Raw genomic sequence first — 56,248 nt, forward strand, 5'->3', positions numbered from 1 at the left:
CACCGGCCTCAACCTGCGCCGCGTCGACGACCTGTCCGTGGAAATCCACGGCGACCCGTCCACCCACCTCGGCCGGCTCATCCGCGCCTGCTGGGACCTCGGCGAACACCCCGACTACCAGCGGCTACGCCGGTGGGCACACCAGTTCGGCTACGGCGGCCACATCACCACCAAAAGCCGCGCCTTCTCCGTCACCCTCGGCTTCCTGCGTCATCAGCGCACCATCTGGCGACGCACCGAAGGTCACCCCCACACCTGGGACGACGAACAGGCCGAACGGGTCATCTACGAACTCGGCTACCAAGCCACCGGCTGGATCACCACCGGAGACGCCCTCCTCGCCAACACCGCCGCCGCCCTCGCCCGCGCCCGACACCAAGCCGGACTCGACGCCCTGGCCGACGAGCATGCGGACCACCACCGGACCGCCGCCCAACCCCTGGCCGCTTGACACGTACGTGTCAACGACCCGTGAACCCGTTCCTTGACAACTCCACAGCGACACGCCAAACCAACCGGCCAACCGGAAGGAGCCTCGCTATGCCCACCCGTCCCCGACCGCTGATCGCGGTCAGGCTCATCGGTCCGACGGCCACCGTCAAGTCCCACGCCGTCACCATCGCCGCCCAGCTCGTCGCGCACTTCGGCCGCGAGCGGGTCACCTGCCGCACCAGCACCCGCCCCGCCGGCTACAGCGGCGAAAGCCGCACCTACATCACCCTCACCAGGAAGGAGCCCCGATGACCCCACCCGCCACCCCGGAACCGCTCTGGGAAATCGAAGACGTATCCGCCTACCTGCGGGTGCCCGTCCAGACCCTCTACCAGTGGCGCAAACGCAAGTACGGCCCACCCGCCGCCCGCGTCGGCCGGCACCTGCGCTACGACCCTGACGGGGTACGCGCCTGGTTCACCGATCAGTCCAAGGCGGCCTGACATGGCCCACATCGTTGACCGCTGGTACCGCAGCGTCGTCGGCCCCGACGGCAAAACCCGGCAAGAACCCAAGCCGGAATGCGGACAGGGAATGCGCTATCGCGTCCGGTACATCGCCCCGGACGGGAAGGAGAAATCGCAGTCCTTCCCCGACAGGAAGAAACGCGAGGCACAGGCGTTCCTCGCCAACGTCCAAGCCGACATCCTCAAGGGAACCTACGTCGATCCCGACGCCGGCCGCACCACCTTCAAGCAGTACGCCGACGAATGGCTCGCCGCCGCGACCACCGATTTACTGACCCGCGACCGCATCGAGTACGAACTTCGCCTGCACGTCTACCCGGTGCTCGGTCATAAGCCGATGGCCTCGATCCAACCCGCCACCATCAGGGAATGGGCACGCCGGATACAGGAGTCCGGCTTGTCGGTCGGTTACCGTCGGGTCCTCTTCACGGACGTGTCGATGATTTTCAACGCGGCCGTTGATGACCGAAAGATCATCAGCAATCCGTTCTCGGCCAAGAGCATCCGCCGGCCCAAACCCGCCCCCACCAAAGTGGTGCCGTGGTCCGTCGACCGCCTGGCCGCGTTCCGCGAGAACATGCCCTGCCGGTATCGGGTGGCGGTGGACCTGGGCGCGGGTTGCGGCCTACGGCAGGGCGAGATATTCGCTACCAGCCCCGGTGACCTGGACGAGACCCGTCCCGTTCTGCACGTCACTCGTCAGATCAAGCTCGTGCGCGGCGTGCTGATCTTCGCGCCGCCAAAGGGCGGCAAGTCCCGCGAGGTTCCCCTACCGGCCTCGGTCGCCGGCCGGCTCCGGCAACACGCTCAGGACTGCCCACCCATCGCGGTGACGCTGCCCTGGGGCACCCTGAACGGCGAGCCACGAACTGTCGAGCTGTACCTGACGAACCCCGCCGGTACGGCGCTCACCCGCTCGATGTTCAACTCCGGCGTCTGGAAGCCCACGATCCGGGCCACGGGCATCCCCGACGACCGGCACAACGGGATGCACGTACTCCGGCACACCTACGCCTCGGTCCTCCTGGACGCCGGAGAGAGCATCAAAGCCCTATCGGCCTACCTGGGCCACGCCGACCCCGGATTCACCCTCCGGACCTACACCCACCTGCTGCCGACCAGCGAGGACCGCACCCGGCGCGCCATCGACACGGCATTCGGTCAGGACCAGGCCGACGACGACCCAGCAGCCGGAGACGGCCTGGAAACGGCATGATCATGGTTCAGCGACCCTGCGAACGCCCGGAAGCACAGGTCAAGGGCACTTTCGTCACTACTTCCAGCGGAAGTGGACGAAGAGGCGGCCGAAGTTCTTGGAGTCCTTCTCGACCCGGTGGTAGAGCTGCTTGACGTCCTTCTGGTCGAGGAAGCGCAGGACACGCTTCTTCAGCTGGCCGGAACCCTTGCCGGGGATGATCTCGACGAGGGTGGCCTTCTTCGCCACCGCCTCGTCCATGATGTTGCGCAGCGCCCGGTCGATGTCGTGGCCCTTGTTGAAGATGTCGTGCAGGTCCAGCTTCAGCTTCATGCCACGTCCACCGTCCGGTCGGCTGCCATCCGGCAATGGTAGGCAGGCGGGGCGCCGGGCTGCGCCGGAGACGGCGAGGGGCGGCCCGCTGCCGGGTCGCCCCTCGCCGTTGCTCGCGTTGCCGTCAGCGACCGCCGCCGACCCGGGTCTCGACCCGGCGCAGGGCGCTCGCGTAGTCGTCGTTCGCCGCGTGCATGGCCGCCGCGATGCGCAGGTGGCGCAGCGCGTCCGGATACCGGTTGAGCCGCTCCAGCGTCCGGCCCAGCACGTGGTGGGCGTAGTGGTCGCTGGGGTTGCGGTCGACCAGTTCCCGCAGCTGCTCCTCGGCGCGGCCGAGCTGGGCGGACTGGAAGTACGCCCGGGCCAGCAGCTGCCGGACGGAGGCGTTGTCCGGCTCGGCCTCGACGATCGGTTCGAGCAGGCGGGCCGCGCCGCTCGGGTCACCGGACTCGAAGAACAGGTTCGCCCGGCGGTACTCGGCCAGAAGATCCATTCTGCCCACCCCCTTCGTGTCGCACCACTGTCCCGACGCTGGCACAACACCGGCCGTACCGCGACTGTTCCCGGGCCTGGCCCGACGGTCGACCGGGGCCCTTCCTCACACGACGGCGAGATCCCAGGCGCGGACGCCGCCGACGATCCCGGCGCTGTTGGGCACCACGACCACGTCGTCGCCCATCCGGGCCAGCTGTTCGGGGCGGATCAGCCGGGAGTTGCCGCCACCCAGGTAGAGCCGGTCCCAGCGGAACACCGGCCGCAGCCCCTCCACCACCTGCCGGATCCGCCGGGACCAGAACGCGTCACCCAGCCGGCGACGTTCCGGTTCGCCGACGTACGTGTCGTAGGTGCTGCCCCAGCGCACCGGGGCGTGGGACAACTCCAGGTGCGGGGCGAGCACGCCGCCGTCGAAGAGCGCGCTGCCCAGCCCGGTGCCGAGGGTCAGCACCAGCTCACAGCCGGTGCCGGCGACCACCCCGGCGCCGTGCACCTCGGCGTCGTTGAGCACCAGCGTCGGCAGCCCGAACGCGGCGCTCAGGGCGGTCCGCGCGTCGTAGCCGGACCACTGGGCGAGCAGCACCGGGTCGACCCGGCTGCGCGGGCCGGAGCGGGTCACGTAGTGCGGGGTGGCCACCACCACGCCGTGCCGGATCATGCCCGGCATCCCCACCGTCACCCGGTCGGCGGCGGGTAGCCGGGCCCCCAGGTCGAGCAGGGTCTCGACGAACAGTTCCGGCGCCAACGGGTACGGCGTGGGCACCCGCAGCGGCTGGGCCCGCATGGTGCCGGCCCCGTCGAGGACGGAGGCCTTGATCCCGCCGCCACCGCAGTCGATCGCCAGAGTGGTCTGCACAACCGTGAGTCTGCCTCCTGTTCCCCGGCTGGACACGGCGGGTCGCCGCGGACCACTCGCGCTGCTCGTCGGCGGGTAGGCTCGGCTGTTTGTGAGCGCCACGCTGATCGCCAAGGACCTCGCCGCCGGCCACGGGGACCGCACCCTGTTCACCGGGCTGGACCTGGTGGTCGCCCCCGGTGACGTGATCGGCCTGGTCGGGGTCAACGGGGCGGGCAAGTCGACGCTGCTGCGTACCCTCGCCGGGTTGCTGCCGGTGGCGGCCGGCAGCGTCGCGGTGAGCCCGCCCGGCGCGAGCGTCGGGCACCTGCCGCAGGAACCGGAGCGGCGACCCGGCGAGACGGTCCGGGCGTTCCTGACCCGACGCACCGGGGTGACCGCCGCGCAGGCCGCGCTGGACGCCGCCGCCGAGGCGCTGACCGTCGGCGAGCCGGGCGCGGACGACGCCTACGCCGCCGCGTTGGAGAGCTGGCTCGGCCTGGGCGGCGCGGACCTGGACGAACGGGCCGAGGAGGTGACCGCCGAGCTGGGCCTCGCCGTCGACCTCGACCACGAGATGACCGGCCTGTCCGGCGGGCAGGCGGCCCGGGCCGGGCTGGCGTCGCTGCTGCTCAGTCGGTACGACGTGTTCCTGCTCGACGAGCCCACCAACGACCTGGACCTGGCCGGCCTGGAGCGGCTGGAACGGTTCGTCACCGGCCTGCGGGCCGGCACGGTGCTGGTCAGCCACGACCGGGAGTTCCTGGCCCGCACGGTGACCCGGGTGCTGGAACTGGACCTGCACCAGCAGCAGGTGAACCAGTTCGGCGGCGGCTACGCCGCGTACCTGGAGGAGCGGGACGTGGCGCGCCGCCAGGCCCGCGCCGAGTACGAGGAGTACGCCGACACGAGGTCGTCGCTGGAGGAGCGGGCCCGGACCCAGCGGGCCTGGATGGACAAGGGTGTCCGCAACGCCCGGCGCAAGGCCACCGACAGCGACAAGCTGGGACGCAAGTTCCGATCCGAGGCGAGCGAGAAGCAGGCGGCCAAGGCCCGGCAGACCGAGCGGCTGATCGAGCGGTTGGCGGTGGTGGAGGAGCCGCGCAAGGAGTGGGAGCTGCGGATGGAGATCGCCGCCGCGCCCCGCGCCGGCGCCGTCGCGGCCACCCTCCGCGACGCGGTGGTACGCCGGGGCGACTTCACGCTCGGCCCGGTGCACCTGCAGATCGGGTACGCCGACCGGGTGGCGGTGACCGGGCCGAACGGCTCCGGCAAGTCGACGCTGCTGGGCGCCCTGCTGGGCCGCCTGCCGCTGGCCGCCGGCCAGGCCGCGTTGGGGCCCGGTGTGCTGGTCGGCGAGGTGGACCAGGCGCGCGGGTTGTTCCTCGGGGACGGGCCGCTGCTGGACGCCTTCCAGGCCGCCGTACCGGACCTGTCGCCCGCCGACGCACGGACGCTGCTGGCGAAGTTCGGGCTGCGCGCGCAGCACGTGCTGCGCCCGGCCGCGACGCTCTCCCCGGGCGAGCGGACCCGGGCCGCGTTGGCGTTGTTGCAGGGTCGCGGGGTCAACCTGCTGGTGCTGGACGAGCCGACCAACCACCTGGATCTGCCGGCGATCGAGCAACTGGAGTCGGCGCTGGCCGGCTACCCGGGCACCCTGCTGCTGGTGACGCACGATCGGCGGATGCTCGACGCCGTGCGGGTCGACCGGCGGCTCTCGGTGACGGCGGGGCAGGTCACCGAGTCCTGACCGGACGGGCCCGGATTCCGGGGATAAGCGAGGCATAACGGGCACCGGGCCGGGTAACGGGGCGGCCGGAGGTAGCCGAGATGGTCGCATTGGCACACACTCCGCCCTCAGCCGACCGGCTGCGGGCGGTCGACGGGTTCCTGACCGAGGCGTGGGCGGACCAGGTCCGCCACGACGAGCGGCTCCGGTCGCTCGGGGTAGAGGTGCGCTTCGACCGGGGCGTCGCCCACCTGACCGGCGCGGTCGACGACCCGGCGCAGCTGCGGCTGGTACGCGCACAGGTCGGCCGGCTGGCCGGGGTCTTCGGCGTCTGGTGCCGGGTACGGGTCGGCGACCGCGACCCGGTGGTGGTGGACCTCGGCTGTGGCGGGACCAAGCAGTGGCCGGGCAACCTCGGGCTGGACATCTTCCCGGCGCCGGGGGTGGACGCGGTGGCCGACCTGTCCGGCTCGCTGCCGCTGGCGGACGACTCGGTGGACGTGCTGTTCGCGGTGCACATCCTGGAACACCTGATCGACTTCCTGCCGCTGCTGGACGAGTGCCACCGGGTGCTCCGCCCGGGCGGCGTACTGCACGTGATGAGCCCCTGGTGGGGGCACGTGAACGCGGTCGCCGACCCGACCCACGTCCGACTGCTGGACGTACAGACCATCAAGGGTGTCTGCGTCATGCGCCCCCCGGGCACGCCGCGCTGGTACCCGCTGCACGCCGGCACCGACGGCGCGTCGATCTTCGCCGACCTCGCCCCGCTCGGCCCGGACGACGACGGGCCCTCCGCCACCCACCTGGCCCGGTTCTTCGACTAGGGCCCCAGCGACGCTCGCCGGGCCGGCTGCCGCAGCCGGCCCGTGGCGAGCTGGTCACGCCCCGGACGCCGCCCGGCGTCCGGGGCATTCGTCTGTTTCAGCACTGGTCACCAATATTTCTCACCGGTAACACGCACCGAACAAGGCATTGATCGACACTGATGGCACTCCGGTGACTCACCGGTAACCCCCGTCCCACCGCCCACCCCCGCGGAGGTCAACTCGTGCCCAGACGTCTCACCATCCCCCTCGCCTCGGCCGTAATCGCGCTGCTGACCACCCTCGCCGTGGCCACACCCGCCGCGGCTGCGGTGACACCGACGCAGAAGCTCTCCGTGTTGTCCAGCTGGACCCAGACGAGCGCCAGCAGCTACAACGCCTGGAACTCGGCCCGGCAGAACCGGGCGGCCTGGGCGGAGTACAACTTCGACTGGTCCACCGACTACTGCTCGTCCAGCCCGGACAACCCGCTCGGGTTCAGCTTCTCCCTCTCCTGTTTCCGGCACGACTTCGGCTACCGCAACTACAAGGCGGTCGGCCAGTTCAGCGCCAACAAGTCGCGCCTGGACAGCGCCTTCTACGAGGACCTCAAGCGGGTCTGCGCCACCTACAACGCGGTGGTCCGACCGGCCTGCTACAGCCTGGCCTGGACCTACTACCAGGCGGTCGCCATCTTCGGTTCGGTCGCCGCCGTCGACCAGGCCGACATCGACCGGGCCGCCAAGATGAAGGTCGACGCCGAACGCGCCGCCCGGAGCTGACCCCGCGGCGGGGCGCCCGGCCGGGGTCCGGCCGGGCGCCCCGGCACGAGCGAACCGTCAGGCGTGCTCGGTGTGCCGGTCCGCGGCAGCGGTCGACTGGCGGGGAGCCGCCCGGCCGGCCCGAGCCGCGAACCGGGCCGAATCGCCGGCCAGGTCGGGATGCTCCACCCCGAGCGCCAGGGCGACCGCCTCGTCGAGACCCAACTCGGCACCCTCGGCGTACGCCTCGTCGAAGGCGGCGTCGCCAAGCGTCCGCCGCAACGCCGCCTGCTGCTGCGACCAGTACGCGTCGTAGATGCCGGGGGTGGACCGAAGGCCCGCCCGGGTGGCCTGGGCCGCGCCGAACAGCCGGGCCGCCGTCACCGGCTCGTGCCCGCCGGCACACCGCACCGCGATCGCGTTGAGCGTGTCGCAGGCCCGGCCGTGGAAGCCGTGGTTCATCCGGGAACGCAACGCGGCCAGCAGGTGCTCGTGCGCCGCCACCAGGTCGCCCCGGGCCAACGCGACCATGCCGAGCAGCATGTCCACCGAGCGGCGTCCCCGGTCGACCGGCCGGGCCGCCTCGACCGGCCGGGCCGCGCCGAGCAACTCCGCCGCCTCGTCCAGCGCCCCTCGCCGCCACAGCAACTCGGCCAGCCGGAACACCGCGAACTGCGCCTCGGCTTCGACACCCTGGTCGCGGGCCCAGTCTATGACCTCCCGGCAGACCCGCTCGGCCTCGGCGAACTGTCCCATGTCGACCAGCGGGGCGGCCCGACCGGCGAGCACCCGGGCCAGCAGGCCGGCGTCACCGGCCTGCCGGGCCGCCGCCTCCGCCCGCTGCGAGTAGCGCAACTCCTCACCGAACTCACCGTCCGCGCCGGCGTGCAGCGAGTGCAGGTGGTACGCCGCCGCCAACTCGCCCTCCGGGATGACCTCACCGGTCTCGGCGATCCGGCTGTAGAGCCGGAACAGCCACAGTCGGCCCTCCCGGGCCAGCCCGCGTTCCCGCCACCACTGCTCCAGGCCGCCGGCCAGGCGCAGGCCGGTACGCGCGCTGCCCCCCGTCGCGCACCAGCGCAGGGCGGCGCGCAGCTCACCGGCGAGCGGATCCAGCGCGTACAGCGAGAGGGTCACCGGTTGCCCGTCCGGCCCCAGGTGCGCGCGTTCCAGCGCGTGCGCGGACCAGGCCACGTGCCGGTTCCGGGCGGCCTGCTCCTCACCGGCCTCGGCGAGCCGACGGGCCGCGTAGGCGCGGATCGGATCGAGCATCCGGTAGGTGTAGCCCGAGGGGTACGGTTCCGCGAGGACCAGGGACTTGTCCACCAGTACGGAGAGTGGGTCGAGCGGGTCGTCGCCGAGTAGCCACTCCACCGTCCGCAGATCGACCGGGCCGGCGAAGACCGCCAGCCAACGCAGCAGCCGCGCGGCCCGGGGACCGAGGGTCCGGTACGACCAGGTGACCGTGGCCTGCATGGTCAGATGCCGTTCGAGCGCCGAGCGGGACGCCTCCCGGGTCGTCGGATCCGCCGGCACCGGACCGGCCGCCGCGGCGGCGAACAGTCCGCTGCGGCGCTGGTCGTCGACGGCCACCCGGTCGACCGGTGCCGGCGCCCGGTCCTCCCGGCCCGCGTCCAGGGTGCCGAGCACGTCGTCGAGGCGCTCGGCGAGCTGACCGACCGAGAGCACCCGTAGCCGCGCGGCGGCCAGCTCGATGGCCAACGGCAGCCCGTCCAACCGCCGCACCACCCGTCGCAGGTCGGCCGACTCGGCCGAGTCGGGCTGCCGGCCGCCGCGTGCCGCCGCGGTACGGTCCAACAGCAGCGCGACCGCGTCGCTCTCCGTACCGTCCGGTGGCGGGTCGACCGACAACGGCGGGATCCGCCACACCACCTCGCCGGGCAGCACCAGCGGCTCCCGGGTGGTGGCCAGCACCCGCACCCCGACCCCACCGGCGAGCAGCCGGGACACCGCCTCCGCGCAGGCCACCGGCTGGGCGTCGCAGGTGTCGAGCACGATCAACATGCGGCGGCCGGCGGCGTACTCCACAAGCGTGTCGACCATCGGGCGGCCCGGTTCGGGGCGCAGCCCGAGCACCGCGGCGATGGCGAAGGCCACCAGGCCCGGGTCGGTGACCGCGGCGATGTCGACGAACCACACCCCGTCCGGGTACTCCTCCACCAGATCGCCGGCGAGTTCGACGGCCAGCCGCGTCTTGCCACCGCCGCCCGCGCCGAGCACGGTGACCAGCCGGTGCCGGGCCACGAGTTCCCGCAGCTCGGCCCGCTCGGCCTCGCGTCCGACGAACGAGGTGACCTGGACCGGCAGGTTGTGCGCCACCGCGTCGGCGGTACGTGGGCGTGGGAACTGCCGTTCCAGGCCGGGGGCGACGAGCTGGAAGAGACGTTCCCGGTCGTCGAAGCCGCGTAGCCGGTGCAGCCCGAGATCGAGCAGGGACGCGCCGGTCGGGAGCGGATCGGCGTGCCGCGCGGTCGCCGCCGAGCAGAGGATCTGCCCGCCGTGCGCCGCGGCGGCCACCCGGGCGGCCCGGTGCACCTCGGAGCTGGCGTACTCACCGTCGCGCGGCTCCGCCCAGCCGGTGTGCAGGCCCATCCGCACCCGCGGCGCCGCCTCGGGGGTGGGCCACTCGTGCTCACGGAGTGCCCGCTGGGCGGTCAGGCAGGCGGTCAGCGCCGCGCCGGCGTCACCGAAGGCCAGGAAGAACGAGTCGCCCTCGGTGAGCAGCTCCGCGCCCTCGGTGGCCGCGATCGTGCGCCGCAGCAACCGCCGGTGCTCGGCCAGCACCGGCCGGTAGCCGGGACCGAGCAGCTGCGCCAGGCGGGTGGAGCCCTCGATGTCGGTGAACACGAAGGTCACCCAGCCGGCCGGGAGATGCGTCCGTGACGACATGCGTGGAACCTCCCCCTGGCCTCCACTTCATACTTGCCGAAGGCAGATCATCACGCATCGTGAGAACGGTCGGCCGAGGCTCCGCCCCAAGGTGCCATCAAACCCGGCATCCGGGCAAGGTCGCCAGCATTCGTCCCACCACCCGCGACAGTGCCGCGCACCAGCAGGGCGCCTAACAGCCGCAGCCACCGCCGCAGCAGCCCCCACCGCCCGACGGCGCGGGCCGGTCACCGGACGTACCACCACCGCGGCCGGTGACCGCGACGGTGGACAGCAGTTTGACCGTGTCGTCGTGCCCCTGGGGGCAGGCCGCCGGCGCACCGGCGCGGGCCATCGGGCGGTTGACCTCGAAGGTGTCACCGCAGGCGCGGCAACGAAACTCGTACCGGGGCATGTCATCAGGGTACGACCGGACCTGACGCTCGCCGGAAGATGGGTGATACTCGACGGGTGGCAGACGGCGAAGAGCGCATCCCCCTTCGACCCCTCCGGCCGGCCACACCCCGCGCCGGCTCCGACACCACCCTGGACGGGCCGGCCCCCGAACTGCCCCGTCCCCGGCGGCCCTGGCTGGGCCCAGCCAGGCCCGCCACCGAGCCACCCACACCGACACCGGCCGCCGAACCAGCGACCGACAAGACCGACGACCCGGCGGTCGCCCCCAAGACCGACGACCCGGCGGTCGCCCCCAAGACCGACGACCCGGCGGTCGCCGGGGCCGATGCCTCGGCGGCCGACAAAGTGGACGATCCGCCTGCCGGCAAGGCCGACGACACGGCAACCGGCAGGGGCGACGAAACCGGAGCCGGTAAGGACAGCCCGGACGGTACACCGGTCGGCTCCACACCGGAGCCGGCGTCGTCGGGCCCTCGGCGCCGACGGAGGCGCTTCGCGCACGCCATCCCGCTGCCCGGTCCACGCGCCGCGGCCCGGGCGACCCGCGCCTGGTCGCGCCGACCCAGCGGACGGCTCACCGTGCCCGGGGTGTTCCTGCTCGCCCTGGTGGCCGCCACCGCCACCGCCGGTGCGCTGGTGGTACCGGCGACCATCGGCGCGTCGCGGCCGGTCGCCGCCGGTGCGCCCGACGGCGACGGTCTCCCGCCCGCCACCGGTGCGCCGCCGCCCGGCGCCGCACCGCCGCCGGACACGACGCTGCCGCCCGGCGCGACGCCGCCGACCGGGCCCGGCGTGATCACCCCGACCGCGCCCGGTGGTGTCGCACCGGTCGCCGGACGGCCGTCGGACGCGCTCGCCGGCTGGGCCCGCGAGGTCGGCGCCAAGGTCGGCATCGACCCGATCGCGATGCAGGCGTACGGCTACGCCGAACTCGTGCTCGCCGAGACCAACCGGGGCTGCGGCCTGAGCTGGACCACGCTGGCCGCGATCGGTTTCGTCGAGTCCCGACACGGGCAGGCCAACAACGCCCGGCTGGGTCCGGACGGGCGGGCCACCCCGGAGATCATCGGGCTGCCGCTGGACGGCCAGGGCGGCCGGATGCGGATCGCCGACACCGACCGGGGTGAACTGGACGGGGACACCGTCCTCGACCGTGCGGTCGGCCCGATGCAGTTCATCCCGACCACCTGGCAGGAGGTGGGTGCCGACGCGGACAACGACGGTCGCAAGGATCCGCACAACATCCACGACGCCGCCCTCGCCGCCGGCATCTACCTGTGCAAGGGCAACCGCAACCTGACGATCCCGGGTGACTGGTGGAACGCCATCCTGTCGTACAACAACGTCCGCCCGTACGCCCAGGACGTCTTCAACACGGCCAACCGGTACGGACAGGCCAGCCGTACGTGATGTGATCGTCCGCGTACATTGGAGAACTGGACACTTCCCCCAGGCTGCCGTTAAAGGCAAGCTAGACGGGTGATGGTGCGCGAGTGGGACCCCCGGACCGCGTCGTCCGCCGAGATCGCGTCGCTGCTGGAGACGTTGAACGCGGTTCTGGCGGCCGATCTTCCGCAGGATCCGCCATGGCAGGAGGACTGCCTACGGGAGTACCTCGCCGAGGTGATGCCGGGCGAACGCCGGATCGCCTGGGTGGCCCAGGCCGAGCCGGCCGCCGACGGCACCCCCGGGGCGATCCTGGGCCAGGTGCACGTACTGCTGCTCGGCAGCATCGGCGTGCTGGAGGTGCTCGTACACCCGTCCGTCCGCCGTGGCGGGCTCGGCCGCGACCTCGTCCTGCGTGCCGCCCGACGGGTCTACCAGGAGGGCTTCGAGTCGATCGGGGTGGAGGTGGTCGGCGACACCCCGTCCGTCGCCTTCTACGAGTCCCTGGGCTTCACCCGGGAGTACGTCGAGACCCGCAGCGTGCTCGACCTGTCGGGCGTCGACTGGGCCGAACTGGCCGAGATGTCCACCGGTGTCGGGTCGGGCTACCACGTGCAGTTCCACCCGGGTGGGCCGCCGGACGATCTGATCGAGGCGTACGCGCGGGCCAAGGCCGAGATCCGGGACGTCGAGGACGGCGAGCTGCGACCGAGCTCGTACGACCCGCAGCGGCTCCGGGACAGCCTGGACTGCCTGCACCGGCGGGGCATGAAGCCCTACATCGTGCTCGCCCTGCACGAGCAGACCGGCGAGGTGGCCGGCCTGACCGAGGTGGTGGTGCCGGCGCAGCACCCGACCCGGGCCGACCAGTACGACACCATCGTGGTGCAGGATCACCGCGGCTACGGCATCGACCGGGCGATCAAGGCCCGGATGCTGTTGGAGCTGCGCTCGGCCGAGCCGCAACTGACCGAGGTGCAGACCTGGAACGCGCAGGCCAACGAGGCGATGCTCAAGGTCAACGCAGAGCTGGGCTACCTACCCGACCGGGAGTGGTGCGAGTACAGCGTGGACGTGGCGGAGTTGGTCCATCGCCTGGACAGCTCCCGCTGACGCACCGGCGGTCAGTAACGCCAGGTCCGCGGATCCGGTGGCGGGTCGAGAATCAGGTTCAGGTGGGCCGGGTAGCGGCACTCCGCGCGCGACGTGCGGTGTGTGACGTGGGTCAGTAGCGCTGCCGGAGGAGGTGGGCGGCCTCCACGGCCCAGTAGGTGAGGATGATCTGGGCACCCGCCCGGCGGATCGAGGTGAGCGTCTCCAGCATCACCCGCTCCCGGTCGATCCAGCCGTTCGCGGCGGCCGCCTCGACCATCGCGTACTCGCCGGAGACCTGGTATGCGGCGACCGGTACGTTCACCGCGGCCCGGACCGCCGCGACCACGTCGAGGTACGGCAGGGCCGGCTTGACCATCACCATGTCCGCGCCCTCGGCCACGTCCAGCTCGACCTCGCGCAGTGACTCGCGCAGGTTGGTCGGATCCTGCTGATAGGTGCGCCGGTCGCCCTCCAGGGCGGACTCGACCGCGTCACGGAACGGGCCGTAGAACGCCGAGGCGTACTTCGCGGCGTACGCCAGCACCGCCACGTCGGTGTGCCCGGCCGCGTCGAGCGCCCGGCGTACCACGCCGACCTGGCCGTCCATCATCCCGGACGGACCCACCACCGCCACCCCGGCGTCGGCCTGGGCGACCGCCATCTCGGCGTACGCGGCGAGGGTGGCGTCGTTGTCCACCGCACCGTCCGGCGTGACCAGCCCGCAGTGCCCGTGCGAGGTGAACTCGTCCAGGCAGAGGTCGCTCATCACCACGGTGGCGTCGCCGACCTCGGAGACCACGTCCCGGATCGCCACGTTGAGGATGCCGTCCGGGTCGATGCCGCCGGAGCCGTACTCGTCCCGGGTGGCCGGAACCCCGAACAGCATGATGCCGCCGACGCCGGCCTGCACCGCCTCCACCGCGGCCTTGCGCAGCGAGTCACGCGAGTGCTGGAGCACCCCGGGCAGCGAGCCGATGGCGCGCGGCTCGGTCAGCCCCTCCTTGACGAACATCGGCACGACCAGTTCGGCCGGGTCGATGCGGGTCTCGGCGACCAGCCGCCGCACGGCCGCGGTGCGGCGCAGCCGGCGGGGCCGCATCTCCGGGTACGGCACGGGAGTCCTCCCTAACGACTAGCGGAACCTCAGCGCGGTCGGCCCCTGCACCTTCGAACCACGGCGCTGCTTCGCCGGCATCGCGGCGAGCTTCTCCCGCAGCTCGACGGCGTAGCCGGCGAGCGCCTCCACCAGGTCGGGTACCGAGGCGTGCGGCGGCTGGACGTCGACCCGCAGGCCGAACTCCGTCGCGGTCTCCGCCGTCTTGGGCCCGATGACAGCAACAACGGTACGCGCGTGCGGCTTCCCGGCGATACCGACCAGGTTCCGGACGGTGGAGGACGAGGTGAACAGCACCGCGTCGAACCCGCCCGACTTGATCGCGTCGCGGATCTCGGCGGGCGGCGGGGCAGCCCGGACGGTCCGGTAGGCGGTCACGTCGTCGACCTCCCAACCGCGCTCGGTGAGCCCGGCGGCGAGCGTCTCGGTGGCGATGTCGGCCCGCGGCAGCAGCACCCGACCGACCGGGTCGAGCACCTCGTCGTGCGGCGAGAACTCGGCCAGCAGGCCCTCGGACGACTGCTCACCGGCGGGGATCAGCTCCGGCTGGATGCCGAAGGCGCGGACCGCGTCCGCGGTGGCCTCACCGATGCAGGCGATCTTCACGCCGCCGAAGTGCCGGGCGTCCAGGCCGTGCTCGGCGAACTTCTCCCAGACCGCGCGTACCGCGTTCACCGAGGTGAAGATCACCCAGGCGTACCGGCCGTCGACCAGGCCCTTGACCGCCCGCTCCATCTGCGCCGGGGTACGCGGCGGCTCCACCGCGATGGTCGGCACCTCGCACGGAATCGCCCCGTACGCGCGCAGCCGGGCACTCATCGCACCGGCCTGCTCCTTGGTCCGGGGCACCAGCACCTTCCAGCCGTACAGCGGGCGGTTCTCCCACCAGCTGAGGTTGTCCCGCTGGCCCACGCCGTTGCCGACGGTCAGCACCACCCGGCCGGTGAAGCCGAGCGCCGCCGCGACGAACGAGTCCACGCTCGACGTGGTGGTGTACTGCGTCTCACCGGTGCCGTCCCCGGTCACCCCCACGTCGGTGGTGCCGTCGGCCCCGGCGGCGAGCAGCCCGTCCCGGATCGCGGCCAGATCACCGGCGTCCACGGCCAGCGCCAGCGAACCGCGCTGCACCGCGGCGGCGAGGGCGTCGAAGTCCAGGGTGCTGACGTCCTCGACGTCGGCGGCGGTACGTACGCCGGGCAGCGGCACGCCCGCGTAGGTGGCCACGCCCTCGGCCTGGCCGACCCCGGGCACCACCTCGAAGTGCGCGGCCGTACGCGCCACCGCCTGCACCTCCTTGACCACCGAGTCGTGCCCGAACGGGTCGCCGGCCACCAGGTGCACCGCGTTCTGCCCGGACCGGGCGGCCGAGATCAGCACCTTCGCCACGTCGCCCGGGGCGCCCTCGGCCGGGCTGAACTGGGTGTCTTCCTTGGCCTCGGCCCGGACGGCGTCGAGCAGCGACTCGGGGACTCCCCGGTCGTACACGACCTGGTCGGCGTCGACCAGGGCGTCGTGCGCCCGGCGGGTCAGCAGGCCCGGGTCGCCGGGTCCAGCCCCGACGAACGCGATCCGGCCTACGGGCTTACGGGTGCGGGTCATACTGTGCTCCCAAATTGCTGGGTCCCCGGGCCGTCGTGTCCTTGCGGGCCGAGGATCGAGTCGGCGCCGAGTTCGAGGAGTTCGGCGGCGAGTGCCTTACCGATCTCCGCCGCGTCGGCGGGCGTACCGGTGCGGGACAGCCGGACCTCGCGGCTACCGTCCGGGCTGATCACCGCCCCGCGCAGGTAGATCTCCTGGACAACATCGCCCTCGGCGCCGGAGCCGGTTGGCTCGCCTTCGGCGACGACGGCATAGGCGGCGACCGGTGCGGAGCAGCCGGCCTCCAGGGTGGCGAGCATCGCCCGCTCCGCGATGACCGCGGCGCGCGACGGTGCGTGGTCGAGCGTGGCGAGCAGTTCGACCATCTCGGGGTCGTCGGCCCGGCACTCCACCGCCAGCGCGCCCTGGGCGGGCGCCGGCAGCATCAGCATCGGGTCGAGCGTCTCGGTGATCGCGTCCGTCCGGTCGATGCGGGCCAGGCCCGCCCGGGCCAGGACGACGGCGTCCAGGTCGGCCTCCGGGCCGAGCACCCGGGCCAGCCGGGTGTCGATGTTGCCCCGGATCGGAGTGACCGACAGTTGCAGACCCAGCGCGTGCAGCTGGGCGATCCGGCGCAGCGCGCCGGTGCCGACCGTCGCCCCGGGAGCGAGTTCGGCCAACGTCTTGCCGTCCCGGGCGACGAGCGCGTCGCGCGGGTCCTGCCGCGGCGGCACCGCGGCGATGTGCAGTCCGGCCGCGGGCGCGGTCGGCAGGTCCTTGTACGAGTGGACCGCGAAGTCGATCGTCCCCGCGATCAGTGCGTCGCGCAGCGCGGAGACGAAGACGCCGACCCCGAGCCGGTGTACCGGCGCGCTGGACCGGTCACCGGCGGTGACCACCTCGACCAGCTCGACCGGGCGCCCGGTGCGGGCGGTCAGGGTCTCGGCGACCTGCCCTGACTGGGCCATCGCCAGTTTGCTGCCGCGGGTGCCGAGGCGCACCGCTCGCTGCCGCTCGCTCATCGCTCACTTCCGGTGGTCGGCGTGATGTCGGGAACGTTGTCCACCGGTGAGGTCTGCGGAACCTCCAGGTCGAACAGTTCGCGCAGCAGCGCCGCGTACTGGTCGCCGCCGGGTTCGGCGGCGAGTTGGCGGACCCGCACGGTCGGTTGGTGCAGCAGCCGCTGGACCACCCGGTGCACGGTACGGGCCACCTCGGCGCGCTGGTCGTCGGTGAGGTCGGGGCGGCGCTGGGCGAGTCGGCGCAGCTCAGTGCCGACCACGTCGCCGGCCCGTCCACGCAGGGCGGCCACGGTCGGTGCCACGTCGGCGCCGCGCAGCCAGGTGAGGAAGGACTCGACCTCGGCTGCCACGATCCGCTCGACGGCGGCGGCGTCGGTGGCGGCCGGGCCATCGGCCAGCAGCGCCGCCATCCGGTCGATGTCGATCACCTCGACGCCGGGCAGTTCGGTCACGCCGGGCCCGACGTCGCGGGGTACGGCCAGGTCGAGCAGGACCAGTGGTCCGCGGTCCTGGTCGCGGCCGGCCACCGCGTCGGCGACGACCGCGCGGGTGAGGACCGGCTCGGTGGCGGCGGTGGCGGCCACTACGATGTCCACCGTGGAAAGCGTGTCGGTCAGCTCGGCCATCGGCCGCGCGCCGGCGCCGTACGCCTCGGCCAGCCGCACGGCCCGGTCGTCGCTCCGGTTGGTGACGGTCAGCGGACCGGCGCCGAGCCGGGACAGCGTCGCCACGCCCAGCGAGCCCATCGCACCGGCGCCCACCACCAGTGCGGGCCGACCGGCCAGCTCGCCGCCGAGGTGGTCGGCGGCCAACCCCAGCGCGGCGGTGACCACGCTCTGGCCGGCCCGGTCGATGCCGGTCTCGGAGTGGGCCCGCTTGCCCACCCGCAGCGCCTGCTGCATCAGCTCGTGCAGCAGCCGCCCGGCGGTGTCCGCCCCGCTCGCCCAGTGGTAGGCGTCGCGGAGTTGGCCGAGGATCTGTGCCTCGCCGATCACCATCGAGTCGAGTCCGGCGGCGACCCGGAACACGTGGCCCACCGCGGCGGAGTCGAAGTGCACGTAGAGGTGGTTGGCCAGCGCCGCCGGCTGGCAGCCGGCCTGTTCGGCGAGGACGGCGCAGATGTCGCCGAGGCCGCCGTGGAAGCCGGAGACCGCCGCGTAGACCTCCACCCGGTTGCAGGTGGAGACCAGTACGGCCTCACTGACGTACGGCTGCGCGACCAGGCGGTCCAGGGTGCGGGCGAGGTCGTTCGGGGCGACCGCGAGCCGTTCCAGGGTGGCGACCGGCGCAGTGCGGTACGACGCGCCCACGACGAGGAGCTTCACGTGCCGATCGCCTCCTGGCTCTCGGTGACCGCGAGACCGCCCGGCAGGGCGGTGAGGGCGGACCCACCGGTGGTGGGCAGCGCGGTCAGGGACGCCTTGCGGTGCTCGTGGAAGGACAGGATCTGCAGCTCGATGGCGAGGTCGACCTTGCGCACGTCGACCCCGTCCGGGACCGAGAGTACGCACGGCGCGAAGTTCAGGATGCTCGTCACGCCGACGGCCACGAGCTGGTCGGCAACCGCCTGCGCGGCGGTGGCGGGGGTGGCGATGACCCCGATCGCGATCGACTCCTCGGCGGCCACCCGGGGCAGCTCGTCGACGTGCTGGACGGTCATCCCGTTGATCTCCTCGCCGACCCGCGCCGGGTCGGCGTCGAGCAGGGCGGCGATCCGGAAACCACGGCTGACGAAGCCGTCGTAGCCGGCCAGGGCGTGACCGAGGTTACCCACCCCGACCAGGGCGACGGCCCGACGCTGGGTGAGGCCGAGCACGTACTCGATCTGGTCGATCAGCAGGCCGACGTCGTACCCGACGCCACGGGTGCCGTACGAGCCGAGGTGGGAGAGATCCTTGCGGAGCTTCGCGGAGTTCACCCCGGCGGCGTTGGCCAGCCCCTCGCTGGAGATCGTCTCGTGGCCGGTTTCGGCGAGATTGTGCAGCGCACGGAGGTACTCGGGGAGCCGGGCCACCGTCGCCTCGGGCAGGTCCGGGAGCGCCGGTACGGCACCGGCGCGGCCGGGCGCGCCAGGGTGACGGTGCTGACTCATGAGACTCCGTGCGGTGCGATCCTCGACCAACTCCACCGGCCGGCCGTTTGGGGACTCCCGCTGGCGACCGGAATTGCCGGCTGTGCTAGCAGGGCGCGTCGGAATTACAGAGTAGGCGCTTGTGAAGACGTGCACAAATCGCGATCTTGTCGGCCCACCCCCCGCCCTCACCAGCCCCTCCAACCAACAAGATCGACCGGCACCCCATCCCGACCACCGCGCGATTATTGCTCAATCCCGACTTCTCTGACCAATCACACGCAGCGGCGGAGCCATTCCTATTGGTTGATCATGGAATCGAATGCCCGGAACGCTGCCATTCGGCGGCGGGCAGGTCACGCCCGGCGGGTCACCCCGGCGAGGGCGGTGGCGAGGGTCACCGCCTCGGTGAGGGTGTCGGCGACCGGGTGGCCGGAGGCGCGCAGGCGAGCCTCGTCGGTGAACCCGCCGGAGTAGAGCACCGCTCGGCCACCGACGGAGCGGGCGGCGTCGGCGTCGTCGATCGAGTCGCCGATCAACACCACCGACGTACCGTGCACGCCGAGTTCGGCCAGGTGCCGGGTCAGCGACTCGGCCTTGCGGTCGCCACCGACCGTGGCCCGCAGCCCGTCGACCCGGGTGAACCGCCCGGTCAGACCGTACGTCTGGACCGCCGGCACCAACTCGTCGTGGAACCACATGGACAGCAGCGACTGGGTGCCGGGCCAGGCCGCCATCGCGTCCACCGCGTCGTGCGCCAGCTCACAGCCGGTCAGACCGATCCGGTACGCGTCGTGGAAGATCTTGTCCAGCCGACCGAACGCCTCGTCGTCCACCGCCCGGCCGAGCACCTCGGCGTAGTAGTCGGCGATCGGCCGGCGAAAGCGAACCCGATGCTCCCGGGCGGTCACCGTCGGCCCGCCCTCGCTGACGAAGACGGCGTTGGTGCAGGCCACCACCAGGCTGAGGTCGTTGAGCAGGGTGCCGTTCCAGTCCCACACCAGATGGGGGCGCGCAGCGGTCATCGCCGCACCCTATCCGGCGACCACCCGCCCCCGTCAGCCCTGCAACCGCTACAGCTGCGGGGTGGTCAGATCCCGCAGGAGACGCTGCTCCTCGACCCGCCAGTAGCCGTGCTCCTTGCCGTCGAGCAGCACCACCGGCAGCCGGTCGCCGTACTCGCGCTCCAGGTCGGCGTCGCCGCTGACGTCCCGCTCGGTCCACCGGTCGCCGGTGACCGCGACCACCCGGTCGAGCGCCGCCTTGGCGTCCTCGCACAGGTGGCAGCCGGGTCGGGTGATCAGGGTCAGGCGGGGCTCGCGCATCGGTCTCCTTCGTCGTGCCGGGCGGGAACACCTGAACCCGGCCAGGGTACGCCCACGGCGGACGTTCCGCTTCCGGGCACGCGAACCGGCGCCACCCGCCCGGCCCGCCGGGCCGGGCCGCCGCATTGCGCGCACGCGAGCCGGCGCCACCGGGGCGGCCCGCCGGGCCGGGCCGGGCGGACGCTCACCGGAGCACCCCGCAGTCCCGTGCACGGTACCGGCAGGCGTCACCCAGGGTGCCCGACGGACGCCTCCCGGGCGGGTCGTACCCGAAGTGGACCGCACCTCTACGCGACCCCTCGCGGCACTGCCCACCACTGGCCTGACCTGCGGATCCATTGCGGATCACCCGGGTGGCGGATTGTCAACCACACTCGACGGACAACCGGTCCGCCAGGTGTGCGACGCGGCAGGAAATACTTTGGCCCTGTGTAACGGACTTGCCACGCGCGGGTGACGTTGGCCCTATCATCACTCGGGTCGGCTCACCCCATTTGCCGTGAGTCGACACCCCTCAGCCCGAGGAGGCCCCCGTGCCCGTCAGCGCATTGGACCAGCACCTCAAGGGGATCTGCCGCCCGCCGGCACACCCCGGAGCCGCCCTGTCCGGCGGCGACCAGACCCGTCCACCAACCCCCGCCGGAACGTCGGCCCACGACGGAACGGAGGTGGCGCGATGACCGCCTTCGGCTTCGCACCGCGCCCGATGGGACTGACCGGCCCGGCCGCCCGAATCCCGGTCAACGAACGCGGCGCCCACGCCCAGCAACAGGCGGCGGGAAACCTGACCGGCCGGGGCGAGAGCACCAGCCGGCGGGTGGGCAGCCGGCCACACCAGAACGAGCCTCCGCACCGACCATCGGTGCCGGGCGGCAACACCATGCCGGCCGGCGGGGTCGCCACCCCGAACCGCCCGACGATGCCCGCCCAGGCCCGGCGCAGCAGCGACGCACCGGTGACCGACCTGCCGGCGGCCGAGACCGCGGTGATCCCCGCCGTGACCGCGCCGACCGGTACGTCCACCGGCTACCCGAGCCGACCGGACCCGTCCGACCCGGCCACCGAGGTGTGGGCGCTGGTCGAGCGCGCGCAGGCCGGCGAGGCCGAGGCGTTCGGGCTGATCTACGACCGTTACGTGGACACCGTCTTCCGCTTCGTCTACTTCCGGGTCGGCAACCGGCAACTCGCCGAGGACCTCACCTCCGACACCTTCCTGCGGGCACTCAAGCGGATCGGCAGCTTCACCTGGCAGGGCCGAGACCTCGGCGCCTGGCTGGTCACCATCGCGCGCAACCTGGTCGCCGACCACTTCAAGTCCGGTCGCTACCGGCTTGAGGTGACCACCGGCGACGTGCTCGACGCCGACCGCGAGGACCGCGGCCCGGAGGGCAGCCCGGAGGCGGCGGTGGTGGAACACATCACCAACGTCGCGCTGCTGAGCGCCGTCAAGCGCCTCAACCCGGAGCAGCAGGAGTGCATCGTGCTCCGCTTCCTCCAGGGCTTCTCGGTGGCCGAGACGGCCCGGGCGATGGGCAAGAACGAGGGCGCCATCAAGGCCCTGCAGTACCGCGCCGTCCGAGCCTTGGCCCGGCTGCTGCCGGAAGGCTTCCAGCCGTAGTCCCGGCGGTACCGCGTCCGCCCGCTACCGGCGATCGTCCGGGCAGGTCAGCGGCCGTTTCAGAGACTCACCGTGATCGCTTTGGGGGATTTCGCCCCTCGCCGGCCCGTAACCGGACCCCGGCGCGGCGCGTTTCTCCGGGTGCGACCGGTGACACCCGGACCCCCGGGTCCGTCCCACTGGTGGACGACGGCGCCCACGGCGTACGCCGTGGTGTCGGCGGTCATCGGTCGCTGGCGGTGACCGCGGCCGACCGGCCGCGCCCAGCGAGAGGAGGTGCCGCGGTGGACAACGCACTCTTCTCCCGTCGGCGCACCGAGCGCTTCGCGCAGCTTCTGGACGAAGCGAACGGTGGCCGACGCCATCACGTCCGCTCCCGGATCGACGACCAGCTCACGCCGCTCGTCGCGCTCGGCCGGCAACTCGGGGCCAATCCGCCCGAGCCGGCGGTCGACCCGGAGTTCCGGACCGGCCTGCGGGCGATGCTGCTGGCCACCGCCGTCCGGGAGGGCATCGGTACGCCACCCGCCACGACACCGGCCGAGAAGACCGGCGTCACCCGCGGGTCCCTGCTGCCGGCCGTCACCGCACGCCGGGCCCGCGCCCGCGGCGCGATCCTGGTGGGCATCGCGGCCGGCGCGATCGCCGTCTCCGGCATCTCGGCCGCCAGCGAGAACGCCGTACCCGGTGACGCGCTGTACGGCATGAAGCGCGGCACCGAGCGGGCCCAGCTCGCGCTCGCCAGCTCCGAGATCAGCCGGGGCCAGCTCTTCCTCGACTTCGCCGGGACCCGACTGGCCGAGGCGTCCGCCCTGCGCGGCAACCGGGTCGGCTACGGCGCGGTGCTGGACGACATGGACGCCGACACCCGGCAGGGCGTACGCCTGCTGACCGCGGCCGCCGCACAGCGCTCGGATCCCACGGCCCTGGACGCGGTCGATGCCTTCCTCACCCGGCAGCGCCGGGCCCTCGACGTCCTGACCGACCGGGGCTCCCGTGCCGACCAGGAGCGCACCGCGCAGTCGTTGGCCCTGTTGGCGTCGGTGGGCGAGCGCGCCGACGCACTGCGCCTGGGCATCGCCTGTGGACAGCAGATCAGCACCGCCAGCGACGAACTCGGCCCCACGCCCGGCACCTGCCCCTGACCTGGTGACCAGCACACGACCACTGGGATCCACGGCCCGGGCGGTACCCGAATCCGCCAGCTACCCTCGCGAAGGGATCGCAGCCGTCGAGGTGAGGGGGAACGGGTGGCGCGCAGCCGGAAGGTGACCGTCAGCACCGATGTGCACGGGCACACCGCCGGTTGGGCAGAGACCGACCCGGCTCCCCCGGCGGCGCCGGATCCACGCGCCGCAGCCTTCTTCGACGTGGACAACACGATGATGCAGGGCGCCTCGATCTACTGGTTCGCTCGCGGTCTCGCCGCACGCAAGTACTTCACCACCACCGACCTGGCCCGGTTCGCCTGGCAGCAGCTGCGCTTCCGGGTGCTCGCCCGCGAACACGCCGGGGACATGTCCCAGGCCAAGGAGGCCGCCCTCGCCTTCGTGGAGGGCTGGCGGGTGGAGGACGTCGAACGGCTCACCGAGGAGATCTTCGACGAGCTGATGGCGCCCCGGATCTGGGCCGGGAGCCGCCGGCTGGCCCAGCGGCACCTGGACGTCGGTGAGCGGGTCTGGCTGGTCAGTGCCGCGCCCGTGGAGATCGGCCGGGTGATCGCCGCGCGGCTCGGGCTGACCGGTGCGATCGGCACCGTCGCCGAGATCGCCGACGGGGCGTACACCGGCCGGTTGGTCGGTGACCTGATGCACGGTCCGGCCAAGGCGGAGGCGGTAACCCAGCTCGCCGTCGTGGAAGGGCTGGAGCTGAGCCGCTGCACCGCCTACAGCGATTCCGCCAACGACCTGCCGATGCTCTCCGCGGTGGGCCGGGCGGTGGCGGTCAACCCGGACACCACCCTGCTCCGGCAGGCACGCCGGCACGGCTGGGAGGTACGCGACTTCCGCACCGGTCGCCGGGCCGTCAAGATCGCCGTTCCGTCGACGGCCGCCGCCGGGCTGGTGGCCGGCGCGGTCACCGCCGGTGTGGTGCTGCAACGTCGACGCCGCAACGGTTGAGCAGCGCCGGCCCGGCCATCCTTCGAGCCGGGGTACGGCCGGAGTTCGACTACGGCCCGAACGGGTCCGGTCGGCGTTCGAGTAGCTGGTGCAGGGTCTGCTGGATCGTCTCGCGCACCTGATCGGCAAGGTTGAACACGACCAGCGGGTCGTCCGCGGAATCGACCAGGTGGGCGGTCGGGATCGGCGGGCAGAACTCGATCAGCCACTTGCTCGGCAGCGGCACCATGCCCAGCGGGCCGAGCCAGGGGAAGGTCGGCGTCACCGGGAAGTAGGGCAGTTTGAGCAGCCGGGCGAGCGGCTTGAGGTCGGCGAGCATCGGGTAGATCTCCTCGCCGCCGACGATGGCGACCGGGATGATCGGAGTACCGGTGCGCAGCGCCGCCGAGACGAAGCCACCTCGACCGAAGCGTTGCAGCTTGTAGCGATCCGAGTACAGCTTGCCGATGCCCTTGAAGCCCTCCGGGAAGACGCCCACCAGCTCACCGCCGCGCAACAGCCGCTCGGCGTCCGGGTTGCAGGCGACCGTGCCGCCGGTCTTACGGGCGAGTTCGGAGATCACCGGCATCCGGAAGACCAGGTCGGCGGCGAGCAACCGCAGGTAGCGGTGGTCCGGGTGTTCGTGGTGCAGTGCCGTGGAGAGGATCAGCGCGTCCAGGGCGACTGCGCCGGAGTGGTTGCCCACCACCAGCCCCGCCCCGTCGGCGGGTACGTTCTCCAGCCCGGTCACCTCGGTACGGAACCAGTCCCGGTAGAGCCGGCGGAGCAGGGGGTGGAAGACCGCCTCGGTCAGCTCCGGGTCGAAACCGAACTCGTCCACCTCGTAGTCGCCGGCCAGCCGACGGCGCAGGAACGCCAGCCCGCCCGCGACCCGCCGGTCCCAGACGTCACCGGAGCGGTCCGGTACCGCCGGTGCGATCGGCTCGGCCGGGCGGTGCCCGTTGCTGCGGGCCCGGTCCTCGTCCGCGCCCGCCGGCACCTCGTGCCACTCGTCGAGCGGCAGGTCGTCACGCCGCTCCGCCGACCCGGTCACGACTGCTCCCGGACGGCCGCGCGGACCTGTCGGATCCGGTCGAGCACCAACTGCTCCGCGGCGGCCAACTGTTCCCGGGTCACCACGGCCCGGCCGTGGTGTGCGCGGATGAAGTCGTCGAAGGCGGCGGCGGTGGAGCGGGGGGTGAAGCCGTACTCCCGCTCCAGCCGGGCGGTGTCCACCACCCGGCCGTGCACGAAGAGATCGACCTGGTCGAGACCGTAGCGGCCGTAACCCAGGGCGCGGGCGAGCGCGATGGCGCCGGACAGGCCGGGTTCCAGCACCGGTACGGCCACCCGACCGGCCCGGCGGATCGCCTGGGACAGTGCGAGCACCCCCGGCCCGGCGACGTTGTACGTGCCCGGGTGGTCCTCGACGACCGAGCGGTGCAGCACCTCCAGGGCGTCGTCGAAGTGCAGGAACTGCAACCGGGCGTCCCGTCCGAAGATGGTCGGCACCACCGGCTGCGAGAAGTAACGGGTGAGCGTGGTGTCGGCCGTCGAGCCGATGAACGGCGCGAACCGCAGCACGGTGGCGGTGACGTCGGGGCGCCGCCGACGGAAGCCGCGGACGTACCCCTCGATGTCCAGGATGTCCCGGCCGAACCCACCGCGCGGCACCTCCCGCGGCTCGGTCTCCTCGGTGAAGACGGCGGGGTCGCGGAACGAGGCCCCGTACGCCGCGGTCGAGGAACGGACCACGATCTTGCGTAGCCGGGGGGCCCGCTGGCAGGCCGCGAGCAGCTGCATGGTGCCGATGACGTTCTGTTCCTTCATCGCCGCCCGGCCGCCCTGCTGCGGATCCGGAGCGCTGACCAGCGCCAGGTGCACCACGGCGTCGACGTCGAGGTCGGCCAGGAGGCCACCGACGGCGCCGGCGTCGACGCGGATCCGCTCGACCTGATCCAGCAGAGCGGCGACCTCTGGCCCCGGCTCGGCCAGGTCGACACCGATCACCCGGTCGATCCGCGCATCGGCGGCCAGCCGGGCGGCGACGTGCGCGCCGAGGTAGCGACTGACCCCGGTCACGACGACAACCCCCGGAAGGCTCGACGAGCCACCGGGGGTCATGTCTGGCACCTACCCCGACGGCCGGGACCGAGCCGGGGCAGCCACGGCCTGATCACCTGAGCCTCCGAGGGTCGACAGTTGGCAAGCGACGGAGCCGGGCCAGCGCCCGGCACCGGTCACTTGCCGAGACGGCGACGCTGGACGCGGGTCTTGCGCAGCAGCTTGCGGTGCTTCTTCTTAGCCATGCGCTTGCGGCGCTTCTTGACCACCGAGCCCATACGAAAGCCTTTCGATGCAACGTGCGGCGCGACCGGCGAGACACCACGAACCAGTGGCGTCGGCGACCGCTTGCGGACAGCGGACCGGACCGGCGGGGTGGGCGCGGGGCGCACCAACGGTCACGATCGCCCGTCCAGCGTAGCGGGACTGCGTCAGCAGGACCAACGCGCCCCCGGTCGATGCCCGATCAGTGGGCCCGGCGGCACCGGCCTGACACGCGGGTCAGGCGGTCTCCTGGAACGCTCCGCGAAGGTACTCGTGCACCGCGTGCTCCGGCACCCGGAACGACCTGCCGACCCGCACCGCGGTCAGGTCACCGCTGTGCACCAGGCGGTAGACCGTCATCTTCGACACCCGCATGACCGTCGCCACCTCGGCGACGGTCAGGAACCTGACATCCGACAGCCGACCGTCGGACTGCGACCCGGCCATGGCTCACCCGACCCATCCCATGCCCGGCGCGTGCCGCCCCACGGGTCCTCCCGCGCGGCCGGCGACGCGCGTGTTACCAGTACGGTAGCGGGGCGGTTGTGACCGGCGCGATCCCTTCCTGCAACTGATCATGGATCCGGCCCGGGTCACCGAGGAAAAACCCCTGGTCGGGTGGCCTGCGGCCGAATCGGCCCGGCCGATCATCTTCGGCCACCGGGGCAACCAGGGTCACTCGGCACGGAGGGCGACCACCGGGTCCAGCCGGCCGGCCCGCTGCGCGGGCAGCACCCCGAAGACGATCCCCACCGCCGCCGAGACGCCGAAGGCCAACGCCAGCGACCACCACGTCACCGCCGCCGGGATCGGGGAGAGCGCCGCCACCAGCAGCGCACCACCGACCCCGAGGGCCATCCCGGTCAGGCCGCCGATCGAGGTGAGCAGCACCGCCTCCAGCAGGAACTGCACGCCGATGTCCCGTGGGCGGGCACCGACCGCCTTGCGCAGCCCGATCTCCCGGGTCCGTTCGCGTACCGACACCAGCATGATGTTGGAGACCCCCACCCCACCGACCAGCAGTGAGATGCCGGCGATAGCGGCCAGTACGCCGGTCAGGATGCCGAGGATGTCACCCAGTACGCCGAGGATCTGCTCCTGGGTGACGGCGCTGAACTCGGTGCCCGGATGCCGGCCCTGCAACTCGGCCACGATCCGCTGGCCGAGGTCGTCGATCCGCTCCCGGTCCGGCGCCTTCACCGCGATCGCGTCGACCCGCTGGGTGCCGTACAGCCGCTGGGCCGCCGTGACCGGGATGTGCACCTCGTCGTCCCGGTCGACGCCGAGGCTCTGACCGAGCGGGGTGAAGACACCGATCACCCGGAACCGGACCCCGGCGACGTTGACCTGCTGGCCGACCGCCTCCCGGTCGGGGAAGAGCACCCGGGCCACCGAGTCACCGAGCACCGCGACCCGCCGGCCGGTGTCCACGTCGGACCGGGTCAGGTACCGGCCCCGACCCAACTCCCGGGCGAAGACCGTCGGAGTGGTCTCCAGCACCCCCTGCACGGTGGTGAAGTCCTGCCGGGCACCGGCCCGTACGGTCGCGCCCGAGGCCACCGTCACGGCGACCCGGCTGGGATCGCCGACCACCCGGGAGACGGCGTCCACGTCCTGCAGCGTCAGCGGTGAGACCGCCGGCGCCGAACCGACGTCCAGCCGCCCCGGTACGACCAGCAGCAGGTTGGAACCGAGCCCCTCGACCTGCTGTTCGACCGTCTGCTTGGTGCCGGTCCCGATGGCCACCAGCAGCACCACCGAGGCCACCCCGATGATCACCCCGAGCATGGTCAGCAGGCTGCGCATCCGGTTGGCCCGCAACGCGTCCGCCGCCACCCGCCATGCCTCGGCCAGCCTCACGAACCGACTCCGGCCTCGCCCGAGCCGATGCCGCCCGAGCCGATGCCGCCCGAGCCGATGCCGCCCGAGCCGATGCCGCCCGAGCCGGTGTCGGCCAGGCCGGTGTCGGCGACGACCACGCCGTCGCGCAGCGTGATCCGGCGGCGGGCCCGGGCCGCCACCTCCGCGTCGTGGGTGACCATCACCAGCGCCACCCCGGACTCGACGTTGAGCCGCTCCAGCAACTCCAGCACGGCCGCGCCCGTGGTGCTGTCCAGGTTGCCGGTCGGCTCGTCGGCCAGCAACACGGCCGGGTCGGTGACCAGGGCGCGGGCGATCGCCACCCGCTGCTGTTCACCACCGGAGAGCTGGTTGGGGCGGTGGTCCAGGCGGTGCCCGAGGCCAACCCGTGCCAGCATCGCGGCGGCCCGCTCGCGTCGCTGCCGGGCACCGACCCCCCGGTAGACCAGCGGCAGCGCCACGTTGTCCACCGCCGAGGTACGCGGCAGCAGATGGAACGCCTGGAAGACGAAGCCGATGGTCTCGTTGCGCAGCCGGGCCAACTCGGGTGCGGACAGGTCACCGACCGCCCGCCCACCGACCACCAGCCGGCCACCGGTCGGCTGGTCGAGGCCGCCGAGCAGGTGCATGAGGGTGGACTTGCCCGACCCGGAGGGCCCGATCAACGCCACGTAGTCACCGGCCGCGATGGTCAGCGACACCCCGCGCAGGGCGGGTACGGAGACCCCGTCCAACTGGTACGTCCGGGAGACGTCCAGCGCCTCGATCGCCGGGGCCGACGCCGAGCCGTCCCGGTCGCGGCCGGCGCCTGGGCTCACCCGACCTCCTGACCGTCGCGCACCTGGTCGGTGCCGCGGACCACGATCCGGTCACCGGCCTGCACCCCGTCGACGATCTGCACCAGATCCTGACCCTGCACCCCGACGGTGACCACCGCCCGGTCGGCCCGACCGTCGCGGACCACCCAGACGGTGTCCCGGCCGTCGGCGGAGAAGACCGCCGAGGCGGGCACGGTCACCGCGTCCGCCGCCTCCCGGACCCGCAGCCGCAGCACCGCGTTCATGCCGGGCCGGGGAGTCGGTGCCGGTTCCGCCTCGCCGAACAGGCCCGGGCCCAGCGCCAACCGGACCCGGTAACTGACCCCGCCCCGGGCCGAGGTGCTGGGCAGCACGTCGATCGAGCGCACGGTCGCCCGGTAGGTGGCACCGGTGACCGCGTCCAGCTCGACGGTGCCGGTGAGACCGGCCCGGACCAGCAGCACGTCGGTCTCGTCGACCTCGGCCAGCAGGCCCAGTTCGCCGGTGTCCACCACGGTCAGTACGGGCGTGCCGGCGGTGACCCGCCCGCCGACCGGGACCGCGGTGTCCACGCCCGGCGGCGGGCCCGCCGGTGCGGCGCCGAGCGCACCCGGGTCGATCCCAGCCGGCATCCCACCGGCGGCGTCGAGCAATCCGGCGAGCGCACCCGCCGAACCGGCGCCGGTGCTGACCCCGCCCGGCTGCACGACCCCGGCGATCGGCGCACGCAGGGTCAGCGCGTCGACGGTCGCCTTCGCCAGGTCGTACGCCTGCTGTGCCTGGATCCGTTGGGCGGTGGCGAGGGCGCCGACGGCCGAGTTCAGGTTGCGTACCCCACGCTGGACCTCGCGCACCGCGCGGTCGGCGGCGCGGGCCGCGGAGTCGTACTGCCGCTGGGCGGACTCGACCTGCGCGAGCAGCGCCTTGCGCAGCTCCGGATCGCTGATCTTCGCCGCGGCGGCGCGGGCCGCGGCGTGCGCCTCGCTCGCGGCCCGATCGGTGCCGCGCAGCGAGCCGGTGAGGTTGCCGCCACCACCGCCACCGGCCCGGTTGGCGGCGTCCAGCGCGGCCCGGGCCTGCCGGAGCCGCTCCCGTGCCGACGGCGAGTCGACCACGGCGAGCACCTGGCCCCGCTTGACCCGCTGGCCCGGCCGCACGCGCAGGCTGGCCAGCATCCCGTCGGCGGGCGCGGTGAGGGTGGCCGCCGCCCGGGCGACCACCGTGGCGGGTGCGTCGATCTCCTCCGTGACCGGCGCGCGCACCGCCGAGGCGAGCGCGATCGGCGGCTCCTCGGCGCCGCAGGAGGCGGCACCGGTGAGGGTCGTGACGGCGATGGCGAGCAGGGCGGTGAGCAGGCGGGGCCGCGTGGCTGGGGGCAGCCGCGGCGGTTCGGGGCGGCGCACCCGACACATGCTACGAGGCCGTGTCGACCAGCGACGACGCGCCCGTCAGCGCACCGCCTTACGGATCTGGGCGGCGCACTCGGCCTGCAGGTCGGACCAGGGCTCACCGAGGATCTCCTCGGCGGTCTGGTTCGCCGGTCGGCGGTCGTGCACCACCGCCTTGAAGAAGGCGAGCAGCTTCTCCTCGCCGAACCGGTCGGCGAAGTGGCGCACGGCGAGGTAGGCGATGCCGTACCGGCCGTTCACCTCGTCGCCGCTCATCTCGTCGGTGGGATAGAGGTCGTCGAGCTTGCCGTTCCAGTCACCGCGCACCAGCCGCCGGGTCTCGGCCAGTGCCGGGTAGTCGGCGACCGGCTGGCTGTCGGCGGCCGCGTGCTCGGCCAGCCCGTCGACCAGCCACCAGGCCGGATCCTCCCAGTAGCCGTCGGGCAGCGTGGCGGCGTGCGTCAACTCGTGCCGGAGCACCTGGTCGAGGTAGGGGCCGTAGGACAGGCTGTCCGGCTCGAGTACGACCTCGTGGTGGCCGCCGCCGATACCGATCGCCAGCCCGACACCCCAGTGCGGTTGCTCGCCGCCGTACCAGGTCCGCCACTCCTTCTCGCCGGCGTAGAAGATCCGGTACCGGTCCGGTGGCGTGCCCTCCACCGCGTACCGGTCGGCCACCCTGGCCGCCGCCTCGGCCCGCACCTGCAGGAACGGCAGCAGTTCGCGGTGCTCGCGGGTGGTCGCCACGATGGTCCGCTGCCCGACCACCGAGGTCAGCTCGCTGACCTCCCACGGCATGCTGCCGGGTTGGTCGCTGTACTGGTCGTAGCGGTTCGGCGAGGGCTTCGACTTCTCGATCTCCAGCAGGCGGGGCTCCGGGCCGTCCCGCCACCGGGTGTCGATGACCATCGGGGTCGGCTGGCAGCGGCGCACGACCAGGCAGTACTCGATCGAGACGCGCATCCGCCACTCGCCCGCCGCGCCCGCGCCGGTGGGCAGGCCGCTCGGGCGGGCCGTCCAGCGGGCCACCCGCAGCGCCTTGAGCGAGTCGTACCGGCGGCGCAGTTCGGTGCGCGCGGTGTCGGAGTCGGCGATCGCCAGGAACCCGGCCCGATCGCCGCCGAGCAGGGCGGCGGACTGGCGGTCCAGCTGCTCGCCGATCCGCTCGGCGAGCTGCCGGGCGGCCAGCGTGGTCGGGTTCTCGTCCGGGTCCTCGGTCGGGGCGGCGGACTCGGTCGGCGTCGCATCGTCGCGGCCGACGTCCATCAGCAGCACCACCGCCGCGGGCAGGCTGCAGGCCACCAGCAACACGACCATGAGCAGGGACGCCCACAGCCACCACCGCGTCCGCGCGGGCCTGGCCGCCGGACCCGGTACGGCAGCCTGCGGCATCGGCGCGGTGGACTGCGGACCCGGTGTGGCGGGCGCTGGATCGAGGTCGGCGGGCGCGGCGGACGCTGGATCCGGCGTGGCGGGCTGCGGACCCGGCGTGGCCGGTGGTGGCGTGGTGGCGGCGTCCTCGTGCTCCCCGTGTGTCACGCCGGGAAGCGTACGGGCATCACGCCATCCGCGCGATCATCCTTTCGCCGCGACAGCGGTCACGCCGTCGACGGTTCCGCGCGATCCCGCGGCCATCGACGGAACGCGACACTCAGCGCCGTGATCATCTGGTCGAAGGACCGGTCGACCTCGCGGGGCAGGCCGAAGTCGCCGGCCGCCTCCAACGAGACGAAGCCGTGCGCGGCGGCCCGGAACATCCGGACCGCGTCCACGGCGGAGTCACCGTGGATGTCGTATCCACGAAGAATGGCGTAGACGACGTCGACCGCCCGTTGTCCGGCGGCCAGGTGTGCCGGGTCGGCCGGGTCCGGCACCCGCTGGGTCGTCGGGTAGCGGCCGGGGTGGCGGTGGGCGTACGACCGGTACGCCTCGGCGACCGCCCGCAGCGCGTCCTCGCCACTGCGGCCGGCGGCGGCCGTGGTCATCTCGTCGGCCAGCTCGGCGGTGGCCAGCGCGGAGAGCTGTTGGGCGAGCGCCTCCGCGCCCTTGACGTGCTTGTAGAGGCTGGGCAGCGCGACGCCGAGCCGGTTCGCCAGGGCGGCGAGGGTGAGCCGGTCGAAGCCGACCTCGTCGGCGAGCCGGGCCGCCTCGCGCACCACGACCTGCTTGTTCAGTCCGGCTCTAGGCACGGTCGGTCACCGCCAGGAAGTCGCGCAGGATCACGGTCGTCTCCGCCGCCCGGTCGGCGTGCGGGTAGTGCCCCGCATCGCTGATCATCTTCGCCTCCGCGACCTGGAAGAGTCGCCGGGCGGCCCGGGCCTCGGCGCCCGGGTCGGTGAAGTCGGGATCCTTCGTCCCCATCAGCACCAGCACCGGCTGGCGCACCTGCGGGGCCCGCTGCGTCCAGTGCGGTTCCGCCGGTGCGGCCACTCCCCGGACCGCCGCCATCCGGCCGGGTCGGCGCAGGCCCGCGACCAGCTCACGGCGGTACGCCGCGTCGTCGGCCGGCCGGTGCACCGGGAACAGGGTGCGGTGGAACATGCCGAACAGCCGCGGGCTGCGGAGCACCGCACCGAGGGCCAGGCGCAGGAAGGGGTTGAGTTCCGGCTGCCCGACGAACGCGCCCACCAGCACGATCCCGTTGACCAGTTCGGGTGCGTCGGTGGCGGCGAAGACCACGGCGGCGGCGCTGGAGGAGTTGCCGACCAGGGTCGCCGGACCGCCGATGTCGCGCACCACCGCCAGCAGGTCGCCGCCCACCTCGCCTGGGGCGTACGTCGGCCAGCCGGTGGTGGAGTCACCGTGCCCGCGTACGTCGACCGAGGCCACCCGGTAGCCCGCCGCCACCAGCAGCGGGATCAGGTGCCGGTAGGAGCGCCGGTTCTCCCCCATGCCGTGGGCCAGGACCACCAGCGGCCCCTGCCCGTGCACCTCGTACGCGATCCGGCCATCGCCGCGCGCGACAAAGCTAGCATTCATAGCCAGAAAGCTAACATCATTAGCCTGAGGTGTCAAGCGAGGTGGGTACGGCCCGACCGGAGACTCGCGCCGGACGCCGCCGCACCCGGCGTGAGCCGGGCCGCTACTTCCGGGAGGCCACCGCACGGGCGAAGAAGGCCAGGTTGGCGGGGCGCTCGGCCAGGCGGCGCATCAGGTAGCCGTACCAGTCGTCGCCGTACGGGACATAGGTGCGGACCTGGTAGCCCTCGCCCACCAGCCGGGCCTGCTCCTCCGGCCGGATGCCGTAGAGCATCTGGAACTCGAAGCGGTCCGGGCCACGGTCGAACCAGCGGGCCCGGTCCTCCCCGATGGCGATCAGCCGCGGGTCGTGGGTGGCCAGCATCGGGTAGCCGTCCCCGGACATCAGGATGTTCAGGCAGCGGACGTAGGACTTGTCCACCTCGCGGGCCGACTGGTGGGCCACCGACTCCGGCTCCTTGTACGCCCCCTTGCACAGCCGCACCCGGGACCCGGCCGAGGCCAGGTCGCGGCAGTCCGACTCGGTACGCCGCAGGTACGCCTGCAGCACCGCGCCGGTGGACGGGAAGTCCTTGCGCAGCTTGGCCAGGATGTCCAGGGTCGAATCGGTGGTGGTGTGGTCCTCCATGTCCAGGGTGACCGTGGTGCCGACGGCCTCCGCCGCGGCGCAGATCGCCCGGGCGTTGTCGTAGGCCGACTGCTCGTCGAACGCCTGCCCGAGCGCCGACAGCTTGACGCTGACCTCGGCCGCCGGGGTCAGCCCCGACTCACCGAGCCGCCGCAGCAGGGTCAGGTACTCGTCCCGGGTGGCGGTGGCCTGCTCGGGGGTGACGGTGTCCTCGCCGAGATTGTCGAGGGTGACCGCGAGACCGTCGTCGACGAGTTCGCGGGTCACGCGCAACGCGTCGTCGGTCCCGGCGCCGGCGACGAACCGGCGCACGACGTCCCGCGAGAACGGGGCCGTCGCGACGAGCCGCTCGACCCGGGATGACCGGGAGGCGGCGAGAATGACGGAACGGAGCATGAGCCGAGCGTAACGTCCGACCAACCCCCCGGGTGCGGCCCCCGTACGCCCGCCCCCGACGAGGGGCGGGGCGGCGCGGTTGGCGTTCATCGGTTACAACGATGACGTGGAAAACCGCCCCCGCCGCCGGCTCCGGTCGGCCTCCGTACAGCTCGGCGCGCTGACCGCCCTCGCGCTCGCCCTCTCCGGATGCAACATGACCTCCGACGACGACGATGACGACTGTGCGATGGGCCCGAGTGGCGGCGGCGACACGGTGGCCCTGGCCATGCGGATCCCGGCCCCCGCCGCCGAGTCGGCCGCCCGCACGGCGCCGGAGCCGGCCGCGGCGGCCGTGCCCGAGCGCGGCGGGTTCGGCACCCACCTCGCCTCCTGCGGCGGCTGAGGTGCGCCGCGAGCTGGTCGACCCGCGGCCCGACTGGGACGCCACCATCCGCGCCCAGGGACTGGTGTACGTCGACACCGAGCTGCCCGACGGCGGGGTGATGTCGTACTGGGACGAGACCGCCGCGTACGCCTTCGAGCTGGACGAGGTGCTGCGGCTGGAGGAGGCCACCGAGGAACTGCACCGGATGTCGGTGGCCGCCGCCGAGCACGTGGCGGCGCGCAACCGGTACGCCGAGTTCGGCATCCCCGGCTGGGCGGCCGAGGCGGTCGCCCGGTCCCTGCGGGAGGCCCCGCCCACCCTGTACGGCCGCTTCGATCTCTGGTACGACGGCAGTTGGCCGCCGAAGTTGCTCGAGTACAACGCCGACACCCCGACCGCGCTGGTCGAGGCGAGCATCATCCAGTGGTACTGGCTGGAGCACACCCGGCCGGAGCTGGACCAGTGGAACAGCCTGCACGAGCGGCTCGTCGGCGCCTGGGCGAAGATCGGCGCCGACCTGCACGAGCGCCGGGTGCACGTGGTCTGGTCGAACGAGGAGGAGACCGGCGAGGACCACATGACCGCCGGCTACCTGGCCGAGACCGCTCGCCAGGCCGGGCTGGACGTCGACCTGCTGCCGGTTCAGGAGATCGGCTGGGACGGCCGGCGGTTCGTCGACACCGCCGACCGACCGATCGCCACCTGCTTCAAGCTCTACCCGTGGGAGTGGATGCTCGCCGAGCCGTACGGGCCGCTGGCGCTCGATCCGGGCACGCCGACCACCTGGATCGAGCCGGCGTGGAAGCTGCTGCTGTCGAACAAGGCCCTGCTGGCGGTGCTCTGGGAGCTGTATCCGGGGCACGAGTTGCTGCTGCCGGCGTACCTCGACTCGCCGCGCGGCATGCCGGAGTACGTGGCCAAGCCGCTGCTCGGCCGGGAAGGCGCCGCGGTACGCATCGTCAGCGCCGCAGGTGAGTTCACCAACCCGGGCGACTACGGCGAGGAGGGCTTCTGCTACCAGGAGTTCCGGGCGCTGCCCGAGTTCGCCGGCAACCGCCTGGTGCTGGGCAGCTGGGTGGTCGACGGCGAGTCGGCGGGTGCCGGCCTGCGGGAGAGCGCCAGTCTGATCACCGACGGCTACGCCAGGTTCCTGCCGCACTACATCGACACGCCGCGCGCGGGATGAGTCGTCTACGGTTGGAAGGGTGAACTTCGACGCGTACGCCCGGACCGGAGTTGACCTAGTCAACGCCCGTCTGGACGGCCTCGACGACCTGCGGGCCATCTTCCCCGACGAGAACGCATGGATGCGCGACGACGTCGCGGAGCGGGACCTGGCGATCTTCCGACGCGCGCAGAAACGGTTACGGGACGTCTTCGAGTACGGCACGTCCGGGCGGGATGCCCAGGCGGTGGCCGAGCTGAACTCGCTGCTGGAGGCGTTCCCGGTGCAACCGCGCATCTCCGGCCACGACTCCAGCGACTGGCACATGCACGTGACCAGTCGAGGTGCCTCGGTGAGTTCGGAGTTCCTCGCCGGTGCGGTGTGGGGGCTGTCGGTCTGGCTCTGCGAGTACGGCAGCGCCCGGTTCGGCGTCTGCGCGGACGACCGCTGCGGCAACGTCTACCTGGACACCTCGTCCAACTGCTGCCGGCGGTTCTGCTCGGAACGCTGCGCCACCCGCTCGCACGTGGCCGCGCACCGCGCCCGCAAACGGGCCGCCGTGCCGGCGCAGACCGACCCGCTCACGCCCGTGTCCTGATCCGTCCGGGCCGCCCGGCGCCGGGGTCAGGCGTCGACCGGGGACGGGGTGCTGAGGTGTTGCCGGGCGAAGGCCAGCGCCTCGCGCAGATCCGCTTCCCGGACCTGTCGACTCTTCGCGCCCCGGGTGGTCACCTCGACCGCGACCGAGCCGTCGAAGCCCCGCCCGGCCAGCGACCGCAACAGCTCCGCGCAGGGCTGCCCGCCCCGGCCGGGCACCAGGTGTTCGTCGCGCCCCTCACCGGTGCCGTCACCGAGGTGCACGTGCGCCAGGCCGGCACCCATCCGGTCCGCCATCGCCAGCGCGTCGGTGTGCGAGGCGGCGCAGTGCGACAGGTCCAGCGTGTACGAGGGGTAACCGGCCTCGGTCGGATCCCAGCCCGGCACGTACGGCACGAACTGCCGGCCGGCCATCCGCACCGGATACATGTTCTCCACCGCGAACCGTAGCCCGCCGAACTCGCCGGCCACCTTGTCCAGCCCGTCGGCGAAGTTGCGGGCGTAGTCCCGCTGCCAGGTGAACGGCGGGTGCACCACCACCGTCGGCGCCGCCAGCGTCTCGGCCAGCTCAGCGGCCCGGCGCAGCCGCTCCCACGGGTCCGGGCTCCACACCCGCTGGGTCACCAGCAGGCAGGGCGCGTGCACGGAGCGCACCGGCGTGCCGTAGTGGTCGGCCAGCCCACGCAGCGCACCGGCATCCTGACTGACGGCGTCGGTCCACACCATCACCTCGAGCCCGTCGTAGCCGAGCTCCGCGGCCAGCTGAAACGCCGCCGCGGTCCGCTCAGGGAAGACCGAGGAACTGGACAGGAGCACCGGGACGCGGGAAGTCACACCACCGAGGGTAGCCGCCGTCGATCGGGTCAGCCCGACGAGAGACGGCAAACCGGACATCGGGTACGCGGTGCGTCACACCGGCGCGAGTTGATCCAACCGGCTCAGGATCACGCCCTCACGCAACGCCCACGGGCAGACGTCCAGCGAGTCGACGCCGAGACGACGCATCACCGCCTCGGCGACCACGGCGCCCGCCAGCAGTTGGTGCGCCCGGCCCGCGCTCACCCCCTCCAACTCGACCAGCTGCGACGGCGGGATGTGCCGGATGAAGCCGAGCACCTGACGCAGGCCGGAACGGGTCAGTCGGCGACGGGCCCACAGGCCGGCGCCGCTGGGCGCCGCGCCGGCCAGGCGGGCGAGCGTGCGGAAGGTCTTGGAGGTGGCCACCGGACGTTCCCAGCCCACCCCGGTCATCCGCTCGACCACCGGGTCGAGCCGGCTGTCGACGTAGGCGCGCAGCTCCTCGACCAGCTGCGGTGGCGGCGGCGTACTGCTCTGCGGGTCGACGGCGAGCCGATCCCGGGTCAACCGACCGGCACCGAGCGGCAGCGACACCGCGACGTCGGGATCCTCGTCGATGCCCGCCGCGATCTCCAGCGAGCCGCCGCCGATGTCCAGCACCAGCAGCCGCCCCGCCGACCAGCCGAACCAGCGCCGGACCGCGAGGAAGGTCATCCGCGCCTCGTCGGCGCCGGAGAGCACCGCCAGGCGTACGCCGGTGGCCGTCCGAACCCGGGCCAGCACGTCGGCGGCGTTGGTGGCGTCGCGTACCGCGGAGGTGGCGAAGGCGAGCAGGTCGTCCACCTGCCGCTCGGTGGCCGCCGCACGTGCCCCGCGAACCGCCTCCACCAGGGCTTCCGCGCCGGCCTCGCGCAGCGCACCGTCGGGGGCGATCTGCTCGGCCAGCCGCAGTACCACCTTCTCCGAATGCGCCGGCCACGGGTGTGCGCCGCGATGGGCATCGACCACCAGCAGGTGAACCGTGTTCGAACCGACGTCGAGGACACCCAGTCGCATGGGGAGAACCCTAGGCCAACCGGTTCGCGTCACTGACCGGTCGGGCCGGCACACCACGCGTACGCTGGGCCGGGTGACAGGTCAGATCGAACTTCGTGTGCTGGTGGACGACCCGGCGGACCCGCGCAGCAGGGAGGTGCCGCTGGACTTCCCACGGGAGTGGATCGAGTTCGTCGACCCGGCCGACGAGCGGCACGTGGTCCGCGCCGACCTCACCTGGCTGTTGTCCCGGTGGACCTGCGTCTTCGGCCGGGGCTGCCACGGGATCGTCGCCGGGCGTTCCGCCGACGGCTGCTGTTCACACGGTGCCTTCTTCACCGACTCCGACGACGAGAAGCGGGTCCGGGCCGCGGTGAAGCGCCTGACCCCACAGAACTGGCAGCACTTCCGGCGGGGCTTCCGCAACTGGACCGAGAACGACACCGTGGACGGCAAGACCCCGGCGCGCCGTACCGCGACCCGGGACGCGGAGGGCCCGTGCGTCTTCCTCAACGAGGCGGACTTCCCCGGTGGCGGCGGCTGCGCCCTGCACGCCCAGGCGCTACGCGACGGGGTGCACCCGCTGGAGTACAAACCGGACGTGTGCTGGCAGTTGCCGATCCGCCGGGACCAGGACTGGGTCAACCGGCCGGACAACACCAAGGTGCTGGTCTCCACACTGGCCGAGTTCGACCGGCGGGGCTGGGGTGCGGGCGGACACGACCTCGACTGGTGGTGCACCTCGTCCACCGACGCACACGTCGGAACCGAGCCGATGTACCTCTCGTACGCCCCGGAGCTGACCGCGCTCGTCGGCGAGGCCGCGTACGCCCACCTGGCCGAGCTGTGCGCGACGCGACTGCGGCAGGGCCTGATCGCCCCGCACCCGGCCGATCCGCGCTGACCTCCGGCCGACCCCGCTCCGACCGCCGCCGACGCGCCGCCACCCCTTAGGTAAGCAGAGTCGTTAGGGCGCGGTCCGGGGAAGGGTGGGGTGCCAGGGAGTCACCGAGCGTGCTTCCGGGGCCGCGCACGGCGCGTCAGCCAGCGGAGCCGAGAGCTTCGGTGGGGGTCGGTGCCGGGCCCGATCAGGGCTCGAACTTGTAGCCGAGGCCACGCACGGTGACGATGTGTCGCGGTGTGGAGGGTTCCGGCTCGATCTTGGACCGCAGCCGCTTGACGTGCACGTCCAGGGTCTTGGTGTCGCCCACGTAGTCGGCACCCCAGACGCGGTCGATCAGCTGCCCGCGGGTGAGCACCCGGCCCGCGTTGCGGAGCAGGAGTTCCAGCAGCTCGAACTCCTTGAGCGGCAGCTGCACCGCCCCGCCGTCGACGGTCACCACGTGCCGCTCGATGTCCATCCGGACCGGGCCGGCGGCCAGCGTCGGCATCCCCGACTCGGTCGTCTCCGGGCTCTGCCGGCGCAGCACCGCCCGGATCCGGGCCACCAGCTCACGCGGCGAGTACGGCTTGGTGACGTAGTCGTCGGCGCCGATCTCCAGGCCGACCACCTTGTCGATCTCGCTGTCCCGGGCGGTGACCATGATGATCGGTACGGGCGAGCGCTGCCGCAGCTGCCGGCACACCTCGGTGCCGGACATCTCGGGCAGCATCAGGTCGAGCAGCACGATGTCGGCGCCGCTACGGTCGAACTCGGTGAGCGCCGAGGTGCCCGTGGCGGCCACGGAAACCTCGAACCCCTCCTTGCGGAGCATGTACGACAGGGCGTCGGAGAACGACTCCTCGTCCTCGACCACCAGTACGCGGCTCAACGGCGTTTCCTTTCCATTCACGGTCAGACCTGCCGGACCTCGGCCGGACCGGTCTCGATACCAACCGACGGCAGTGTCGCCAGAAGGTCGTCCGGAGGACGGGTGGGCAGCCGTAGGGTGAACGTCGACCCCCCACCAAGAGTGCTCGCCACCTCCACCCGTCCGCCATGGTTGCTGGCGATGTGCTTGACGATCGCCAGCCCCAGCCCGGTGCCGCCGGTCGCCCGGGAGCGGGCCTGGTCGGCCCGGTAGAACCGCTCGAAGATCCGATCCACGTCGGTGGGGGCGATCCCGATGCCCTGGTCCGTCACGGCGATCTCGATCTGCTCGGCGGAGACACCGGCGGTGATCCGTACCGTGGTGTCCTCGCCCGAGTAGTTGATGGCGTTCTCCACCAGGTTCGCCACGGCGGTGGCCAGTTGACTGTCGCTGCCGTACACGGTCAGTCCCCGCTCGGCGTCGACGGTGACGCTGATCCGTCGGGCCGCGGCGGCGGTCCGGGTGCGGTCGACCACCTCGGAGATCACCCAGTCCACCTCCACCGGCTCCGGGGCCGGTTGCGGCTCGGCGCCCTGCAACCGGGTCAGCTCCAGCAGTTCCTGCACCAGCCGTCCCAGCCGGGTCGACTCGTGCTGGATCCGCTCGGCGAACCGGCGGGCGGCGACCAGGTCCTCGGCGAGCTCGGGCTGCGCCGCGCCGGCCGGCGCGGTGGCGTCGAGCAGCGCCTCGGCGAGCAGTTGCAGCGCGCCGATCGGGGTCTTCAGCTCGTGGCTGACGTTGGCCACGAAGTCACGGCGGACCCGGGCCAACCGGTGCGACTCGGTCACGTCGGCCGCCTCCACGGCGATGTAACCGCCGCCCAGCCACATGGCCCGCAGGTGCACGCCGAGCGGGTTCTCCCCGGCGTTGTCGCGGCCCCGCGGCAGGTCCAGTTCGATCTCGCGGCGCACTCCGGTACGCCGTACCTGGCCGGCCAGGGTACGGATCAGCGGATGCGCGGTGACCGAACCGGGCTGACCACCGGTGCGCAGCAGCCCCATCGCGCGGGCCGCCGGATTGACGAGTACGGGCACGTCGTCGGGGTCGAGCACGACGACCCCTGCGCGCAGCGAGTCGATCGCCCGCCGGCCGAGCCCGGCCTGCACATCCTCGACGATCGTGTGCCTCCCCCTACCGAACCGACTACCGAACCACCCGCTCCGCCCGGAGCCGGCCGGACGACGGGCCGCCGGGACGAGCCGAGCCAGCCACAGGCCGACGACCAGTCCGGTCACCAGCGCCGCAGCCACACCCACCGTCACCGCCCACGTCACCCGGTGATCGTAGGGTCATTGTTTGTCGGGCTACCGAACAGAACAGGACGAAGCACACTCACTTCCGGGAAAGTTCACTTCCGTGTCCGGTGCCGTTCACCGGCGTTCACCTGCGAGCCGCCCGCCGGCCCTAACTTGGGCGACGACCTGCGCAAAGCACCGCCGGCCCGGTCGCCGGCGCCAACCCCACAGGACGTGAGTATGCGCGACGAGTTCCGGGCCGAACTACAGTCCGTCAGCCAGTTGCTGGTGGAGATGGCCGAGGGCGTCCGGGCTGCGCTCCGGCAGGCGACCCGGGCCCTGCTCACCGCCGACCGCCGGGCTGCCGAGCTGGTCGTCGAGCAGGACGCCGAGATCGACGGACGCTACCGGCAGGTGGAGGAGCGGGTCTGCGACCTGCTGGCCCGCCAGGCACCGGTCGCCTCCGACCTGCGCGCCATGATCACCGCCCTGCACGTCGCCGCCGACCTGGAGCGGATGGGCGACCTGGCCGACCACGTCGCCAAGACCGCGCTGCGCCGCCACCCGTCGCCCGCCGTACCGGCCGAGCTGCGGCCGGTCTTCACGGACATGGCGGGCATCGCCGACCGGATGGCCGAGAAGATCGCCGCGGTGCTGGCGCACCCGGACGCCGACCTGGCCGCCGAGCTGGACCGCGACGACGACGCGATGGACGAGCTGCACAAGGGCCTGTTCGGGGTGCTGCTCGGGGCGGACTGGCCGTACGGGGTGGAGACGGCCATCGACGCGACCCTGCTGGGCCGCTTCTACGAGCGGTTCGCCGACCACGCGGTGAACAGCGCCGAGCACGTCGTCTACCTGATCACCGGCGAGCCGGTCAGCCCCGCCTGAGTCGGGCACGCGAAGGGCTCCTTCTCGACGGCTGCGTCGGGAAGGAGCCCTTCGGCACCTCGGGGGCGCCGGTCAGCGGCCCTGGTTGGCGACCGCGGCGGCGGCGGCCTTGGCGGCCTCGGCGTCGAGGTAGGTGCCGCCCAGGGTCTGCGGACGCAGCAGCGGGTCCAGGTCGTAGCGCAGCGGAATCCCGGTGGGGATGTTGAGCTTGGCGATCGCGTCGTCGCTGATCTGGTCCAGGTGCTTCACCAACGCGCGCAGCGAGTTGCCGTGCGCCGCCACCAGCACCGTCCGGCCGGCCAGGATGTCCGGCACGATCGAGTCGTACCAGTACGGCAACATCCGCTCGACGACGTCCTTGAGGCACTCGGTACGCGGCATCAGCTCGGTCGGCAGCAACGCGTACCGCGGGTCGCCCACCTGGGACCACTCGTCGTCGTCCGCGATCGGTGGCGGCGGGGTGTCGTACGAGCGGCGCCAGAGCATGAACTGCTCCTCGCCGTACTCGTCCAGGGTCTGCTTCTTGTTCTTGCCCTGCAAGGCGCCGTAGTGCCGCTCGTTGAGCCGCCACGACCGGCGCACCGCGATCCAGTGCCGGTCGGCGGCGCCCAGCGCCAGTTCGGCGGTACGGATGGCGCGTCGCATCACGCTGGTGTGCACCACGTCCGGCAGCAGGTTGTGCTCACGCAGCAGCTCGCCGCCGCGGCGCGCCTCGCTCTCGCCCTTCTCCGTCAGGTCCACGTCGACCCAGCCGGTGAAGAGGTTCTTGGCGTTCCAGTCACTCTCGCCGTGCCGCAGCAGGACCAGCGTCCCGACGGTGGGTCCCTCGCTAGCTGTCATGCCGATCATCCTGCCGCAACCGGTGACCGGACGCGCGGGAAGGGTGGTGACGACCACCACGTGGAAAACGGCGTGACCTTGGTTCCGGCGGCCAACTAGGTTGTAAGGATCATCTAGATCATCAGTCATTACCGAAACGGGGGCGCCGAGGTGCGCGCGATGCGGGGTTGGTTCCGGGAGACCACGGGCGGCCTACCCAGAACCTTCTGGTACCTGTGGACCGGCAGCCTGATCAACCGGCTCGGCTCGTTCGTCCTCGTCTTCCTCGCCATCTACCTGACCCAGGAACGGGGCTTCTCCGCCTCCGAGGCGGGCCTGGTGCTCGGCGCCTGGGGCGTCGGCGGCGCGGTGGGCACCACCGCCGGCGGTACGCTGACCGACCGGTGGGGTCGGCGGCCGACCCTGCTCACCTCCCACCTCGGCGCGGCGACCATGATGCTCGCCCTGGGCTTCGCCCGTGACCTGTGGACGATCGCGGCGGGTGCACTGCTGCTGGGCCTGTTCGCCGAGGCGGCCCGACCCGCGTTCGGCGCCATGATGATCGACGTCGTGCCGGAACGGGACCGGCTGCGCGCGTTCTCGCTCAACTACTGGGCGATCAACCTCGGCTTCGCCTGCGCCGCGGTGCTGGCCGGATTCGCCGCCCAGGCCGGCTACCTGCTGCTGTTCGTGGTCAACGCGTCGACCACGGTGGTCACCGCGTTGATCATCTTCGCCAGGGTGAAGGAAACCCGGACCATCACCGTCGACACGCCCCGGGGCGGCAAGCCGACCGGCGCCCTGCGCGCCATCCTGTCCGACCGGGTCTACCTGGGATTCGTGACGCTGAACCTGCTCGGCGCACTGGTCTTCCTCCAGCACATCTCGATGCTGCCGATCGCGATGGCGGACTCCGGCCTGAGCCCCGCCACGTACGGCTCGGTGATCGCCCTCAACGGCGTGCTGATCGTCGCCGGCCAACTCTTCGTGCCCAAACTGATCCGGGGCCGCAGCCGCTCGCACGTGCTCGCCCTGGCCTCGGTGGTGATGGGGATCGGCTTCGGACTGACCGCCTTCGCAGACGTGGCCTGGTTCTTCGGCCTCACCGTGCTGATCTGGACGGTCGGCGAGATGCTCAACTCGCCGTCCAACGCCACCCTCATCGCCGAACTCTCCCCCGCCGAACTGCGCGGCCGGTACCAGGGCGTCTTCTCGCTCTCCTGGCAGTTGGCGGGGGCCGCCGCGCCGATCCTCGGCGGGCTGGTCCGGGAGCAGGCCGGCAACGCGACACTGTGGCTCGGTTGCGCGGTCATCGGCGCGGTGATGGCGGTCGGCCACCTGGTCTCCGGCCCGGCCCGGGAACGACGCGCCCTGACACTGCGTACCGCCGGGGCCACGCCCGTGGTGACGACCCAGTCGACCGCGCCACAGCCGGCCGCGCCGCAGGCCGCCGAGCCGGTGGCGACGACACCCCGGTAGACCCCGGGGGTACGCGGTACCCCGCCCACGCCCTCCGGCAAGATCTGTTAGGTAACCGAACAGATCAGGGAGGTCGGGGTGCGGGCCGCAGACCAGCGCGAACGCGCAGCCACCGGAGCGTTGGGCCGCTGGTTCGCCGACACCGCCGGTGGACTACCCGCCACCTTCTGGTACCTCTGGGCGGGTCTGCTGGTCAATCGGGCCGGGGCGTTCGCGATGCTCTTCCTGTCGCTCTACCTGACCGCCGGGCGGGGCGCCAGCGAGGCGCTGGCCGGTGTGATCGTCGGCGCCTACGGCGCGGGTGGAGCGGCCGGAGTACTGCTCGGCGGGGTACTGGCCGACCGGTGGGGCCGCCGCGCGACCCTGGTGGCGGCGCACCTGGTGACCGCCGCGCTGATGGTCGTACTGGCGCTGAGCCAGCACCTCGGCGTGATCGCGGCGCTCGCGCTGCTGGTCGGGGTCACCCACTCGATGCCGAGCCCGGCCTTCGTCGCGGCGATCGTCGACGTGGTGCCCGAGCACCGCCGGTCCCGCGCGTTCAACCTGCAGTTCTGGGCGTTCAACCTGGGCATGGCGGCGGCCTCGCTACTGGCCGGGCTGCTGGCCGAGGCGAGCTACCTGGCGCTGTTCCTGGTGGACGCGGTCGCCACGCTGGCCACCGCCGTACTCATCGCATGGAAGGTGCCCGAGACCCTGGCCCGCCGGTCACCAACGGCCGCGCCACCGCCGGCTGCCGGCGTACGTCGGCCCGGGCTGCACACCGCGCTGACCGACCGCAACTTCCTGGTCTTCGTCGGCTTGACCTTCGTGTTGGCCGTCCTCACCATGCAGACCTCCACGATCATGCCGCTGGCGATGCGTGCCGACGGGCTGGGGCCCTCGGCGTACGGCGGGGTGGTGGCCCTCGGCGGGGTGCTGATCGTACTGGGGCAGCTCTTCGTCCCCCGGCTCATCGACCGGCACCGTAAGGCGCACGTGCTCGCCGTCTCCACCGCGCTGCTCGCGGTCGGTTTCGGCGCGTTGGCCCTCGCCGACGATCTGACGTTCTACCTGGGCGCCTGCGTGGTCTGGACGATCGGCTCCATGCTGGCCGCGCCGCCGAACGCGCAGATCAACGCGGACCTGGCGGCACCGGCCCTGCGGGCCCGTTACCAGTCGGTCTTCTACCTGGCCTTCCCGGCGGCGTCGTTCGTGGCGCCCACGCTCGGTGGGTTCAGCCTGCAGCGCTGGGGCGACGGGCACTGGCTGATCGTCGGCGTCCTGGGGTTGCTGGCCGCCGGTGGCCACCTGCTCGCCGGGCCGGCCCGGGAGCGGCGGGTGGCCGCGCTGCGCGCCGCCGCGGCGAACCCGGCCGAGCCGACGCTCACCACGTCACGTTGAGCGTGGACCCGCCGCGACGCGATGTGCCCGGCACCATCCGGTGCCGGGCACATCGCGTCGTACGACCGGCGGCGGCGGGCGAAGCTCACCCCCGTAAGCGACGCCCGCTCACGCCGCCGGTCCAAACAGGTGGGCCACCGTCCCCCAACGGTGTCGATCCACCCGTCCCCCGACACCTCGCCCGGTTGCACAGATCTGATCGATCCGCCGCTCCCCCGAACGGTTCCGAGCGTGGCGCGGTGTAATAAAGCTAGTTCGGCTGGTGGTGCCGATTCAACCTGGCTGGCTGTCTCGCCCGTCACAGCGCCGGTGTCCGGTCCCGGAACGGCGCATATCGGGCCTCGCCCCTGGCCAACAGCGGGTACCCGCCGAGGATTCCCACAAACCTCTCAGCCGTCTTCCCGATCGGGTGACTCGGTGCGGAAGAAGTTGCTCTGCCGGCCGTCACGCAGCTGCTCCTGGTAGATCAGGTTCAGCCGCCGCAGGTCGAAGGTGTGGAACCACTCCTCCCAGGTGATCTCGCGGATCCGGCTGCTCTCCCGGTAGCCGGGGATGTTGAACGTCAGCATGCCGGCCCGGCCCTCCCGCTCGGTACCGCTGATCGTCGCCGGCTTCGCGCCACGTGCCCGGGCCCACCGCCGGATCACGTCATGATCGGTGGTCACCAGGCTCCGCCCGGGGCGCTCCGGCCGATCCTGCACCGAAGAGATCACCTGCGAGGACCGGGACGACCGGGCCGTCGACCGGCCGGTCCGCACCGCGCCGCTGCGGGGTGCGGCCTTCGCGGCGCCCCGAGCCGGAGCCGCCTTCGCGGCCGCCCGGGCCGGCGCGGCCTTCCCCGCCCCGCGGGCTGGCGCGGCCTTCGCCGCCCCGCGCGCCGGAACCGCCTTCGCCGCCCCGCGCGCCGGAACCGCCTTGGTGCCGCCCGAGGCGGCCTTGCGGGCCGCGGTGGTCCTCGCGGTCGACGTCGCCCTGCGCGCGGTGCCCGTGGTCTTGCGCGCGGTGGTGGTGGTGGCCTTACGTGCGGTCCGCTTGGCCGGTGCGGCCTTCGCGCGGCCCGGAGCGGTCCGCGCCGACGTCGCCTTCGTGCCGGCGGCCTTCGTGCCGGCGGCCCGGCCGGCGGGTCCGCTGCTCCGACGCGCCGCCCCACCGGAACGCAGCGTCCGGACCAGCGTCTTCACCAGTTCCGGCTTGCGTAGTGCGGAGATGCCGGAGACGCCGTGCCGGCGCAGTTGGCCCCGGATGTCGTCCACCCGCATCCGGGAGATCTCCGACTCGGAGATCCGCGGACTGTTCGGGGTCTGGTTGCCGGCCTGCCGCTTGGTGCTGGTCGCGGTCCCGCCGCGACCCGAGCTGTTTCGCTGAGCCATGGACGCTCACGCTCCTCGCCACTGGAGTCTCGGCGCGCGGCGGGTCCCAACGCCGCACCGCGCGGGGCGGCTTACCCAGCAGGAACGCTCTGAACCACGGTTCGGCGAACCCGTTGCCTCAGGGCTCGCCCGCACCACCGGCGGCCGGGCCGGAGGGTTCGAAGAGGTGCGCGAAGGCCGCGAGGTTCGCGGTGGATTCACCCCGCTTGACCCGCCACTCCCACTCCCGCCGGATCGAGCTGCCGAAACCGATCTCCAGCATCGTGTCGAACGACTCGTCGGCGTAGCTCAACACCGCGCCGAGCAGCCGGTCCAACTCGTCGGCGTCGACACCGGCGGGGTTGACCCGACCCGTCAGGTAGACGTCACCGACGGCGTCGATGGAGAACGAGACGCCGTACATCCGGGCGTTGCGCTGCAACAGCCAGGCCCACAGCTCCTCGCGGCGCTCGTCCGGTTGGCGCATCACGAACGCCTCGATCCGCAGCGCGTGCTCACCGACGATCAGGTTGCAGATCGTCTTGAGCTTGTGCGTACCGGGCAGGGTCACCGCGTACGACCCCGGGCCGGTGGACTCGCAGACCAGTTCCCGCTCCGCACAGACCGACTCGATCAGCGCACCCAGCTCACTCACCGGGCCCACTCTACGGCCGGCGGCACCAGCACCGCTCGGGCACGCGACGGCCGTGCCCCGCCCCGCGCCCTCAGCGGAAGGCGGCGAGTTCGGAGGTGAGTCGGGCCCGGTGCGCGGTCATCGCCTCACCGTAGACGGCGAGTAGGCGGTCGGCCGTACGGTGCCAGGAGAAGTTACGGGCATGCTGGGCGGCGCCGACCGACAGTTCGGCCCGGCGGGCCCGGTCGGGCAGCAGACGGGCCAGCGCGCCCGCCCAGTCGCCCGGGTCGTGGCCGCGTACCAGCACCCCGCTGACCTGATCGCGCACCGCGGTCACCAGACCACCGACGGCGGCGGCCACCACCGGCGTACCGCAGGCCTGGGCCTCCAGGGCCACCAGGCCGAAGGACTCGTTGTACGACGGCACCGCCACCAGGTCCGCCGCCTGGTACAGCAGGGGCAGTTCGGCACCGGTGCGCGGCGGCAGGAAGTGCACCCGGTCGGTGACACCGAGCGAGGCGGCCAGCTCGATCAGGGCGGTGGGCCGGTCCAGCCCGCTCCCGCTGGGGCCACCGCAGATCACCACGGCCACCTCCCGGGCCAACGCCGGATCCCGTCGGCGCAGCGCGGCGATCGCGCGGATCAGCACGTCCGGGGCCTTCAACGGCTGGATCCGCCCGACGAAGGCGACCAGCTGGCCGGTGGTGGGCAGGCCCAGCCGGACGCGGGCCGCGGCGACCGCGGCCTCCCGGTCACCGGTCAGCGGACGGAAGCGGTCCAGGTCCACGCCGGGCTCGACCACGGCGACCCGGCTCGGGTCGGCGGCGTACCGTCCGATCAGGTCGCGCGCCTCGACCCGGGTGTTCGCGACCAGCCGGTCGGCCTCGGCGACCACCTGTTCCTCGCCGATCACCCGGGCCTTGGGCTCCGGCCGGTCCCCGGCGGCCAGTTGCGCGTTCTTCACCTTGGCCAGGGTGTGCGCGGAGTGCACCAGCGGCACCCCCCAGCGCTCCTTGGCCAGCCAGCCGACCTGCCCGGAGAGCCAGTAGTGGGAGTGGATGAGGTCGTAGTGGCCGGGCGGGCGGGCCGCCTCGGCGCGCAACACCCCGGCGGTGAAGGCGCAGAGCTGGCCGGGCAGTTCCTCCTTGGTCAGCCCTTCCAGCGGCCCGGCCATCACGTGCCGGACGTGCACCCCGGGAACCACCTCGACCACCGGGGGCAGGTCACCCGAGGTGGCCCGGGTGAAGATCTCCACCTCGACGTTCGCCTCGGCCAACCGCCGGGCGACCTCCAGGATGTAGACGTTCATGCCACCGGCGTCCCCGGTGCCGGGCTGGTGCAGGGGTGAGGTGTGCACCGACAGCGTCGCTATCCGCCGGGGCCGGGGCCACGGCAGCGCACCTCGCTGACGACCGACACCGGTGTGCAATTCCGCCACGTCCGCTCCCTTTGCCACGGTTGATGCCGTCCTGCACGACCGGCGTGCCTCTGCGTCAACCTCCGCGCCGGATGTCATCTTCCCGATCGGCGTGCGGAAATACGTCGGCCAGGCCCGCCAGCGTGACCGACCTCATCGTGGCGGCGGCTCCGGTGCCGCCCGGGCAGGGGCGAGAATGGCCGGATGAGTCGTGTCGCCATCGTCACCGGAGCGTCCAGCGGGATCGGCGCCGCCACCGCCCGCCGGCTTGCCGGCGAGGGCTTCCACGTGCTCGCCGCGGCCCGGCGTACCGACCGGTTGGCCGGGCTGGTGGACCAGATCACCGCCGACGGCGGTACGGCCACGGCGGTGGCCTGCGACGTCACCTCCGACGAGTCGGTGGCGGCGCTCGCCCAGGCCGCCCGGCAGGCACCCGGGCCGGTGACCCTGCTGGTCAACAACGCCGGTGGGGCACGCGGGCTGGATCCGGTGGAGACCGGCTCGGTCGAGGACTGGCAGTGGATGTACGACGTCAACGTGCTCGGCACCCTGCGGGTCACCCAGGCGCTGCTGCCCGAGTTGGCGGCCTCCGGAGCCGGCACCATCGTCGTCGTCTCGTCGACCGCGGGTTTCACGGTCTACGAGGGCGGTGGCGGCTACACGGCCGCCAAGCACGCGCAGACCGCCGTCGCCGGCACGCTGCGGTTGGAGCTGTGCGGCCGTCCGGTCCGGGTGATCGAGATCGACCCGGGCATGGTGAAGACCGACGAGTTCGCCCTGGTGCGCTTCGGCGGCGACGCCGGCCGGGCGGAGGCGGTGTACGCCGGGGTCGCCGAGCCGTTGCTCGCCGACGATGTCGCCGACTGCATCGCCTGGTGCGCCACCCGCCCGCAACACGTCAACGTGGACCGGCTCGTGGTCCGCCCACTGGCTCAGGCCGCCCAGCACAAGGTGCACCGGGCGAGCTGAGCCGGGCGATGGCGCCGCGACCGCTCGGGGTGATCACCCGGGGCACCACCAATCCCAACCGGCTCCGCCGGGTGGACAACTGGATCGTCGAGACCTGCGGCGAGGTGCTGCGGGCCGCGCCGGACCCGCTGGTGGTCGACCTCGGCTACGGCGCGACCCCGGTCACCGCGGTGGAACTGCGGGCCCGGCTCGCGGCGGGGGTCCGCGCCGACATACGGGTGGTCGGATTGGAGATCGACCCGGTCCGCGTCGCCGCCGCCCAGCCGGCCGCCGACCCGCCCGGGTTGGCCTTCGCCCGGGGCGGGTTCGAACTGGCCGGGCTCCGGCCGGCCCTGGTCCGCGCGTTCAACGTGCTCCGCCAGTACGACGAGAGCGAGGTCGCCGACGCCTGGGCCACCGTCACCGCGCGGCTGGCGCCGGGTGGCCTGCTGGTCGAGGGCACCTGCGACGAGCTGGGCCGGCTCGCCGGTTGGGTACTGGTGGATGCCGACGGCCCGCGTACCCTGACCCTGGCCGCCCGGCTCTCCACCATGGACAGTCCGGCCCAGCTGGCGGAGCGGCTACCCAAGGCGCTCATCCACCGCAACGTCCCCGGCGAAGTCGTCCACGACCTGATCCGGGCGCTGGACGACGCCTGGCGGGCCGCCGCCGGCTATGCCCCCTTCGGGCCCCGGCAACGCTGGCTGCACACCGTCGCGGCGGTACGCGCCCAGGGCTGGCCCGTCCTGCACCGCCCCCGCCGCTGGCGGCTGGGCGAAGTCACCCTGCCCTGGCCCGCCGTCGCCCCCTGATCCGGAGGGCAGGAAGGGCCGAGCAGGTGCCGCGGGGTGCGGGACTGTCAGAGGGTGAGTCAGACCGGCCGGGGGACCCGCTCCCACCTGATCACTGTCAGAGGGCGCAGTTGACCAGGACGGGTTCGGGGTGCAGGGTGACGGCGAAGCGGGCCTGCACGCCGTCCCGGATCTCGCGGGCGAGGGTGAGCAGCGCCTCGGCGCTCGCCGCGCCGGTGGGATTGGTCAGCGCCAGGGTGTGCTTGCTGGAGATGGCGACGCCCTGGGGGCCGGGGTAGCCCTTGCCGAAGCCGGCCTTGTCGATCAACCAGGCGGCACTCACCTTGACCTGGTCCCCCGCGCCCGGCCAGGCCGGCGGCTCCCCGATGTCGACGGCCCGCTGCCGCAGCACCTCGTACGCGGCCCCGTCGAGCACCGGGTTGGTGAAGAACGAGCCGACCGAGCGGGTGTCCGGGTCGGCCGGGTCGAGCACCATGCCCTTGCCGGCGCGCAGCCCCAGCACGGTGCTCCGGGCCTGGGTCAGCGGCACCCGGTCACCGACCTCGACGCCGAGCGCCCGGGCGAGTTCCGCGTACCGCACCGGGCCGGAGAGCGGCGAGCGGGCCAGCCGGAAGTCGACCGAGAGCACCACCCAACGCTCGCTGTACTTGAAGATGCTGCCCCGGTAGGCGAAGCCGCAGTCCACGGCGGCCAGGTGACCGGTGGTCGCGGTGCTGCGGTCGTACGCCCGCACGCCGACGATGGTCTCGGCGACCTCCTGGCCGTACGCGCCGACGTTCTGGATCGGGGTGGCCCCGGTCGAGCCGGGGATGCCGGAGAGGCACTCCAACCCGGACCATCCCCGCTGCACGGTGGCGGCCACCAGGTCGTCCCACGGTTCGCCGGCCTCGACGCGGATCGTCACGGTCTGCTCGTCCTCGGCGAGCACCCGCAGCCCCCGGGAGCGGACCAGGACCACGGTGCCCGGGAAACCACCGTCGCCGATCACCACGTTGCTGCCGCCGGCGAGCAGCAGAACCGGCTCCGGCGCCTCGCGCACCCGGGAGACGATCTCCTCGGCGGTGGTCGCGGTGACGATCTTCCCGGCCGGGCCACCCAGGCGTAATGTGGTGTATTGCGCCAGATCGTCCTTGGTGGCGGGTTCGGTGGCCGCTGTCGGCTGGGCGTAGACGTCAGACACGCCTTTCACCCTAGGCTGGAGGGCAGCCGCGGCACCCACTGGTGGCCGGGTCACCCCCGGGAGGATGGCGATGAGCAGAATGCACGGCACCAAGGACTTCTGGATCGGCGCGCTCCGGGCGGAGGGCCCGGCATTCGCCGCCGCGGTGGCCGAGGCCCCGCCCGAGACACCCGTGCTGTCCTGCCCCGGCTGGACGGTGGCCGACCTGGCCCTGCACCTGGCCGGGATCTACCAGTGGGTGGGCTCCGTCGCCGGGACGGGCGCGAGCACCGCGCCCGAGCAGCCCCGGGCACAGCGGCCCGAGCCCACGCCGGGGCGCACTGCCGCGCAGCAGTGGCAGCGGGCGTACGACGAGCTGATGGCGCTCTTCGAGGGGCTGGACCCGGAGGCGTCGGCCTGGAACTGGGCCCCGCAGCCGAAGAAGGCGGGCTTCTGGCCCCGCCGGATGGCCCACGAGACGGCGGTGCACCGCTGGGACGCCCAGCTCGCCATCGCCGCCGGTGAACCGATCGAGGCCAAGCTCGCGGCCGACGGGGTGAGCGAGGTACTCGACACCTGGCTGCCGGCCGGCCGGCGGAAGGCGGGCGGCCCGTGGCGCGGGGTGGTCCGGCTCAGCGCGACCGATGCCGCACAGGACTGGTACCTGCGGCTGCGCGGGGAGGGGGTGGCCCTGCTGGACACCGGCACCATCCTCGACCACGACGACCATCACGCCCGGGTGCACGTCAGCGGCACGGCCAGCGACCTGCTGCTGGCACTCTGGGGCCGGGTCAGCTTCGAGACCCTGACCGTCTCCGGTGACGCCACGCTGCTCGACGGGGTACGCACCGGCTGAGCGCCGGGGCGCGCTGATCAACACCCACCCCGCCGGAACGGCGGTTACCGAGCGACTCGGTAACCGCCGTTTCGCCGTAGCGGCGCCCGGACCCGGCGCCCGGACCCGGCACCGGCAGGCGAGCGCCGGCGGGTGGGCCGTGGCCGATCTGTGACCTGAGCCGAGAGAGCGCTCTCTTGACATCGGTCCGGAGCGGACCGCAGGCTACGTGAGAGCGCTCTCAGACCCATCCCACCACCACCCCACCTGAGAGGGGTTCGCCAGATCATGGCCACTTTCCCGCGCCACCGCCTCGCCGCGGTCGCCCTGGCCGCCGCGGGCGCGTTGCTCGTCAGCGGCTGCGGCAGCGACACCGGAGCCGAGGACGGCAAGATAACGCTCACCGTCGACGTCTTCGGACAGTTCGGCTACGAGCAGCTCTACCAGGAGTACATGGACGCCAACCCCGGCGTGAAGATCGTCGAACGGGGTACCGGCGGCAATCTCGACGAGTACTCGCCACGGCTGACCCAGTGGCTCGCCGCGGGCAAGGGCGCCGGTGACGTCGTCGCCATCGAAGAGGGCCTGATGGTCGAGTACAAGGCCAACCCGGACAACTTCGTGAACCTGCTCGACCACGGCGCCGCCGAGCTCAAGGGCAACTTCCTGGAGTGGAAGTGGAACCAGGGGCTGACCGCCGACGGCCAGAAGCTGATCGGGCTCGGCACCGACGTCGGCGGCATGGCGATCTGCTACCGCAGCGACCTGTTCGCCAAGGCCGGGCTGCCCACCGACCGCGAGGAGGTCTCCAAGCTCTGGCCGACCTGGGATGACTACATCACGGTCGGTGAGCGGTTCAAGGCGGCGAACACCGGGGCCTCGTTCCTGGACGCGGCCACCAACACGTTCAACACCATCGTGTTGCAGACCGCCGGCAACGCGCAGGGCTACCACTACTACGACACCAGCGAGAACCTCGTGGTGGACAGCAACCCGGCGGTCAAGCAGGCCTGGGACACCACCATGAAGATCATCAACGCCGGCCTCTCCGGCAAGTACGGCTCCTGGTCGGAGGAGTGGGTCTCGGCCTTCAAGCAGGCCAAGTTCGCCACCATCGCCTGCCCGGCCTGGATGACCGGGGTGATCGAGGGCTACGCCGGGCCGGAGGCCAAGGGCAAGTGGGACATCGCCCGGGTGCCCGGCGACGGCGGCAACTGGGGCGGCTCGCACCTGGCCGTACCGGCGCAGAGCAAGCACCAGGAGGAGGCGATCAAGCTGGCCAAGTTCCTGACCAGCCCGCAGGGCCAGATCGGCGCCTTCAAGACCAAGGGCCCGCTGCCGTCTTCGCCGCAGGCGCTGGAGGATCCGGCGATCGCCGAGGCCAGCAACGCGTACTTCTCGGACGCCCCGGTCGGGAAGATCTTCGGCGAGGGCGCGAAGACCCTGAAGCCGGTCTACATGGGCCCGAAGAACCAGGCGGTCCGCACCGAGGTCGAGAATGCCGTACGCACCGTCGAGCTGGGCCAGCGCAACCCGGACCAGGGCTGGCAGGACGCCGTGAACAACGCCAAGAAGGCCGCCGCCAAGTAACCGGCCCGACGGCCTCCATCCCCGCCGCCGATCCAGACACCGCCGTCCGCGCAGCACGACTGCGCGGAGCGGCCTGGATCGGCGCGGGGCGGGGGCGTGGAAAGGAGTCAACGGGTCATGGCGTTGCAGCTCGACGCGCGACCGCCGGTCACGCCGACACCGGGCCGGTCCCGCCCGTCCCGGGTCGGCCGGCTCAGCCGGATCGACGCGAAGTACTCGCCCTACCTCTACATCGCCCCGTTCTTCGTCATCTTCGCGATCTTTGGGGCCTGGCCGCTGGCGTACACCTTCTGGGTCTCACTGCACGACTGGGACCTGCTCGGCAGCGATCCCGACTTCATCGGCGCGGCCAACTACACCCAGCTGCTGGCCGACAGCGACTTCTGGCACTCGGTGGTCAACACCCTCGGCATCTTCGTGCTCAGTACGGTGCCGCAGCTGCTCCTGGCGCTCTGGCTGGCGAACCTGCTGAACCGGCAGCTGCGGATGCGGACCGGCTGGCGGATGGCGGTGCTGGTGCCGAACGTCACCTCCACCGCCGCCGTGGCGATCGTGTTCGGGGTGCTGTTCGGCCGAGAGTTCGGCATGATCAACTGGCTGCTCGACCTGGTCGGTATGGACGGGATCGAGTGGAAGGCCAACCGCTTCGCCTCCTGGGTGGCCATCTCGACGATGGTCGACTGGCGGTGGACCGGCTACAACGCCCTGATCTTCCTGGCCGCCATGCAGGCCATCCCGCGCGACCTGTACGAGGCGGCGGCCATCGACGGCGCGAACCGGGCCCGGCAGTTCTGGTCGGTCACCGTGCCGCTGCTCAAGCCGACGATCATCTTCTGCGTCATCATCTCCACCATCGGCGGGCTGCAACTGTTCACCGAGCCCCGGCTGTTCCACTCCGGCACCAACCCGATCCGGGGCGGACCGCTGCGCGAGTCACAGACGATGACCATGTACATGTTCGAGAACGCCTTCGCGCCCTACTACAACTTCGGCTACGGCTCGGCGGTGGCCTGGCTGCTCTTCGCCCTGATCGCCATCGTCGCGGCGATCAACGTACTGATCATCCGCCGGCTCGGCGCCAGCGCCCGGCCACCAGAGGCCAGGCGGAAGGGAGGCTCCCGATGAGCGAGCGTGGCGAGCGAATCATCCGGCTCAGTGCGGTGGTGCCTCGGCGCGGCGCCGAGCGAAGCGAGGTGGCGCGATGAGCAAGCTGTGGCGGGCCAGCCCGCTGACGTACGGCGCGCTGATCGTCGCCGGAGCGCTGTCGCTCTTCCCGATCTACTGGATGTTCGTGGTGGCCAGCCGGTCCAGCGACGTGATGGGGCAACTGCCGCCGCCGATGACGCCCGGCGGCAACCTCGGCGCCAACATCGCCCGACTCTTCGCCAACACCGACGCGTACTTCCTGACCGGCCTGATCAACTCGGCGATCGTGGCGGTCACGGTCACCGTCTCGGTGGTGTTCTTCTCCTCGCTGGCCGGCTTCGCCTTCGCCAAGCTGCGTTTCCGGGGCAGCAACGCGCTGCTGATGCTCATCATCGCCACGATGATGATCCCCACCCAGCTCGGCATCATCCCGCTGTACATGCTGATGACGAAGCTGAACCTCAACGACCGGCTGCCGGCGGTGATCATGCCCGCGCTGGTCACCGGCTTCGGCGTGTTCATGATGCGGCAGTACGCCCGCCAGGCGGTGAGCACCGAGCTGATCGAGGCGGCCCGGATGGACGGCTGCGGCACCGCGCGGATCTACTGGAACGTGGTGCTACCCGCGCTGCGGCCGGCCGCCGGGGTACTCGGCCTGCTCACCTTCATGACCACGTG

At 72.5% G+C, this 56,248-nt stretch carries 57 protein-coding genes (1 of these 57 cut by a window edge); 25 read left to right on the top strand and 32 right to left on the bottom strand.

The features are described 5' to 3' along the window. The 4 genes from D2L64_RS16410 to D2L64_RS16425 form a co-directional block, all read left to right on the top strand. Window positions 1-451: replication initiator (locus tag D2L64_RS16410; protein ID WP_325049911.1), on the top strand; the 451-nt coding region annotated here is incomplete at its 5' end. A gap of 89 nt (window positions 452-540) precedes the next feature. Then, a complete protein-coding gene (locus tag D2L64_RS16415; RefSeq protein ID WP_119577487.1) occupies window positions 541-744 on the top strand; it encodes a hypothetical protein in 204 nt (67 codons plus the stop codon). After that, on the top strand, window positions 741-935 hold the full coding sequence (locus D2L64_RS16420; RefSeq protein WP_119577489.1) for a helix-turn-helix domain-containing protein: 195 nt from the start codon (window positions 741-743) through the stop codon (window positions 933-935). Before D2L64_RS16415 ends, D2L64_RS16420 begins: the two co-directional genes overlap by 4 nt. Window positions 936-1,026: 91 nt before the next feature. Further along, on the top strand, window positions 1,027-2,175 hold the full coding sequence (locus D2L64_RS16425; RefSeq protein ID WP_407663122.1) for a tyrosine-type recombinase/integrase: 1,149 nt from the start codon (window positions 1,027-1,029) through the stop codon (window positions 2,173-2,175). A 57-nt stretch (window positions 2,176-2,232) separates the two neighbouring features. Here the strand turns inward: D2L64_RS16425 and D2L64_RS16430 are convergent, their stop codons facing one another. From D2L64_RS16430 to D2L64_RS16440, 3 genes are all read right to left on the bottom strand, one after another. Further along, the gene (locus tag D2L64_RS16430) at window positions 2,233-2,487 is read right to left on the bottom strand and encodes a Smr/MutS family protein (RefSeq protein WP_119577493.1); all 255 of its coding nucleotides are present in this window, start codon (window positions 2,485-2,487) and stop codon (window positions 2,233-2,235) included. Window positions 2,488-2,611: 124 nt separating this feature from the next. Beyond that, window positions 2,612-2,980 (bottom strand): tetratricopeptide repeat protein, encoded by a 369-nt coding sequence (locus D2L64_RS16435; RefSeq protein WP_119577495.1) that lies wholly within the window; start codon window positions 2,978-2,980, stop codon window positions 2,612-2,614. Between the two features lie 105 nt (window positions 2,981-3,085). Next, window positions 3,086-3,838, bottom strand: coding sequence for an ROK family protein (locus D2L64_RS16440; protein WP_119577497.1), 753 nt, complete (start codon window positions 3,836-3,838; stop codon window positions 3,086-3,088). Window positions 3,839-3,929: 91 nt separating this feature from the next. On the opposite strand from D2L64_RS16440, the gene D2L64_RS16445 reads away from it, so the two are divergent. The 3 genes from D2L64_RS16445 (at window position 3,930) to D2L64_RS16455 (ending at window position 7,134) form a co-directional block, all read left to right on the top strand. Further along, complete coding sequence (locus tag D2L64_RS16445) at window positions 3,930-5,567, top strand: ABC-F family ATP-binding cassette domain-containing protein (protein ID WP_119577499.1); 1,638 nt, start codon at window positions 3,930-3,932, stop codon at window positions 5,565-5,567. 80 nt (window positions 5,568-5,647) lie between these two features. Further along, the gene (locus D2L64_RS16450; protein ID WP_119577501.1) at window positions 5,648-6,373 is read left to right on the top strand and encodes a methyltransferase domain-containing protein; all 726 of its coding nucleotides are present in this window, start codon (window positions 5,648-5,650) and stop codon (window positions 6,371-6,373) included. A 224-nt stretch (window positions 6,374-6,597) separates the two neighbouring features. After that, complete coding sequence (locus tag D2L64_RS16455) at window positions 6,598-7,134, top strand: phospholipase (protein ID WP_119577503.1); 537 nt, start codon at window positions 6,598-6,600, stop codon at window positions 7,132-7,134. Window positions 7,135-7,191: 57 nt separating this feature from the next. On the opposite strand, the gene D2L64_RS16460 is transcribed toward D2L64_RS16455, so the two are convergent. Both D2L64_RS16460 and D2L64_RS16465 read right to left on the bottom strand, forming a co-directional pair. Further along, on the bottom strand, window positions 7,192-10,023 hold the full coding sequence (locus D2L64_RS16460) for an ATP-binding protein (protein WP_119577505.1): 2,832 nt from the start codon (window positions 10,021-10,023) through the stop codon (window positions 7,192-7,194). Window positions 10,024-10,195: 172 nt separating this feature from the next. Beyond that, on the bottom strand, window positions 10,196-10,417 hold the full coding sequence (locus tag D2L64_RS16465; protein ID WP_119577507.1) for an FmdB family zinc ribbon protein: 222 nt from the start codon (window positions 10,415-10,417) through the stop codon (window positions 10,196-10,198). 38 nt (window positions 10,418-10,455) lie between these two features. On the opposite strand from D2L64_RS16465, the gene D2L64_RS16470 reads away from it, so the two are divergent. Together D2L64_RS16470 and D2L64_RS16475 are read left to right on the top strand one after the other, a co-directional pair. Further along, window positions 10,456-11,829 (top strand): lytic transglycosylase domain-containing protein, encoded by a 1,374-nt coding sequence (locus D2L64_RS16470; protein ID WP_407663117.1) that lies wholly within the window; start codon window positions 10,456-10,458, stop codon window positions 11,827-11,829. 72 nt (window positions 11,830-11,901) lie between these two features. Then, on the top strand, window positions 11,902-12,918 hold the full coding sequence (locus D2L64_RS16475; RefSeq protein ID WP_119577511.1) for a GNAT family N-acetyltransferase: 1,017 nt from the start codon (window positions 11,902-11,904) through the stop codon (window positions 12,916-12,918). A gap of 112 nt (window positions 12,919-13,030) precedes the next feature. Here D2L64_RS16475 and hemB read toward each other — a convergent pair whose 3' ends face one another. The 7 genes from hemB to D2L64_RS16510 all read right to left on the bottom strand — a co-directional run bounded on the left by hemB (window position 13,031) and on the right by D2L64_RS16510 (window position 20,010). Next, window positions 13,031-14,014 (bottom strand): porphobilinogen synthase, encoded by a 984-nt coding sequence (hemB, locus tag D2L64_RS16480; protein WP_119577513.1) that lies wholly within the window; start codon window positions 14,012-14,014, stop codon window positions 13,031-13,033. Between the two features lie 18 nt (window positions 14,015-14,032). Beyond that, a complete protein-coding gene (locus D2L64_RS16485) occupies window positions 14,033-15,613 on the bottom strand; it encodes a bifunctional uroporphyrinogen-III C-methyltransferase/uroporphyrinogen-III synthase (protein ID WP_119577515.1) in 1,581 nt (526 codons plus the stop codon). Then, window positions 15,610-16,614, bottom strand: coding sequence for a hydroxymethylbilane synthase (gene hemC / locus D2L64_RS16490; RefSeq protein WP_119577517.1), 1,005 nt, complete (start codon window positions 16,612-16,614; stop codon window positions 15,610-15,612). The genes D2L64_RS16485 and hemC overlap by 4 nt, the downstream gene beginning before the upstream one ends. Next, window positions 16,611-17,939: a glutamyl-tRNA reductase gene (locus tag D2L64_RS16495; protein WP_119577519.1), complete on the bottom strand. Its 1,329-nt coding sequence runs from the start codon at window positions 17,937-17,939 to the stop codon at window positions 16,611-16,613. Before D2L64_RS16495 ends, hemC begins: the two co-directional genes overlap by 4 nt. Next, entirely contained in the window at window positions 17,936-18,706 is a 771-nt protein-coding gene (locus D2L64_RS16500) for a redox-sensing transcriptional repressor Rex (protein WP_119577721.1), read from the bottom strand. Before D2L64_RS16500 ends, D2L64_RS16495 begins: the two co-directional genes overlap by 4 nt. 335 nt (window positions 18,707-19,041) lie before the next feature. Continuing rightward, window positions 19,042-19,710, bottom strand: a complete 669-nt coding sequence (locus D2L64_RS16505) for an HAD family hydrolase (RefSeq protein WP_119577521.1) — start codon at window positions 19,708-19,710, stop codon at window positions 19,042-19,044. A 48-nt stretch (window positions 19,711-19,758) separates the two neighbouring features. Continuing rightward, window positions 19,759-20,010 (bottom strand): glutaredoxin family protein, encoded by a 252-nt coding sequence (locus D2L64_RS16510; RefSeq protein WP_119577523.1) that lies wholly within the window; start codon window positions 20,008-20,010, stop codon window positions 19,759-19,761. 676 nt (window positions 20,011-20,686) lie between these two features. Here D2L64_RS16510 and D2L64_RS16515 point away from each other — a divergent pair. The 3 genes from D2L64_RS16515 to D2L64_RS16525 all read left to right on the top strand — a co-directional run bounded on the left by D2L64_RS16515 (window position 20,687) and on the right by D2L64_RS16525 (window position 23,748). Continuing rightward, complete coding sequence (locus D2L64_RS16515) at window positions 20,687-21,628, top strand: ECF subfamily RNA polymerase sigma factor, BldN family (protein WP_119577525.1); 942 nt, start codon at window positions 20,687-20,689, stop codon at window positions 21,626-21,628. 284 nt (window positions 21,629-21,912) lie between these two features. Next, the gene (locus D2L64_RS16520; protein WP_119577723.1) at window positions 21,913-22,773 is read left to right on the top strand and encodes a DUF5667 domain-containing protein; all 861 of its coding nucleotides are present in this window, start codon (window positions 21,913-21,915) and stop codon (window positions 22,771-22,773) included. A gap of 51 nt (window positions 22,774-22,824) precedes the next feature. Beyond that, entirely contained in the window at window positions 22,825-23,748 is a 924-nt protein-coding gene (locus D2L64_RS16525) for an HAD family hydrolase (protein WP_407663123.1), read from the top strand. Between the two features lie 49 nt (window positions 23,749-23,797). Here the strand turns inward: D2L64_RS16525 and D2L64_RS16530 are convergent, their stop codons facing one another. The 11 genes from D2L64_RS16530 to D2L64_RS16580 all read right to left on the bottom strand — a co-directional run bounded on the left by D2L64_RS16530 (window position 23,798) and on the right by D2L64_RS16580 (window position 34,103). After that, window positions 23,798-24,667 carry a lysophospholipid acyltransferase family protein gene (locus tag D2L64_RS16530; RefSeq protein WP_119577725.1) on the bottom strand — a complete coding sequence of 290 codons (870 nt, stop codon included), beginning with the start codon at window positions 24,665-24,667 and terminating at the stop codon, window positions 23,798-23,800. Between the two features lie 110 nt (window positions 24,668-24,777). Continuing rightward, window positions 24,778-25,851, bottom strand: a complete 1,074-nt coding sequence (locus tag D2L64_RS16535) for an NAD-dependent epimerase/dehydratase family protein (RefSeq protein ID WP_119577529.1) — start codon at window positions 25,849-25,851, stop codon at window positions 24,778-24,780. Window positions 25,852-25,967: 116 nt separating this feature from the next. Then, on the bottom strand, window positions 25,968-26,069 hold the full coding sequence (locus D2L64_RS16540) for a 30S ribosomal protein bS22 (protein WP_007465623.1): 102 nt from the start codon (window positions 26,067-26,069) through the stop codon (window positions 25,968-25,970). Between the two features lie 223 nt (window positions 26,070-26,292). Next, window positions 26,293-26,502 (bottom strand): helix-turn-helix domain-containing protein, encoded by a 210-nt coding sequence (locus D2L64_RS16545; protein ID WP_119577531.1) that lies wholly within the window; start codon window positions 26,500-26,502, stop codon window positions 26,293-26,295. Window positions 26,503-26,730: 228 nt separating this feature from the next. Continuing rightward, on the bottom strand, window positions 26,731-27,915 hold the full coding sequence (locus D2L64_RS16550) for an ABC transporter permease (RefSeq protein WP_119577533.1): 1,185 nt from the start codon (window positions 27,913-27,915) through the stop codon (window positions 26,731-26,733). Next, a complete protein-coding gene (locus D2L64_RS16555; protein WP_119577535.1) occupies window positions 27,912-28,733 on the bottom strand; it encodes an ABC transporter ATP-binding protein in 822 nt (273 codons plus the stop codon). The genes D2L64_RS16550 and D2L64_RS16555 overlap by 4 nt, the downstream gene beginning before the upstream one ends. Further along, on the bottom strand, window positions 28,730-30,124 hold the full coding sequence (locus D2L64_RS16560) for an efflux RND transporter periplasmic adaptor subunit (RefSeq protein WP_119577537.1): 1,395 nt from the start codon (window positions 30,122-30,124) through the stop codon (window positions 28,730-28,732). The genes D2L64_RS16555 and D2L64_RS16560 overlap by 4 nt, the downstream gene beginning before the upstream one ends. A 36-nt stretch (window positions 30,125-30,160) precedes the next feature. Continuing rightward, the gene (locus D2L64_RS16565) at window positions 30,161-31,639 is read right to left on the bottom strand and encodes a hypothetical protein (RefSeq protein WP_233558989.1); all 1,479 of its coding nucleotides are present in this window, start codon (window positions 31,637-31,639) and stop codon (window positions 30,161-30,163) included. Between the two features lie 59 nt (window positions 31,640-31,698). Further along, entirely contained in the window at window positions 31,699-32,289 is a 591-nt protein-coding gene (locus tag D2L64_RS16570; RefSeq protein WP_119577539.1) for a TetR/AcrR family transcriptional regulator, read from the bottom strand. Then, window positions 32,282-33,079, bottom strand: a complete 798-nt coding sequence (locus D2L64_RS16575; RefSeq protein WP_119577541.1) for an alpha/beta fold hydrolase — start codon at window positions 33,077-33,079, stop codon at window positions 32,282-32,284. The genes D2L64_RS16570 and D2L64_RS16575 overlap by 8 nt, the downstream gene beginning before the upstream one ends. Before the next feature lie 103 nt (window positions 33,080-33,182). Further along, the gene (locus D2L64_RS16580) at window positions 33,183-34,103 is read right to left on the bottom strand and encodes a proline dehydrogenase family protein (protein WP_119577543.1); all 921 of its coding nucleotides are present in this window, start codon (window positions 34,101-34,103) and stop codon (window positions 33,183-33,185) included. Between the two features lie 106 nt (window positions 34,104-34,209). Here D2L64_RS16580 and D2L64_RS16585 point away from each other — a divergent pair, with 106 nt between their 5' ends. The 3 genes from D2L64_RS16585 to D2L64_RS16595 are packed head-to-tail and all read left to right on the top strand — an operon-like array spanning window position 34,210 to window position 36,233. Next, window positions 34,210-34,488, top strand: coding sequence for a hypothetical protein (locus D2L64_RS16585; protein ID WP_233558990.1), 279 nt, complete (start codon window positions 34,210-34,212; stop codon window positions 34,486-34,488). A 1-nt stretch (window position 34,489) separates the two neighbouring features. Then, window positions 34,490-35,656: a glutathionylspermidine synthase family protein gene (locus D2L64_RS16590; RefSeq protein ID WP_119577545.1), complete on the top strand. Its 1,167-nt coding sequence runs from the start codon at window positions 34,490-34,492 to the stop codon at window positions 35,654-35,656. A gap of 19 nt (window positions 35,657-35,675) precedes the next feature. Beyond that, window positions 35,676-36,233 (top strand): CGNR zinc finger domain-containing protein, encoded by a 558-nt coding sequence (locus tag D2L64_RS16595; protein ID WP_119577547.1) that lies wholly within the window; start codon window positions 35,676-35,678, stop codon window positions 36,231-36,233. A gap of 26 nt (window positions 36,234-36,259) precedes the next feature. Here D2L64_RS16595 and D2L64_RS16600 read toward each other — a convergent pair whose 3' ends face one another. After that, on the bottom strand, window positions 36,260-37,066 hold the full coding sequence (locus D2L64_RS16600) for a sugar phosphate isomerase/epimerase family protein (RefSeq protein WP_199714572.1): 807 nt from the start codon (window positions 37,064-37,066) through the stop codon (window positions 36,260-36,262). A gap of 75 nt (window positions 37,067-37,141) precedes the next feature. Further along, the gene (locus D2L64_RS16605) at window positions 37,142-38,086 is read right to left on the bottom strand and encodes a Ppx/GppA phosphatase family protein (RefSeq protein ID WP_119577549.1); all 945 of its coding nucleotides are present in this window, start codon (window positions 38,084-38,086) and stop codon (window positions 37,142-37,144) included. Between the two features lie 73 nt (window positions 38,087-38,159). Here D2L64_RS16605 and D2L64_RS16610 point away from each other — a divergent pair, with 73 nt between their 5' ends. Beyond that, entirely contained in the window at window positions 38,160-38,969 is an 810-nt protein-coding gene (locus D2L64_RS16610; RefSeq protein WP_119577551.1) for a hypothetical protein, read from the top strand. A gap of 184 nt (window positions 38,970-39,153) precedes the next feature. On the opposite strand, the gene D2L64_RS16615 is transcribed toward D2L64_RS16610, so the two are convergent. Together D2L64_RS16615 and D2L64_RS16620 are read right to left on the bottom strand one after the other, a co-directional pair. Further along, window positions 39,154-39,837: a response regulator transcription factor gene (locus tag D2L64_RS16615; RefSeq protein ID WP_119577553.1), complete on the bottom strand. Its 684-nt coding sequence runs from the start codon at window positions 39,835-39,837 to the stop codon at window positions 39,154-39,156. A 23-nt stretch (window positions 39,838-39,860) separates the two neighbouring features. Further along, window positions 39,861-41,150, bottom strand: coding sequence for a sensor histidine kinase (locus D2L64_RS16620; RefSeq protein WP_407663118.1), 1,290 nt, complete (start codon window positions 41,148-41,150; stop codon window positions 39,861-39,863). A gap of 201 nt (window positions 41,151-41,351) precedes the next feature. Here D2L64_RS16620 and phoU point away from each other — a divergent pair, with 201 nt between their 5' ends. Further along, the gene (gene phoU / locus D2L64_RS16625; protein ID WP_119577555.1) at window positions 41,352-42,002 is read left to right on the top strand and encodes a phosphate signaling complex protein PhoU; all 651 of its coding nucleotides are present in this window, start codon (window positions 41,352-41,354) and stop codon (window positions 42,000-42,002) included. A 72-nt stretch (window positions 42,003-42,074) separates the two neighbouring features. Here the strand turns inward: phoU and D2L64_RS16630 are convergent, their stop codons facing one another. Continuing rightward, complete coding sequence (locus D2L64_RS16630; protein WP_119577735.1) at window positions 42,075-42,842, bottom strand: phosphoglyceromutase; 768 nt, start codon at window positions 42,840-42,842, stop codon at window positions 42,075-42,077. Window positions 42,843-42,992: 150 nt separating this feature from the next. On the opposite strand from D2L64_RS16630, the gene D2L64_RS16635 reads away from it, so the two are divergent. Together D2L64_RS16635 and D2L64_RS16640 are read left to right on the top strand one after the other, a co-directional pair. Then, entirely contained in the window at window positions 42,993-44,300 is a 1,308-nt protein-coding gene (locus tag D2L64_RS16635; RefSeq protein ID WP_119577556.1) for an MDR family MFS transporter, read from the top strand. A 78-nt stretch (window positions 44,301-44,378) separates the two neighbouring features. After that, complete coding sequence (locus D2L64_RS16640) at window positions 44,379-45,680, top strand: MFS transporter (RefSeq protein WP_233558991.1); 1,302 nt, start codon at window positions 44,379-44,381, stop codon at window positions 45,678-45,680. A gap of 389 nt (window positions 45,681-46,069) precedes the next feature. Here D2L64_RS16640 and D2L64_RS16645 read toward each other — a convergent pair whose 3' ends face one another. From D2L64_RS16645 to mshA, 3 genes are all read right to left on the bottom strand, one after another. Continuing rightward, window positions 46,070-46,939, bottom strand: a complete 870-nt coding sequence (locus D2L64_RS16645) for a hypothetical protein (protein WP_233558997.1) — start codon at window positions 46,937-46,939, stop codon at window positions 46,070-46,072. 229 nt (window positions 46,940-47,168) lie between these two features. After that, entirely contained in the window at window positions 47,169-47,693 is a 525-nt protein-coding gene (locus D2L64_RS16650) for a type III secretion system chaperone family protein (RefSeq protein WP_119577560.1), read from the bottom strand. A 61-nt stretch (window positions 47,694-47,754) separates the two neighbouring features. Next, window positions 47,755-49,101 (bottom strand): D-inositol-3-phosphate glycosyltransferase, encoded by a 1,347-nt coding sequence (gene mshA, locus D2L64_RS16655; RefSeq protein ID WP_119577562.1) that lies wholly within the window; start codon window positions 49,099-49,101, stop codon window positions 47,755-47,757. Window positions 49,102-49,284: 183 nt separating this feature from the next. On the opposite strand from mshA, the gene D2L64_RS16660 reads away from it, so the two are divergent. Both D2L64_RS16660 and D2L64_RS16665 read left to right on the top strand, forming a co-directional pair. Then, a complete protein-coding gene (locus D2L64_RS16660) occupies window positions 49,285-50,049 on the top strand; it encodes an SDR family NAD(P)-dependent oxidoreductase (RefSeq protein WP_119577564.1) in 765 nt (254 codons plus the stop codon). 8 nt (window positions 50,050-50,057) lie between these two features. Beyond that, on the top strand, window positions 50,058-50,840 hold the full coding sequence (locus D2L64_RS16665) for a class I SAM-dependent methyltransferase (protein WP_119577566.1): 783 nt from the start codon (window positions 50,058-50,060) through the stop codon (window positions 50,838-50,840). A 97-nt stretch (window positions 50,841-50,937) separates the two neighbouring features. Here D2L64_RS16665 and D2L64_RS16670 read toward each other — a convergent pair whose 3' ends face one another. After that, window positions 50,938-52,020 carry a UDP-N-acetylmuramate dehydrogenase gene (locus D2L64_RS16670; protein ID WP_119577568.1) on the bottom strand — a complete coding sequence of 361 codons (1,083 nt, stop codon included), beginning with the start codon at window positions 52,018-52,020 and terminating at the stop codon, window positions 50,938-50,940. Between the two features lie 70 nt (window positions 52,021-52,090). Here D2L64_RS16670 and D2L64_RS16675 point away from each other — a divergent pair, with 70 nt between their 5' ends. The 4 genes from D2L64_RS16675 to D2L64_RS16690 form a co-directional block, all read left to right on the top strand. Continuing rightward, a complete protein-coding gene (locus tag D2L64_RS16675) occupies window positions 52,091-52,855 on the top strand; it encodes a maleylpyruvate isomerase family mycothiol-dependent enzyme (protein ID WP_119577570.1) in 765 nt (254 codons plus the stop codon). Between the two features lie 267 nt (window positions 52,856-53,122). After that, the gene (locus D2L64_RS16680; RefSeq protein WP_119577572.1) at window positions 53,123-54,424 is read left to right on the top strand and encodes an ABC transporter substrate-binding protein; all 1,302 of its coding nucleotides are present in this window, start codon (window positions 53,123-53,125) and stop codon (window positions 54,422-54,424) included. Between the two features lie 117 nt (window positions 54,425-54,541). Next, the gene (locus D2L64_RS16685) at window positions 54,542-55,549 is read left to right on the top strand and encodes a carbohydrate ABC transporter permease (protein ID WP_119577574.1); all 1,008 of its coding nucleotides are present in this window, start codon (window positions 54,542-54,544) and stop codon (window positions 55,547-55,549) included. A gap of 76 nt (window positions 55,550-55,625) precedes the next feature. Then, window positions 55,626-56,248: the 5' portion of a carbohydrate ABC transporter permease gene (locus D2L64_RS16690; protein WP_119577576.1), read on the top strand. It continues 211 nt past the right edge of the window; the window shows 623 of its 834 coding nt (coding positions 1-623); the start codon lies at window positions 55,626-55,628; its stop codon lies off the right edge, out of view.

The sequence above is a fragment of the Micromonospora radicis genome, from assembly GCF_003583405.1.
Classification (GTDB): Bacteria; Actinomycetota; Actinomycetes; order Mycobacteriales; family Micromonosporaceae; genus Micromonospora; species Micromonospora radicis.

Bases quoted from the DNA above. Each gene is read 5' to 3' on its own strand.
- D2L64_RS16415 (WP_119577487.1), top strand. From the start codon at position 541: ATGCCCACCCGTCCCCGACCGCTGATCGCGGTCAGGCTCATCGGTCCG.
- D2L64_RS16420 (WP_119577489.1), top strand. From the start codon at position 741: ATGACCCCACCCGCCACCCCGGAACCGCTCTGGGAAATCGAAGACGTA.
- D2L64_RS16425 (WP_407663122.1), top strand. From the start codon at position 1,027: ATGCGCTATCGCGTCCGGTACATCGCCCCGGACGGGAAGGAGAAATCG.
- D2L64_RS16430 (WP_119577493.1), bottom strand. From the start codon at position 2,487: ATGAAGCTGAAGCTGGACCTGCACGACATCTTCAACAAGGGCCACGAC.
- D2L64_RS16435 (WP_119577495.1), bottom strand. From the start codon at position 2,980: ATGGATCTTCTGGCCGAGTACCGCCGGGCGAACCTGTTCTTCGAGTCC.
- D2L64_RS16450 (WP_119577501.1), top strand. From the start codon at position 5,648: ATGGTCGCATTGGCACACACTCCGCCCTCAGCCGACCGGCTGCGGGCG.
- D2L64_RS16460 (WP_119577505.1), bottom strand. From the start codon at position 10,023: ATGTCGTCACGGACGCATCTCCCGGCCGGCTGGGTGACCTTCGTGTTC.
- D2L64_RS16465 (WP_119577507.1), bottom strand. From the start codon at position 10,417: ATGCCCCGGTACGAGTTTCGTTGCCGCGCCTGCGGTGACACCTTCGAG.
- D2L64_RS16470 (WP_407663117.1), top strand. From the start codon at position 10,456: ATGGGTGATACTCGACGGGTGGCAGACGGCGAAGAGCGCATCCCCCTT.
- D2L64_RS16475 (WP_119577511.1), top strand. From the start codon at position 11,902: ATGGTGCGCGAGTGGGACCCCCGGACCGCGTCGTCCGCCGAGATCGCG.
- D2L64_RS16485 (WP_119577515.1), bottom strand. From the start codon at position 15,613: ATGACCCGCACCCGTAAGCCCGTAGGCCGGATCGCGTTCGTCGGGGCT.
- hemC (WP_119577517.1), bottom strand. From the start codon at position 16,614: ATGAGCGAGCGGCAGCGAGCGGTGCGCCTCGGCACCCGCGGCAGCAAA.
- D2L64_RS16500 (WP_119577721.1), bottom strand. From the start codon at position 18,706: ATGAGTCAGCACCGTCACCCTGGCGCGCCCGGCCGCGCCGGTGCCGTA.
- D2L64_RS16505 (WP_119577521.1), bottom strand. From the start codon at position 19,710: ATGACCGCTGCGCGCCCCCATCTGGTGTGGGACTGGAACGGCACCCTG.
- D2L64_RS16510 (WP_119577523.1), bottom strand. From the start codon at position 20,010: ATGCGCGAGCCCCGCCTGACCCTGATCACCCGACCCGGCTGCCACCTG.
- D2L64_RS16515 (WP_119577525.1), top strand. From the start codon at position 20,687: ATGACCGCCTTCGGCTTCGCACCGCGCCCGATGGGACTGACCGGCCCG.
- D2L64_RS16535 (WP_119577529.1), bottom strand. From the start codon at position 25,851: ATGACCCCCGGTGGCTCGTCGAGCCTTCCGGGGGTTGTCGTCGTGACC.
- D2L64_RS16540 (WP_007465623.1), bottom strand. From the start codon at position 26,069: ATGGGCTCGGTGGTCAAGAAGCGCCGCAAGCGCATGGCTAAGAAGAAG.
- D2L64_RS16545 (WP_119577531.1), bottom strand. From the start codon at position 26,502: ATGGCCGGGTCGCAGTCCGACGGTCGGCTGTCGGATGTCAGGTTCCTG.
- D2L64_RS16560 (WP_119577537.1), bottom strand. From the start codon at position 30,124: ATGTGTCGGGTGCGCCGCCCCGAACCGCCGCGGCTGCCCCCAGCCACG.
- D2L64_RS16575 (WP_119577541.1), bottom strand. From the start codon at position 33,079: ATGAATGCTAGCTTTGTCGCGCGCGGCGATGGCCGGATCGCGTACGAG.
- D2L64_RS16580 (WP_119577543.1), bottom strand. From the start codon at position 34,103: ATGCTCCGTTCCGTCATTCTCGCCGCCTCCCGGTCATCCCGGGTCGAG.
- D2L64_RS16605 (WP_119577549.1), bottom strand. From the start codon at position 38,086: ATGCGACTGGGTGTCCTCGACGTCGGTTCGAACACGGTTCACCTGCTG.
- phoU (WP_119577555.1), top strand. From the start codon at position 41,352: ATGCGCGACGAGTTCCGGGCCGAACTACAGTCCGTCAGCCAGTTGCTG.
- D2L64_RS16630 (WP_119577735.1), bottom strand. From the start codon at position 42,842: ATGACAGCTAGCGAGGGACCCACCGTCGGGACGCTGGTCCTGCTGCGG.
- D2L64_RS16645 (WP_233558997.1), bottom strand. From the start codon at position 46,939: ATGCGGGTGGACGACATCCGGGGCCAACTGCGCCGGCACGGCGTCTCC.
- D2L64_RS16660 (WP_119577564.1), top strand. From the start codon at position 49,285: ATGAGTCGTGTCGCCATCGTCACCGGAGCGTCCAGCGGGATCGGCGCC.
- D2L64_RS16665 (WP_119577566.1), top strand. From the start codon at position 50,058: ATGGCGCCGCGACCGCTCGGGGTGATCACCCGGGGCACCACCAATCCC.
- D2L64_RS16675 (WP_119577570.1), top strand. From the start codon at position 52,091: ATGAGCAGAATGCACGGCACCAAGGACTTCTGGATCGGCGCGCTCCGG.
- D2L64_RS16680 (WP_119577572.1), top strand. From the start codon at position 53,123: ATGGCCACTTTCCCGCGCCACCGCCTCGCCGCGGTCGCCCTGGCCGCC.
- D2L64_RS16685 (WP_119577574.1), top strand. From the start codon at position 54,542: ATGGCGTTGCAGCTCGACGCGCGACCGCCGGTCACGCCGACACCGGGC.